General features: G+C 30.1%; 45 protein-coding genes and 1 pseudogene. 23 read left to right on the forward strand and 23 right to left on the reverse strand.

Annotated elements, in window-relative coordinates; translation table 11 throughout:
• A pseudogene (locus RSC72_RS12320) lies at positions 1 to 126 on the reverse strand (pyridoxal phosphate-dependent aminotransferase); the annotation flags it as partial.
• 100 nt (positions 127 to 226) lie between these two features.
• Here RSC72_RS12320 and RSC72_RS12325 point away from each other — a divergent pair.
• From RSC72_RS12325 to RSC72_RS12335, 3 genes are all read left to right on the forward strand, one after another.
• Positions 227 to 586, forward strand: a complete 360-nt coding sequence (locus RSC72_RS12325; RefSeq protein ID WP_332546800.1) for a YtxH domain-containing protein — start codon at positions 227 to 229, stop codon at positions 584 to 586.
• 62 nt (positions 587 to 648) lie between these two features.
• Positions 649 to 1,002, forward strand: coding sequence for a phage holin family protein (locus tag RSC72_RS12330; protein WP_332546802.1), 354 nt, complete (start codon positions 649 to 651; stop codon positions 1,000 to 1,002).
• Positions 992 to 1,318 (forward strand): hypothetical protein, encoded by a 327-nt coding sequence (locus RSC72_RS12335; RefSeq protein ID WP_332546804.1) that lies wholly within the window; start codon positions 992 to 994, stop codon positions 1,316 to 1,318. The genes RSC72_RS12330 and RSC72_RS12335 overlap by 11 nt, the downstream gene beginning before the upstream one ends.
• Before the next feature lie 184 nt (positions 1,319 to 1,502).
• On the opposite strand, the gene RSC72_RS12340 is transcribed toward RSC72_RS12335, so the two are convergent.
• The 7 genes from RSC72_RS12340 to RSC72_RS12370 form a co-directional block, all read right to left on the reverse strand.
• Positions 1,503 to 3,200, reverse strand: coding sequence for an AMP-binding protein (locus RSC72_RS12340; protein ID WP_332546806.1), 1,698 nt, complete (start codon positions 3,198 to 3,200; stop codon positions 1,503 to 1,505).
• Positions 3,201 to 3,316: 116 nt separating this feature from the next.
• Positions 3,317 to 5,260, reverse strand: a complete 1,944-nt coding sequence (locus RSC72_RS12345) for a DEAD/DEAH box helicase (RefSeq protein WP_442878321.1) — start codon at positions 5,258 to 5,260, stop codon at positions 3,317 to 3,319.
• 268 nt (positions 5,261 to 5,528) lie between these two features.
• Positions 5,529 to 6,944, reverse strand: coding sequence for an L-serine ammonia-lyase (locus tag RSC72_RS12350; RefSeq protein WP_332566301.1), 1,416 nt, complete (start codon positions 6,942 to 6,944; stop codon positions 5,529 to 5,531).
• 216 nt (positions 6,945 to 7,160) lie between these two features.
• Positions 7,161 to 7,646 carry a hypothetical protein gene (locus RSC72_RS12355; protein ID WP_332546312.1) on the reverse strand — a complete coding sequence of 162 codons (486 nt, stop codon included), beginning with the start codon at positions 7,644 to 7,646 and terminating at the stop codon, positions 7,161 to 7,163.
• Between the two features lie 12 nt (positions 7,647 to 7,658).
• The gene (locus tag RSC72_RS12360) at positions 7,659 to 8,360 is read right to left on the reverse strand and encodes an NUDIX hydrolase (RefSeq protein WP_332546314.1); all 702 of its coding nucleotides are present in this window, start codon (positions 8,358 to 8,360) and stop codon (positions 7,659 to 7,661) included.
• A 31-nt stretch (positions 8,361 to 8,391) separates the two neighbouring features.
• Positions 8,392 to 8,862 carry an Lrp/AsnC family transcriptional regulator gene (locus tag RSC72_RS12365; protein ID WP_019974505.1) on the reverse strand — a complete coding sequence of 157 codons (471 nt, stop codon included), beginning with the start codon at positions 8,860 to 8,862 and terminating at the stop codon, positions 8,392 to 8,394.
• A 212-nt stretch (positions 8,863 to 9,074) separates the two neighbouring features.
• A complete protein-coding gene (locus tag RSC72_RS12370) occupies positions 9,075 to 13,670 on the reverse strand; it encodes a translocation/assembly module TamB domain-containing protein (protein ID WP_332578523.1) in 4,596 nt (1,531 codons plus the stop codon).
• Positions 13,671 to 13,733: 63 nt separating this feature from the next.
• On the opposite strand from RSC72_RS12370, the gene tsaD reads away from it, so the two are divergent.
• Both tsaD and RSC72_RS12380 read left to right on the forward strand, forming a co-directional pair.
• Positions 13,734 to 14,753: a tRNA (adenosine(37)-N6)-threonylcarbamoyltransferase complex transferase subunit TsaD gene (gene tsaD / locus RSC72_RS12375; protein ID WP_332578524.1), complete on the forward strand. Its 1,020-nt coding sequence runs from the start codon at positions 13,734 to 13,736 to the stop codon at positions 14,751 to 14,753.
• The gene (locus RSC72_RS12380) at positions 14,753 to 15,460 is read left to right on the forward strand and encodes an RsmE family RNA methyltransferase (RefSeq protein WP_332546327.1); all 708 of its coding nucleotides are present in this window, start codon (positions 14,753 to 14,755) and stop codon (positions 15,458 to 15,460) included. The genes tsaD and RSC72_RS12380 overlap by 1 nt, the downstream gene beginning before the upstream one ends.
• Positions 15,461 to 15,596: 136 nt before the next feature.
• On the opposite strand, the gene RSC72_RS12385 is transcribed toward RSC72_RS12380, so the two are convergent.
• The 5 genes from RSC72_RS12385 to map all read right to left on the reverse strand — a co-directional run bounded on the left by RSC72_RS12385 (position 15,597) and on the right by map (position 18,846).
• Positions 15,597 to 16,115 (reverse strand): YceI family protein, encoded by a 519-nt coding sequence (locus RSC72_RS12385; RefSeq protein ID WP_332546330.1) that lies wholly within the window; start codon positions 16,113 to 16,115, stop codon positions 15,597 to 15,599.
• A 31-nt stretch (positions 16,116 to 16,146) separates the two neighbouring features.
• Positions 16,147 to 16,911: a 4,5-DOPA dioxygenase extradiol gene (gene ygiD / locus RSC72_RS12390; protein WP_332546328.1), complete on the reverse strand. Its 765-nt coding sequence runs from the start codon at positions 16,909 to 16,911 to the stop codon at positions 16,147 to 16,149.
• An 82-nt stretch (positions 16,912 to 16,993) separates the two neighbouring features.
• Entirely contained in the window at positions 16,994 to 17,566 is a 573-nt protein-coding gene (locus tag RSC72_RS12395) for a YceI family protein (protein WP_332546329.1), read from the reverse strand.
• Between the two features lie 210 nt (positions 17,567 to 17,776).
• The gene (locus RSC72_RS12400; RefSeq protein WP_332566332.1) at positions 17,777 to 18,076 is read right to left on the reverse strand and encodes a hypothetical protein; all 300 of its coding nucleotides are present in this window, start codon (positions 18,074 to 18,076) and stop codon (positions 17,777 to 17,779) included.
• 8 nt (positions 18,077 to 18,084) lie between these two features.
• On the reverse strand, positions 18,085 to 18,846 hold the full coding sequence (map, locus tag RSC72_RS12405; protein ID WP_332566333.1) for a type I methionyl aminopeptidase: 762 nt from the start codon (positions 18,844 to 18,846) through the stop codon (positions 18,085 to 18,087).
• Between the two features lie 129 nt (positions 18,847 to 18,975).
• On the opposite strand from map, the gene RSC72_RS12410 reads away from it, so the two are divergent.
• A complete protein-coding gene (locus tag RSC72_RS12410) occupies positions 18,976 to 19,608 on the forward strand; it encodes a hypothetical protein (protein WP_332566334.1) in 633 nt (210 codons plus the stop codon).
• A 31-nt stretch (positions 19,609 to 19,639) separates the two neighbouring features.
• Here RSC72_RS12410 and RSC72_RS12415 read toward each other — a convergent pair whose 3' ends face one another.
• Together RSC72_RS12415 and RSC72_RS12420 are read right to left on the reverse strand one after the other, a co-directional pair.
• A complete protein-coding gene (locus RSC72_RS12415; RefSeq protein WP_332566335.1) occupies positions 19,640 to 19,936 on the reverse strand; it encodes a Dabb family protein in 297 nt (98 codons plus the stop codon).
• Between the two features lie 123 nt (positions 19,937 to 20,059).
• A complete protein-coding gene (locus RSC72_RS12420) occupies positions 20,060 to 20,863 on the reverse strand; it encodes a class I SAM-dependent methyltransferase (protein ID WP_332566336.1) in 804 nt (267 codons plus the stop codon).
• Positions 20,864 to 21,060: 197 nt separating this feature from the next.
• Between RSC72_RS12420 and RSC72_RS12425 the strand changes: the two genes are divergently transcribed.
• Both RSC72_RS12425 and RSC72_RS12430 read left to right on the forward strand, forming a co-directional pair.
• On the forward strand, positions 21,061 to 22,107 hold the full coding sequence (locus RSC72_RS12425) for a linear amide C-N hydrolase (protein WP_332566337.1): 1,047 nt from the start codon (positions 21,061 to 21,063) through the stop codon (positions 22,105 to 22,107).
• A gap of 294 nt (positions 22,108 to 22,401) precedes the next feature.
• On the forward strand, positions 22,402 to 23,157 hold the full coding sequence (locus tag RSC72_RS12430; RefSeq protein ID WP_332546797.1) for an acyl-CoA desaturase: 756 nt from the start codon (positions 22,402 to 22,404) through the stop codon (positions 23,155 to 23,157).
• Between the two features lie 34 nt (positions 23,158 to 23,191).
• On the opposite strand, the gene RSC72_RS12435 is transcribed toward RSC72_RS12430, so the two are convergent.
• Positions 23,192 to 23,803 carry a class I SAM-dependent methyltransferase gene (locus RSC72_RS12435; protein ID WP_332546796.1) on the reverse strand — a complete coding sequence of 204 codons (612 nt, stop codon included), beginning with the start codon at positions 23,801 to 23,803 and terminating at the stop codon, positions 23,192 to 23,194.
• Entirely contained in the window at positions 23,800 to 24,711 is a 912-nt protein-coding gene (locus tag RSC72_RS12440) for a hypothetical protein (RefSeq protein WP_332546794.1), read from the reverse strand. The genes RSC72_RS12435 and RSC72_RS12440 overlap by 4 nt, the downstream gene beginning before the upstream one ends.
• A gap of 121 nt (positions 24,712 to 24,832) precedes the next feature.
• Here RSC72_RS12440 and RSC72_RS12445 point away from each other — a divergent pair, with 121 nt between their 5' ends.
• The 4 genes from RSC72_RS12445 to RSC72_RS12460 all read left to right on the forward strand — a co-directional run bounded on the left by RSC72_RS12445 (position 24,833) and on the right by RSC72_RS12460 (position 28,790).
• On the forward strand, positions 24,833 to 25,546 hold the full coding sequence (locus RSC72_RS12445; protein ID WP_332546792.1) for a CoA transferase subunit A: 714 nt from the start codon (positions 24,833 to 24,835) through the stop codon (positions 25,544 to 25,546).
• A gap of 6 nt (positions 25,547 to 25,552) precedes the next feature.
• Complete coding sequence (locus tag RSC72_RS12450) at positions 25,553 to 26,209, forward strand: 3-oxoacid CoA-transferase subunit B (RefSeq protein ID WP_332566216.1); 657 nt, start codon at positions 25,553 to 25,555, stop codon at positions 26,207 to 26,209.
• A gap of 78 nt (positions 26,210 to 26,287) precedes the next feature.
• The gene (locus RSC72_RS12455) at positions 26,288 to 28,573 is read left to right on the forward strand and encodes a GH92 family glycosyl hydrolase (RefSeq protein ID WP_332566215.1); all 2,286 of its coding nucleotides are present in this window, start codon (positions 26,288 to 26,290) and stop codon (positions 28,571 to 28,573) included.
• 85 nt (positions 28,574 to 28,658) lie between these two features.
• Positions 28,659 to 28,790 carry a hypothetical protein gene (locus tag RSC72_RS12460; RefSeq protein ID WP_332546676.1) on the forward strand — a complete coding sequence of 44 codons (132 nt, stop codon included), beginning with the start codon at positions 28,659 to 28,661 and terminating at the stop codon, positions 28,788 to 28,790.
• 66 nt (positions 28,791 to 28,856) lie between these two features.
• Here RSC72_RS12460 and rimO read toward each other — a convergent pair whose 3' ends face one another.
• From rimO to RSC72_RS12480, 4 genes are all read right to left on the reverse strand, one after another.
• Positions 28,857 to 30,161, reverse strand: coding sequence for a 30S ribosomal protein S12 methylthiotransferase RimO (rimO, locus tag RSC72_RS12465; RefSeq protein ID WP_332546677.1), 1,305 nt, complete (start codon positions 30,159 to 30,161; stop codon positions 28,857 to 28,859).
• 122 nt (positions 30,162 to 30,283) lie between these two features.
• Entirely contained in the window at positions 30,284 to 31,321 is a 1,038-nt protein-coding gene (locus RSC72_RS12470; RefSeq protein WP_332546679.1) for a glycosyltransferase, read from the reverse strand.
• A gap of 6 nt (positions 31,322 to 31,327) precedes the next feature.
• Positions 31,328 to 31,771: a DUF2750 domain-containing protein gene (locus RSC72_RS12475; protein ID WP_332546680.1), complete on the reverse strand. Its 444-nt coding sequence runs from the start codon at positions 31,769 to 31,771 to the stop codon at positions 31,328 to 31,330.
• A gap of 2 nt (positions 31,772 to 31,773) precedes the next feature.
• Positions 31,774 to 32,913 carry a THUMP domain-containing class I SAM-dependent RNA methyltransferase gene (locus RSC72_RS12480; RefSeq protein WP_332546681.1) on the reverse strand — a complete coding sequence of 380 codons (1,140 nt, stop codon included), beginning with the start codon at positions 32,911 to 32,913 and terminating at the stop codon, positions 31,774 to 31,776.
• A 101-nt stretch (positions 32,914 to 33,014) separates the two neighbouring features.
• Between RSC72_RS12480 and RSC72_RS12485 the strand changes: the two genes are divergently transcribed.
• The 9 genes from RSC72_RS12485 (at position 33,015) to RSC72_RS12525 (ending at position 39,845) form a co-directional block, all read left to right on the forward strand.
• A complete protein-coding gene (locus RSC72_RS12485) occupies positions 33,015 to 33,503 on the forward strand; it encodes a DUF4265 domain-containing protein (RefSeq protein ID WP_332546683.1) in 489 nt (162 codons plus the stop codon).
• A gap of 116 nt (positions 33,504 to 33,619) precedes the next feature.
• A complete protein-coding gene (locus tag RSC72_RS12490; RefSeq protein ID WP_332546684.1) occupies positions 33,620 to 35,395 on the forward strand; it encodes an aminopeptidase P family protein in 1,776 nt (591 codons plus the stop codon).
• A gap of 207 nt (positions 35,396 to 35,602) precedes the next feature.
• Positions 35,603 to 35,938: a hypothetical protein gene (locus tag RSC72_RS12495; RefSeq protein ID WP_332578525.1), complete on the forward strand. Its 336-nt coding sequence runs from the start codon at positions 35,603 to 35,605 to the stop codon at positions 35,936 to 35,938.
• 109 nt (positions 35,939 to 36,047) lie between these two features.
• The gene (locus RSC72_RS12500) at positions 36,048 to 36,296 is read left to right on the forward strand and encodes a type II toxin-antitoxin system ParD family antitoxin (protein ID WP_332546596.1); all 249 of its coding nucleotides are present in this window, start codon (positions 36,048 to 36,050) and stop codon (positions 36,294 to 36,296) included.
• Positions 36,289 to 36,588, forward strand: coding sequence for a type II toxin-antitoxin system RelE/ParE family toxin (locus tag RSC72_RS12505; protein WP_332546598.1), 300 nt, complete (start codon positions 36,289 to 36,291; stop codon positions 36,586 to 36,588). Before RSC72_RS12500 ends, RSC72_RS12505 begins: the two co-directional genes overlap by 8 nt.
• A 184-nt stretch (positions 36,589 to 36,772) precedes the next feature.
• A complete protein-coding gene (locus RSC72_RS12510) occupies positions 36,773 to 37,153 on the forward strand; it encodes a Fur family transcriptional regulator (protein ID WP_332546599.1) in 381 nt (126 codons plus the stop codon).
• Between the two features lie 6 nt (positions 37,154 to 37,159).
• Positions 37,160 to 37,888, forward strand: a complete 729-nt coding sequence (locus RSC72_RS12515; RefSeq protein ID WP_332546600.1) for a class I SAM-dependent methyltransferase — start codon at positions 37,160 to 37,162, stop codon at positions 37,886 to 37,888.
• Positions 37,885 to 38,592, forward strand: coding sequence for a ZIP family metal transporter (locus tag RSC72_RS12520; RefSeq protein WP_332546601.1), 708 nt, complete (start codon positions 37,885 to 37,887; stop codon positions 38,590 to 38,592). Before RSC72_RS12515 ends, RSC72_RS12520 begins: the two co-directional genes overlap by 4 nt.
• A 134-nt stretch (positions 38,593 to 38,726) precedes the next feature.
• A complete protein-coding gene (locus tag RSC72_RS12525; protein WP_332546602.1) occupies positions 38,727 to 39,845 on the forward strand; it encodes a DUF6438 domain-containing protein in 1,119 nt (372 codons plus the stop codon).
• A 32-nt stretch (positions 39,846 to 39,877) separates the two neighbouring features.
• Here the strand turns inward: RSC72_RS12525 and RSC72_RS12530 are convergent, their stop codons facing one another.
• The gene (locus tag RSC72_RS12530) at positions 39,878 to 40,471 is read right to left on the reverse strand and encodes a hypothetical protein (protein WP_332546603.1); all 594 of its coding nucleotides are present in this window, start codon (positions 40,469 to 40,471) and stop codon (positions 39,878 to 39,880) included.
• A 333-nt stretch (positions 40,472 to 40,804) separates the two neighbouring features.
• Between RSC72_RS12530 and RSC72_RS12535 the strand changes: the two genes are divergently transcribed.
• Positions 40,805 to 41,068, forward strand: a complete 264-nt coding sequence (locus tag RSC72_RS12535; protein ID WP_332546604.1) for a hypothetical protein — start codon at positions 40,805 to 40,807, stop codon at positions 41,066 to 41,068.
• A 23-nt stretch (positions 41,069 to 41,091) separates the two neighbouring features.
• Positions 41,092 to 41,451, forward strand: a complete 360-nt coding sequence (locus RSC72_RS12540; protein ID WP_332546606.1) for a hypothetical protein — start codon at positions 41,092 to 41,094, stop codon at positions 41,449 to 41,451.
• A gap of 145 nt (positions 41,452 to 41,596) precedes the next feature.
• Here the strand turns inward: RSC72_RS12540 and RSC72_RS12545 are convergent.
• A partial coding sequence (locus tag RSC72_RS12545; protein WP_332578526.1) for a pseudouridine synthase occupies positions 41,597 to 42,164 on the reverse strand: 568 nt, incomplete at its 5' end.

Below are 42,164 nucleotides of genomic sequence, written 5' to 3' on the forward strand. Positions count from 1 at the left end.
ATCTGGTTGACCAATATTTAAGTGATAAACTTTAGTTCCTCTTTTTTTTGCTGCATCAGCGTATGGCACCAACTTTCTGATTGGAGAAGCTGGCATATTTTGAGATTTTTCTGATAATATTAACATTTATTCTGTTTTTTTAAATTAGAAATGTATTCTTTGGTATTGTTTTTGTAAATTTATTGATGTAAATATAAATACGTTTAATCTCAAAAAAAACTTTATTATGAGTAAATTAAATAATGCAACTAAATTATTAGCAGGTTTAGCAATCGGAACAGCAATCGGAGCAGTAGTAGGATTATTATATGCACCAGAATCTGGAGCTGATACAAGAAAAAAATTAAAAAAAGAAGCTGATAAATACAAGAAAGATTTAGATAAATATGCAAATGATTTTTCTGAAAAAGCAAAAAAATCTAAAAAAGAATTAGAAGCTAAATTAGAAGAAGTAAAAGCAAAATTAGCTGAACAAAAAGATGGATTTGTTGCAAAAGCAAAAGAAGCTGGTAAAGATTTAAAATCTAAAGCAAACCAAACAAAAGAAGATTTAAAAGACGAATTCCAAGAAAACGTAGGAGTTTAATTTTCTAAAATTATTAGTTAATAAATTATTATCCCTAAATTTGTTTTAAATAATTCTTTTTTATGTTTAATGAACTAAAAGTCTATATCAATAATAGAATAACGCTGGCAAAATATGACTTGGTAGATTCTTTGAGCAACATGCTTGCTGGTGGAATTTATATTTTAATAATTGCGGTTTTTGGTCTATTTCTATTATTATTAGGAAGTTTAGCTTTAGGATTTATATTAGGAAGTTATTTTGACAATACTGGCTTAGGATTTTTGATTGTAACTGGAATTTATTTTCTTGTAATGGTTTTTTGTCTATTGTTTAGAAAGAAACTTAAATTACTTTTAACTAATATTGCAATAGCAAACGCAATGGAAGCAATGTCTAACCAAGATGACGATGAAGACGACGAAGATGAAGAATAAACAAGAATTATCAGCAATAAAAAATTTAGACGATTTGCGAATTGCAAAGCGTAAACTAAAGTTACAAATGAAGGTTTCTGAAAGTAAACATGAAAATTCTTTTGTAAATAAAGCTGTAAGTATTGTGTCAAATTTGAAGTCTGATACAAATTTCACTTCATCTAAAGTGGAAAATGCATTGAATTGGGTTGGAGATAAAGCATCAGAAAAATATCCAATGAAAGGCGTAACAAAAATTGTTATTGCTGGATTGATTATGATTGCTGTTCCTATAATTACAAGTAAAATACAGGAATACATCGAAGAAAAATTATAAAATACATGAAAAACCACTTCATAAGAAGTGGTTTTTTTATATCCTAAAATATTTTTAATCAGAAAAATATCTTGTCACATTGAGCTTGTCGAAATGTAAACAATTCTTCTACATGCCATAATAAATATTTAAGGTTCGTTCTTAGTTTCAAACAACCTCTTTTTTATACGATCTATTTAACGGATTAATACTTCTCATGAAAATATTCGTTCATTATTTTTTCTTTATTTTTCTTATCTACAGCTTCTTGATTTCGCAATTCTACACGACGAATTTTTCCGGAAATTGTTTTTGGTAAAGTTTCTACAAACTGAATAATACGAGGAATTTTGTAACGTGCTAAATGATTTTCTGTAAAACGAAAAATTTCTAAAGCTAAGGTTTCTGAAGCCTCATGTCCAGGTGCTAAAATAACAAATGCTTTTACTGCATTACTTCTCAAATCATGCGGACTTGCAACAACTGCGGCTTCTATAATTGCATCATGTTCCAACAAAACACTTTCCACCTCAAAAGGTCCAACACGAAAATCTGACGCTTTTATTACATCATCATCTCGCCCAACAAACCACACATAACCTTCTTCATCTTTGTAGGCTTTATCACCCGTATAATACAATCCGTGTTTGAAAACCTTTGCCATTTTATCTTTCTGAATCAAATAAGTTTTAAAAATTCCATCGATCGTATTTTCATCATGCACAACACAAATATTACCTTCTTCACAATCAGGAACTATATTTCCATCATCATCGGCAATTACAATATTGTATAAGAACAATGGTTTTCCCATCGAACCATATTTCAATTTCTGATTAGGCAAATTCGCAATCATTGCAGTAGATTCTGACTGTCCATAACCATCTCTGATTAAAATTCTTGTACCTTCTTTCCAAACATCAATAATTTCTGGATTTAATGGTTCTCCAGCCGCAACACATTGGCGAAGTTTAAAATTATATTGTTTTAAATCTTCCAAAATCAATACACGCAAAGCTGTTGGTGGCGCGCAAAAAGTTGTTACACCCAAATCTTGAATCGTTTGTAACTGTTCTTTTGGATTAAATTTATCTGTATGATAACCCAAAATTGTCGCCCCCATATTCCAAGGAGCAAAAAAACTACTCCAAAAAAACTTTGCCCAACCTGGTTGTGAAATATTATAATGCAAATCCCCAGGTTTCATTCCAACCCAAGAAGAAGTCGTAAAACCACCTATAGGATAGGTATAATGGGTATGTACAACGATTTTCGGCATTCCTGTAGTTCCAGAAGTAAAGAAATAAAATAAGTCATCATCAGAATTTGTATCAGCCGCTTCAGCTTCTGTAGATTCTTTCCACAAATCATTAATATTTATCCAACCTTCCCGATTTCCTTCTGAAATAAGTTTTATTTTGATTTTTTGTTCAAATTTTGCTTCTGCTTCATCTATTTTAGCTGCATTTTCTGGATCTGCTAAAGCAATTTCTGGAAAAGTAGATTCAAAACGAAATGCTAAATCACGCGCATCTAAAGTTGTAGCCGCTGGTATTATAACTAAACCTCCTTTTATTGCAGCTAAATAGCCAATCCATGTAATTGGTAATAATGGAACTTGAGAAAACATTTTATCTCCAGTTTCGATTCCATTATTACGTAAATAATTGAGAAATTGATTGTATTTATTTGATAAATCATTAAAAGTGTACTCTTCTTTTTGTTGATTATATTTCCAAATTAATCCTTTTTGATGACCAAGTTTAACTACATTATGAGGTTCAAAAATATCTCTAACCCAATTAAATTTTTCAGGTTTAAAGATTTTAATCTCATTTAATTTTGTATAATCTTCAGATTCTATCGCAAATCGAATTGTATTAAATAATTCTTGTACACTCATTTATTTGTGGTTTTAAATAAATATAGAGAAATTATTCAAATAACTACATTTTTGAAAATAAAAAAAGGGCAATTTTAATAAAATTGCCCTTTTTAGTATTTATTATTGAAAGATTATTAATCTCTACCTCTTCTTGTATTTCCCGTTCTATTACGGTCTCCACCACGATTTTCACGATCTCCTCCGCGGTAACCACCACGATCTCCACCTCTACTATCACGGTCTCCACCACGATTGTCACGATCTCCACCACGGTAACCACCACGATCTCCTCCGCCTCTGTTATCACGGTCTCCACCGCGATTGTCACGATCTCCACCACGGTAACCTCCGCTTCTTTCACGATCTCCTTCACGACGGTTGTTGAAACCTCTTCCACCACGGTCTCCACCTCCACGGTTTCCACCACGGCTACCTCCGCGATCTCCACCACGTCCTGGCTCTGGTTTAGAAATTTGTACATCTAAATCAACACCATCACGTTGAGCGTCTTTGAAAGTTTCTAAAACTAACGATTCGAATTGTGTATCAACTTCGAAGAAAGAGAAATTACGTAAAATTTCAATTTTTCCGATTTCGATGTTACGATTACGAGTTTGTTCGTTAATTAAACCAATTAAGTTAGGTACACGTAAGTTATGTTTTTGACCAATATTGATAAAGAAACGAGAGAAATCACGACCACCACGACGGCTGTTACGCTCTCCTCTTTCACCTCTATCTCCACGATCACCTTCTGGTGTAATATCTTTTGTGTTTTTGTAATATTCTAAGAAAGAATTAAACTCAACAGTTAAGAAACGTTTTAATAATGCATCACGATCAATATCTGCTAATTTTTCGTTAACTGTAGCCATGTATGGCTCAATTAATTCTTCATCAACTTCGATATTTTCGATTTTTTCGATTAAAGAAATTAAACGTTTTTCGCAAATTTCTTCACCTGTTGGCACATTTCTAGGTTCGATTTTAGAAGCAATTAATTTTTCTAAATCTCTAACTTTACGTGCTTCACGTCCTCCTGAAATAATGATAGATATACCTTTGTTTCCTGCACGTCCTGTACGTCCTGAACGGTGTACATAAACTTCTGGATCATCTGGTAAATTATAATTAATAACGTGAGTTAATTCGTTAACATCAATTCCACGTGCAGCAACATCTGTTGCAACTAAGATTTGAATGTTTTGGTTACGGAATTTATCCATCACGTGATCACGTTGTGATTGTGATAAATCTCCATGTAATGCATCTGCATTATAACCATCTTGCATCAATTTATCTGCAACATCTTTCGCTTCGCGACGTGTTCTACAGAAAACGATACCATAAATATTTGGATAATAATCAGCTAAACGCTTTAAAGCTAAATAACGATCTGATGAACGCACTAAATAAACGTGATGTTCGATGTTTTTAGATGCAGTATTTACTTTACTTACAGCGATTTCTACTGGGTTGTGCATATATTCTGAAGCTATACGACGAACCTCAGAAGGCATTGTAGCTGAGAATAATAATGTTTGTTTTTCTTCTGGAGTAGTTTCTAAAATTGAATCGATTTCATCACGGAATCCCATGTTTAACATCTCATCAGCTTCATCTAAAACTGTCCACGTAATGTCATTAATTTTTAATGCTTTACGTTTAATTAAGTCCATTGTACGACCTGGTGTTCCTACAACGATTTGTGGATTATCTTTTAATCCTCTAATTTGTTTTACGATGTCAGCACCACCGTAAACTGCTTGTACGCGCACTCCACGCTTATCTACTGAAAAAGCTTCTAATTCTTTTGCAATTTGTAAACACAACTCACGAGTTGGACATAAAATAATTGCTTGTACAGATTGAGAATCTGTTGATAAATTGTTTATGATTGGAAGCCCAAATGCAGCTGTTTTTCCTGTTCCTGTTTGCGCCAATGCAATAACATCTTGATCAGATGAAAGGATTTGAGGAATAGCTTTTTCTTGGATTGGAGATGGGGTAACGAATCCCATTTTCTCAATTGCAGTTAGGATTTCTTCTTGAAGTCCTAATTCTTTGAATGTAATCATGTTAGATAACGATACCGAGATAATGAAATTCATTTAATGTTTCATACCACGGTTTTATTTTTAAATTATTATAACCAACAGATATGAAAGAATAAAATTAAATGGCTGAGCAGCCTAAAAAATCCCTAAATGAATATTCTTTAACATCCGTACCTTAATTCTAAAAGGCTGTGCAAATGTAAGGATTATTTTTGAAATACACAACACATTCTCATAATCCTTACAAAACACATATTAATTATTTATTATATTGAATATAAATACTTTACTAACAGTCTGCAATATTAACTGCAACTGCCAGACCTCCTTCCGAAGTTTCTTTGTATTTATTATTCATATCTTTTGCAGTTTCCCACATCGTATTTACAACTTTATCTAAAGGTACTTTTACAGTTAATGGATCTGTATCTAATGCCAATTCTGCTGCATTTATAGCTTTTATTGCGCCCATTGCATTACGCTCTATACAAGGAATTTGTACCAAACCACCAATTGGATCGCATGTTAAACCTAAATGATGTTCCATTGCTATTTCCGCTGCTATTGTAACTTGAGCAGGTGAACCACCCATCAACTCACACAAAGCTGCTGCTGCCATTGCAGATGAAACGCCAATTTCTGCTTGACAACCTCCCATTGCTGCTGAAATTGTTGCTCCTTTTTTAAATATAGAACCAATTACGCCAGCAGTTGTTAAAAATTGTTCGATTTCTTTTTGACCTCCTTTGTGATTTTCTATGACAAGATAATACATCAAAACTGCAGGTATTACACCAGCACTCCCATTTGTAGGAGCTGTTACAACTCTACCTAAAGAAGCGTTAACTTCATTTACAGCAAGAGCGAAGCAACTTACCCATTTTAGAATTTGTCGAAAGTATACTTTTGTTTTACGAATTGTAGTAATCCATTCTTGTGGTGTTGTATAAGGAGTAGAACCTATTAAGTTATTATGCATTTCAAATGCACGTCGTTTAACATTCAATCCTCCTGGTAATGTACCTTCTGTATGACAACCAATGTACATACATTCTAGCATTGTATCCCAAATACGTTTTAATTCATGGCTAATTTCTTGTTCTGTTCGTATTGTTTTCTCATTTTCGAACATGATTTCAGAAATAGACTTATTCTCTTTGTCGCAGAATGCTAATAATTCTGTTGATGTATTAAACAAAAACGGAAAAGTACAGCTAACATCTGATGAACAAGATTGATCATCTTCTTTTGTAAAGAAACCTCCTCCTATCGAATAGAAAGTTGAAGAAAATTCTTCTGACTCAAAATAAGCTGTAAAAGTTAGACCATTTGCATGAAATGGTAGAAATTCACGATTAAAAACAATGTCACTTTTTGGAGAAAAATTTACTAAAAATTTATTCCCAAAATTTAATTGATTTGTTTCACTAATTGTATTGATAATTGATGAAATATCATCAATTGGAACATATTCTGGATCTGCTCCACTCAATCCCAACATCACCGCATAGTCTGTTGCATGTCCTTTACCTGTCAAAGATAAAGAGCCATATAAATCTACACGTATACGCGAGATTTTATCAAAAATAGAAGCTGTTTCTAATTCTTTTAGAAAAGCTTCTGCAGCGCGCCAAGGTCCCAAAGTATGCGAACTTGAAGGTCCTACGCCGATTTTTAGCATATCAAATACCGAAATACAATCCATCTTGTACTTTATTTACATTTTTTCCACACCTTACAAATATAACCGTTAAATTCTCATATTCGCTTTGTTTAGTGACTATTTTTGTTAATTTGAGAATTTTTTACTCTTAAAATATTCAAGTTGAATAGGTTTGACGTGTAATCTTTTTCAAATTGTGAATAAAAAAAATGGTTTCGAATATCGAAACCATTTTTGTATTTAAATAAATAATTATAATTACTTGAATTTATACCAATATGGATAAATAATTGCTAAACCATAACCGATAAACACAAACAATGCAAACATTGTAAAAAGTGTTCCATCTGCCATAAATTCTGGTTGCATTGCTGCAGAAATAAACAATGTTGACACAACTAAATAAACGCCTGCTTTTTTGTATGCATTTACCATAAAAATACCAATTAATGCTAGTAATCCAAATACAATTGTTGCTATTGGATACCATTTTGGCATTGCTGGAGCGTCATCATTCATTATTTGTCGAAACAAATAATCGTTGGTAACAAATAATTCGTAACCTCTGTAAAGAATACTCAAAATCAAAAAGATCATTATAAAAATCATTGATTTGAACAAGAATGATTTATTGTTTCCGTGATGTTTTATTTTTTCAGATTTCGTGTTATCTGACATTAAAACGTCTGAATCAAAAATATCTTCTCTTTCTTTATCGCTTTTTGTATTGATTTGATCTGTCATAACTTCTTTCTTTTAGAAAAGGAAATCGTATCCTTTTAAGCTTAATTTTTCGTATTTTTCTTCATCAAAACGGTATAGTTTTGAGACTTTACGATGTTGCTTTGGATCTGTTGTATTTCCTGTTTCGATAATTAAATTAGAGTTAAAAATTTTCTTTCTAAAATTTCGTTTATCCAATTCTCTATTCAATGCTTTTTCGTATAAACTTTGCAATTGAGCAATTGTAAATTCGTCTCCTAATAAATTAAATCCAACTGGGCGACGTTTTACACGACGCTTTACGCGTTCTTTTGCGTATTGAACAATTTCATTATGATCAAAAGCTAAATCTGGTACTCTATCGTAAGCATACCATTCGCCTCCTTGCGACTTTACTTTTTCTTGTATTTGTGGCGTTAATTTTACCAAGGCATAATACGCAACATTAACAACACGCCCTAAAGGGTTTCTAAAAACTTTTGTAAAAGCTTTTAATTGTTCTATATATGTTTGATGTTCATCGTAAGCAATTTTTTCGATTAACAATTCGTGAATTGCTTGATCGTTACTTACGGTTGGCGCAATATATTTACCAGGTAAGACTAATGCTCCTTTAAAAGGATCGTTTAATTTTTTATAAACCAGTATTTTCAGATCCTCTCCATCAAACCCGAAAAGCACGAGACTTGAACACAGAGCGACCTGAAAATATTTTGCTTTTTCTTCGTCTGTCATTTTGTGGAATGATTAAATTCGTAATTTAAGTTCAGTGAAAGATTGAATGCATCAATCTGTTTTTATCATTAAATGATTCTTCTAACGAAATCATAGATTCTGTTCTTAAAACGTCATCAATTTGGTCGATTTTATAGATTACTTCTTTTGCATCAGAAGTATCTCTTGCACGAATTTTACAGAAGATGTTATATTTCCCCGAAACCACGTGTACAACTGTTACATTTGGTATTTTGTACAATTCGTCGATAACTTTTTGAGTTTTATTTGTCTTCGTTAACAATAATCCTACATAAGCAACAAACTGATACCCCATTTTATCGTAATCTGTGATCAGTGTTGTTCCTTTGATGATTCCCGCCTCCTCTAATTTCTTGACACGTACATGAATTGTTCCTGCAGAAACATTCATTTTTTTTGCTATTTCTGTAAATGGCATTCTTGTATTGTCAATCAAATACATCAAAATTTTCTTATCAACATCATCAATTATGTAATTCATTTTCTTAGTTTTTGACTATTATTATTATTTTAATAAAAAATCTAATTAATTTTTAGCAAAAATATAAATAATACAAACAAACATCAAAATATTTTTTAATGATTTATTTAATATTTTACTTTTGTTGTAATAATAGTTCAAAAAAGAAAGAACTAATCACTTTTGTTTGTTTGCGCGAGTTTATTGTCTAACCACAATAAACTCTTTTTTATTTATCTGATTCTCACCAATCCTCTACGGTCTTTTTTTGGCTTTGCAACGTCTGTTTTTTGATAAGAAACCTTTGTAGAATCTTTCAAATTTTGTCGAATAGAATCTATACGTCTTTCTTCTACTTTTGGTAATTTATATGTAGGAATAGAATCTGATGAGATTTGTTTTATTTCTGATATTTTATTTTTTGATTTATTTTGGCGTTCTTCTAATCCTAAAAATCCTCTGAATGTATCAAAGTTCTTATTGTACATAATTCCAACACCAAAGCTTTGATTCAAATTATTATTCATTCCTTGAAGTAAGCCAAATGTTGTTGGTTTCGTAAAAGCTTTTAATAATAGCGATCCGTTATTTACTCTTGACACATCATAGGTTACATCAAAATTCCCATCAAACGATTCTTGTACATTTCTATTATTTGTAACGGCAATTCCGTACGAACCTTTTACACTTAAACGATTATTGATTTGATAAGTAACAGATGTTCTAATTTTATCGTTTGTAAGTGATTGTTCGCTACCACCAACATATTCCATTTGTATGTCGACATCGCTTGCAATTGAAGATAACATGCCTGCAATTGTAGAAAGACCGATATCTGCTGCTGTACTGGTTACACCTGATTGTACGGCAGAGGCATCTCCAAATTTACCTGTTAAGAGAATGTAACTAAATTGCAACATTTGTTCTTCGGTGTTTGCACGAAATTTGGATTGCAATTGCGAATTTATATCCGAGCCTGCATTTGGTATAGATAAACCAAAGTCTATAATTGGTTTTTTTAGTGTTTCGGAAATATTAATTGACAAAATTGCATCATAAATTTGTGAGAAACCAATTCCTAAATAATCGCCGACATTGGATACAGAACGTTGATATTCTGCTGCAATATTGATTGTTGCATCTAATGGATTACCTGCAAATTGTACAGATGATCCTTTTTTGATTTTAAAATCTTTTGGTAAAACTGGTATTTGCCTAAACTCGTATGTTCCGCTTTCTATATTATATACACCTGTTAAACTTAATCCTGTATTGTTTAAGAAAAAACGAAGATTTTCGGCTGTTCCTCTAGCTGATGCTTTATCATTAGTAGCAGCATCAAAAATTAGGTTAACCATAGCATTTGGATAAGCATTTATGTTAACATCAACCGTCATTCCTTTTGGAGCACGCACATTGTCTTTTCCATTTCCTCCTTTCTTTTTAAGATCAGGAACAAAACGAACCAAATTATTTTCGGCTTCAATAGTTGTACTTCCTGTATTAATTGTTAATTCAGAATTTCCTACAACTGTTGCATCTCCAGAAATATCTAATTCTTCTACTGGTCCAAACATAGATACATCACCTTTTGCAAATATTTTTCCATAAAATAATTCATTATCGCGAATACTTGTATTCATAACCAATAAATTATCTGTATCAAATTGTAAGTTGAGTCCCCATTTGCTTAAATTTCTGAAAAGTATTGCGCCATCTACTTTTCCTTTTGTATTATGAGCTGTATCCTTAAAACTAATATCATTTAACATAATAACTCCTTGCCCGCTACCTTTTTTGGTTACAAACAAATCATTTTCACCTTCAAATAAATAATCTGTTCCAAGAAAATTCACCTTCAATCCGAGATCTTTTGCAACCAATGTTCCGTTAAGATTTGGTAAATCTACTGGTCCATCGATGTGAACATCTCCAGATAAAGTTCCACGCATATTAGAAAAAACTGTTTTCAAGAAACCTTCTAAAAAGTCGATATGAAAATCATCTAAGTTTGCATCAACATTCAACTCTGGCCCTGTTGGTTTATTTTCTATATTTCCGTATGCAACAAGCGATTGTATCTGTTCTTTTTGTAAACTTGCATCGAAATTAAATTTCTTATCAGCAACATTATAACCTCCGTTTAAGGTTAAATTACCAAGTTGAAAATCATTTAATCCTAAGCTATCAATTTTAGCTTCTAACGTTGGTTCTAATTTTTCTTTTGTACGAACAATATTTACTTTTCCGTTTGCAACACCTACAAGTTTCAGATTATTTAACACCGTTTTTGGAATTATTTTTTCTAAATGAAGATCGTTAAAATCTGCATTAAAATTATAATCTTCCTTGTCTTTATATAAACCACTAATTTTAAGAAACTGTTCTTCAGATTCTAATGAAAAATCTTCTACCTGTAATGTATTATTGATACGATTAAAAATCATTCGATTAGAATTCGCATCATTCAAATGATTAATTGTCCATTTTGTTGAATCAATTTTGATTGTAGATGGTGAAAATCCAAAAATTAAATCATTATTATTTTGAACCGTATGAAACAGATTTAGATTAAATAATACTGGATTTTTCTTCCCTATATTAAAATCTGTTGCAACAATTAATGTATCATTTTTCGGTATTGAATTGATGTTTAGAGCATTTAAAGTAACTCCACTTACTTTTAAGCTATCTATTTTTGCATTAAGCGTTGGCACTTCTGCAATTGTGTTTAGATTAACTTTTGATTGAAATAACTGTATACCAGCATATTTTATTCCTGGCGTATCTAAATTTGCTTCTAATTGATTTTTATTTCCATCTATAAATCCTTTGATCCTTGTCTCTGGCTCTATTTGAATAGACGAATCTATGTATTTTAATAAATTTTGTTGCACATAAACCTCAAACGCAAAAGACTGATTTGGTGAAACTTTTTTATGACGGAAAGATGGCACTAAATTAACCAACGAATTGTTAACAACATTTGCTATCTCGGTTACATTAAAACGGCCATCTAAAGTCGCTCGCATATAATCTGGCACATCTACAGTTATTATTTTATTCGTTCCATTTATCTGAGAATTTAAATTAAAATGACTTAATTCTAATGTATCTTTTTTAGATCTGAAATAAAGATTTTTCACATCTATATTTCCATTAAAATCGTTAATATTAGTCAGTCTAAAATCACCTACAACATCACCACGAACTACTGCTCCTAAATTCTTTGTTAAACCAAGAAAATCTAGATTTATATTTCTGATATTTGATGTGAAATCAAAATCATAAGGCTTTCCACTAAAATTAATTTTACCTTTCAAACTTGCATTCAAATTTGGATCTTTGATATCAAATAAACCGTTGAACTGAGAGTTTTTAACCAAACCATCTACTGTTATATTTTGATAACGTTTCCCCATCAAATCCATATAACGCAAAGTTCCATCTACATCTAAATTAATTGCTTTCAGATCAGTTCCTTTTCCATCAAAGCGTAATTTACCACTTACAAAACCTAAATCTTTAACTTGTGTAATTTGTCTTAAATTAAGATTTTTCGCATCTAAAGTTCCTTTGTAAATCATCGATTTTGGCGTTTTATAATTGCGTAATTGTGCTCTTATATCCGCATCGCCCAAAGCTGTTACCGCATAACCGTTAATATTAATATCAGTTGGGTTTAGTAAAACATCTCCACGATAATTCATATTTCCGAAACGAGATAACATGGCTGGAATTCTTTTTGAAACAAAAGTTGGTAAAAGATTCGTTACTTTTTGATAAGATGTATTGATTTTTGCATTTTTAGTAGAAAATCGCAGCTTAGATCCATTCATCATATCTTGTAATTGCAAACGTGATGCACCAACATAATTATCTTTACCTTTTAATTCAAAATCAGTAAAAGTCAAATTATTTAGTGTTCCTTTCGCCTTTCCATAAACGTCTACTGAAGAATTTTTATCAAATAAAGGTGTAAAATATCTAATTTCTTTAAAATTAATAGTTGAGCCACGATCAAAGAAAACATCCCAATTTACCTTATTATTAAAATCGGACATGTCTGCTGGTTGATTGTAACTTAGTAAAAGATTACCATTAAGTACAGACGTATTTGTTCTAAGATTTAAATTTCCTACTCTTATTTCTTTTTTTGAATAATGTACATCTCCAGTAAAATTCTGAACGGTATATGTTTCTTTATTTCGTTCGGCTACAAAACAAAAATTTTCTAATTTTCCTGTAATATCAGAATCAACTAATCTAAATTTACTTACGCCAATATTTACTTGTTTTGCATCTAACCAAACATTTCCTGAATTTTGATTAACAATAGAAACTTTACCATCTTCTATCAAAAAATCACCATCAAGTTTAAATATTTTTTTAGGATCTTTTGGTTTATCAGAACTAAAACCATTTACAAATTTCACAAAATTACTTACCGAATCATTTTTATACGTAATCACACGAATTTCGGGTTGTACTAATTTTACTTCACTCAAATCAATGTGATCTTTTTTTATTCCCGGCAGTAAAGTCCATACATTAATAGTCGTTTGCAGGTCTTTAGCTTTTAAGAAATCATAATTATGATCATCTTTTATCGTTACGCCATACAAATGTATACGCCCAAAAAAATCAATATCAACAGATTTGACATTCATTTTTGTGTTCAACGATTTATTTAATTTCTCTAAGGCGAAATGAGCTATTTTGGTCTGAATAGCAGGTATTTGAATTGCAATTGCTAATGTTAAAACAAGCGTTAAAACAAGTATTAACAAAGGCAATATAACTCTTCCTATTCGTCTGACTATTTTCAATGATATAAATTTACGATATTTGCAGTGTAAAAATAAGTTATAAATTTTATTCTACAAGGAATTATGAGCGTTAAAAACTACATTTTAGCCATAGAGTCTTCTTGTGATGATACAGGCGCTGCGATCATTTGCGAAAATGCAATCATTTCTAATGTTGTAGCAAGCCAAAAAATTCACGAGTTATATGGTGGCGTAGTCCCAGAATTAGCATCGAGAGCACATCAACAAAATATTGTTCCCGTAGTAGATCAAGCCCTAAAACAGGCAAATATTACCAAAGAAAATCTAAAAGCAATTGCGTATACACGTGGTCCAGGATTGATGGGATCTCTTTTGGTTGGCGGAAGTTTTGCAAAATCTTTCAGCCAATCTTTGAATATTCCTTTGATTGAGGTAAATCACATGCAAGCACATATCTTGGCAAATTTTATAGAAGACGCCAACGATGAAAAACCAACTTTTCCTTTTTTATGTCTAACCGTTAGTGGAGGACATACACAAATTGTTAAAATAAACGATTATTTTGACATGGAAATTTTAGGAGAAACAATAGATGATGCCGCTGGTGAAGCCTTTGACAAAGCTGGTAAAATTCTAAATTTACCTTATCCTGCTGGACCAATAATTGATCAAAAATCGAAAATAGGAGATCCTAAAAAATTTAAATTTGCGAAGCCTAAAGTTGATGGTTTAAATTTTAGTTTTAGTGGATTCAAAACATCAGTTTTATATTTCATTCAAAAAGAAGTTAAAGTTAATCCAAATTTTATCGAAGAAAACATAGATGATTTGTGTGCTTCAATTCAACATACTATTGTTAATATTTTGATGGAAAAAGTAAAAAAAGCAACTGAAGAAACAGGAATTAATCAAATTGCAATTGCAGGTGGAGTTTCGGCAAATTCGGAAATTCGTCAACGATTAAAAGATGGTGAAACGACATTTGGTTGGAAAACTTTTATTCCTAAATTTGCTTACACAACAGATAATGCTGCTATGATAGCAATGGTAGGATCATTAAAATACGACCGAGAAATATTTACTGAAAACACAGCAAAATCTGTTGCCAAATACCATATCTAATGAAATTATTTTTTGGAGAAATACACGATAATACAGCAATTTTAAGCGAAGAAGAAAGTCATCATTTTTCAAAAGTTTTACGCGGTAATGAAGGCGATAAAATTCATGTAACAGATGGAAAAGGAAATTTAGCAGAAATTGAAATTACTTCAATTTCAAAAAAAGCTGTTGAAGGGAATATTCTTAATTTGAAAACTGATTTCGAAAAGAAAAATTATTATTTACACGTTGCAATTGCTCCAACAAAAACAATGGAACGTTTAGAATTTTTCTTAGAAAAAGCAACTGAAATTGGAATTGATGAAATTACTTTTTTACAAACTTTTCATTCAGAAAGAAAAAACATAAAACTTGAGCGTATTGAGAAAATTGTTCAAGCTGCAACAAAACAATCGCTAAAAGCTTATTTACCAAAAGTGAACGATTTGACGAAGTTTAATGATTTTATTAAAACTAATTTTAACGATTTCACAAAATGCATCGCACATTGCGAAGATGATATAGAAAAAACTCCTTTAAGAATTGTTCTTTCTGAGAATCCTCAAAAAATATTAATTTTAATTGGTCCTGAAGGCGATTTTTCTCGAGATGAAATTTTAACTGCCGAAGAAAATAATTTTACAGGAATTAGTTTAGGACAACAACGTTTTCGTACTGAAACTGCCGCATTACAAGCAGTTTTCGCGACTGACTGGGAATTGAAATAACACAACAAGCATTCTAATTTGGGTACATTATTATAAAAATTTCGTCTTAAAAACTTGATATAAATAATTACTAAACAAAAAAAAAGGTAACTCAAAAATTGAGTTACCTTTTTGTATTATTATAATTTACAGTTAATTATTGAGCTTGAGTAAACTCTAAATTAATCAATAATTTTACTTTATCAGAAACAACTAATCCTCCAGCTTCTGTAACTTGGCTCCATCCCAATCCAAAATCTTTACGATTAATGTCTCCAGAAAATTCAAAACCTGCACGTGTAAGTCCCCATGGATCAGTAATTACTCCTCCAAAATCTGCATTTAAAGTAATCGGTTTTTTCTCTCCACGAATTTCTAAAGTTCCTTCTACTTTTCCATTTTGAATACCTGAAGTACTTTCAAATTTCATTTCTGGAAATTTTTCTGCTGCAAAAAAATCATCAGATTTTAAGTGATTATCACGATCTGTATTTTTTGTATTTATTGTATTTACATGTGCAGCAAATTCGAATTTCGCGTCAGAAAAATTATTATCATTAGATTCTACAGACGCCTCAAAATTATCAAAATTTCCTGTTACTGTAGAAATTACCATGTGTTTTACTTTAAATTGAACCTCTGAATGAGAAGGATCTAAATTCCACTTTGCCATAATGTTTGTTTTTAATTGTTATTTAAATTGATTTTTATTCTATTTTGAATGATAACATTCCTAATGATCCATAAATTAATTGATCGTTAAACAATGTTACATCTTCTTCTTTTCCTTGTAAAGCCAACGCATAAATTGATGGTAAATAATGCTCCATCGACGGAACTGCAAGATTGTAAGCACTTCCTTTTTGTACAAAATCAAATAATTCGTCATGATTACCTGATTTGACAATATTTTTGAATGTATCATTTACTTCGTAAGCCCAATCAAATCCTTTATTTGGTTCTTTCCAATCTAAAGTACGAAGATTGTGCACTACGTTTCCACTACCAACAATCAAAATTCCTTTTGTGCGCAAAGCATTCAACTCTTTTGCTAATTCGTAATGCTCTTTTGGTGTTTTATTAACGTCCAAACTAAGCTCAATCATCGGAATATCCGCATCTGGATATAAAAATTTAATTATACTCCAAGAGCCGTGATCAAATCCCCATTCGTTATCTAAATCGACATGTGTCGTTTTAATCAAATTTTTAACCTCAGTTGCTAATTCTGGACTTCCTGGCGCTTGATACTGAACATCGAATAAAGCTTGAGGAAAACCATAAAAATCATGAATTGTCTTAGGTTTTTGTAAAGCCGTTACTTTGGTTCCTTTGGTTTCCCAATGTGCCGAAATACAAATAATTGCATTTGGTTTTGGAATTGTTTTTCCAATATTTCTCCAACCTTCAACAAAAATATTTTCTTCGATAGCATTCATCGGAGATCCGTGTCCTAAAAATAAAACAGGCATTTTTTCTGTTGTAGAAAAACTTGAAGTTATTGACTTTAAACTATTGAAATTCAAGATTTTTATGATTTATATTTTAATCTAATTATTTCGCTTTTGGTGTAGCAAATTCTAAGTTAGAAACTAATGTAACTACATCACCTACAACTGCTTCTGGGAAATTACCTCCGATATTAAAATCACTTCTTTTTACATCACCTTTTACAGTAAATCCGTAAGTTTTAACTCCTCTATTATCGATACTTCCGTTGTAAATTAATTTTAATGTAACAGGTTTTGTAATTCCATTCAATGTTAAATCTCCAACCATTTTGAATTGATTTCCTTTAACACGTGTAATTCCTTTAGAAGAAAATTCTAATTTTGAATTTTTTGCTGCATTAAAAAAATCTGCTGACTTTAAGTGATTATCACGAGCTTCAACTCCTGTATTGATTGAATTAACATCTGCTGTTACATGAAATTTCGCATCGCTTAAATCTTCTTTTGTAAAGTTTAAATGAACATCAAAATTTTGAAATTGTCCTTCTACATCAGAAATTGTCATGTGAGAAACAGAAAATCCTAATTTTGAATGTCCTTTGTCATTTGTATAATTTTGAGCGAATGCAGACATAGAAGCTGCTGATAACATTAAAGTAAATAGTAATTTTTTCATAATGATTTATTATTTGTTTGTTTTAATTATTTATTTTGATAAGGCAAATTTAGTTCAACTGTCATCTATCTAACATTGATATAAGATAAGAAATGAAATATTTTTTGTTACAATTAAAAATGATTTAAAATCTATCAATTAATATTCCAAAAAAGATTAATAAACAATTATTTAACAACAAAAAAGCACTTCTATAGAAGTGCTTTTATATTATTTGATTGGACTAAAATACCAATACGTTGATGTTTTCTTGTTCTCTAATTCCAAATACTCTGGCGTAGCCTGTGGTAGTAAATGTAATTCTTCAGACTTTTTAAGATCTGTTAATATTTGACGCAAAGGATAACCTTTTTTGCGATCGTGTGGAAAATATCCTTTTTCAATAAGAAAAGGCATCATGTCTTTTGTTTTTACACGCACAAGGTTATTTTCTACTAAATAAGCCTGAATATCTTCGCTCATTTTTTTGACCACTTCGCGATCAACTTGTATATAATCGTTTTTCTTCATATATTATTTTACCAATTTCCATTCATTAAAGTCAAAATCATAGGACCTTCCGAAGTCACCAAAACAGTGTGTTCGTGTTGTGCAAAAACGCCTGGCTCATTCCCTATCATCGTCCAACCATCGGCTTGTTCTATTGCTTCGTACGAATTTTCTGAAATAAATGTTTCTAAAGCGATAACCGAATTTTTACGAAAACGACGTTTATCATCAGGATCGCGAAAATTCATCAAATCTAACGGTTCTTCGTGCAAAGAACGACCAACTCCATGACCTGTCAAATTTTCTATAACACTAAAATGATGTTTTTTTGCTTCTTTTTCTATAATTCCACCAATATCAGCAATTTTAACGCCAGATTTTACAGCAGCAATTGCTTTTTGAAGTGCAGAAATCGACGCATCAACAATTTTTTGATACCCATTAACATCTTCTCCAACAACAATAGAACCACCATTATCTGCCCAAAAACCGCCTAATTCTCCCGAAACATCAATATTGATTACATCTCCATTTTTCAGGATTCTATCTGCTCTTGGAATTCCGTGACAAATTTCTTCATTAACGCTCAAACACGTGTATCCTGGGAATTTATATGTTTCAAAAGGTGCAGATTTACAACCAAATTTTGCCATAATTTTCGCTCCGAATTGATCTAATTCTAACGTTGACATTCCTGGTTTTACAAAATCTTTCATTTCTTTAAGAGTTACGGCTACAGCTTCGCTGACATTTTTCATTCCGATTAACTCCTCTTCTGTCTCTATAATCATTGTTTCATCTTTTCGATTTCGTTTTCAGAAATCTTGTGCAAAATTACGCGTATTTTTAGCGATAATTTGAATATTTTGATAGAAATTCGTGATTATTCTATTCAAAATTATATTATTCAACTATTATTAATGGAATTAAGACTTTTTCAACCAAAATATACTTTCACAAGAACACGAAAAATAAATTATACTTGTTTATTATTAATCATCATCATATGTATAGATGTTTATTTATTAGATAATAAAAATTCTTTTATATCATATTTATCTATAATTATCTGTTTAGGTCTAAGTTTAGTTGGATCGTTTTATAGAATAAATAATCTTAAAAAAATTAAAGCTTATCAAGGAAAATTTATTGGTCAAATTTATCTTAATAATGAATCAATTACTATTAAAACATCTACAACAGAATCTTTCAAGATTATAGAGATTGAGAAAATTTCTTTTAAAATCATCTCTATTAAAGGTATGGACGATGGACGAACTACTTCAAAATTTTATTATGAAAATGGTTTATATAATGGTACTGAGAATAGCTTAACTATTACTTTAAAAAATGAAATCATTAAGAAATATAATTTTGAATACACGAGTGAAAATTCATTTAAGAATCAAAAAGATTTAATCGAGCATTATTATCAAATTGGATTGATTGAATATTTAGAAGGTGTAGATCTTTTGGATTTAGAGACAAAAGAAGAATGGAAAAATTTCAAGAAATTGAGAAATGATTATAACAAAAAAATCCGTCAAAATTGACGGATTTTATATTTATAGATTCTCTATTTAATTAGTCAGCATCATAGATTAATACTCGCTTTGCTAATTTATTTGGACCATTCAGAAACGCAATATGCTGTGGATGTTTTTGATAAGTTTCAAAACTTTCCATTGTATCAAAAGCAACAAATAATGAAAACGAATAAGTTGCATCTATAACATCTCTTTCTATATTAGCAGGAGTTCCTACATGAAAAAAAGGTACAGAAGTCATTTGTTTTAAATCTTCTAAGGCTGTTTTAAATTCATTATATTCAGTTTCAGAAATATCATCTTTCAACCAAAATAACACGTGATGTGCAATCATTTATATATATATTTCAAGTTATTGATTTAATATGATTTATTTTATACCCGTTGTGTATTTTGAATTAAATAAATACAAAACGTTCAGAAAACATCTCCAAACGCTTAACAAATATACAAGAATTTAGTTTTTCTTTTCTGCAACAATAGAATAGATTATTGGAATTTTATCTCCAATATGTTTTATTCTAAACTTTTTTGGTTCAAATTCTTCCATATTACTGAAAACATTATAAGGTGAATGATTATATTCTTGGAATTGTTTAAGTTCTAAAGAATTACTCAACAAACTACTAATTACTTCACTCATACTATGATTCCAAGTCACATACGATTGTGAAACATTGGCTTCTTTATCTGCATAAGTTCCATTTTCTGTTTCAATAATAGGTTCGACATTAAAATAATTATAATTTATTTTTTCGAAATTTTCATCAAACATCCAAACTACAGGATGAAATTCTACGAAAATAAATTTTCCTTTAGGTTTTAAAAATTTAGAAATCAATTTTCCCCATTTATCTAAATCTGGTAACCAAGTAATCGTCCCATAACTTGTAAAAACAATATCGAATTGTTTATCTAAATGATTTTCTAAATCATATAAATCGCAACAAATAAATTGAGCATCAGAATTGGTTTCTTTTGCAATTTCTTGAGCATTCATAATAGCTTTATCAGATAAATCGACACCAATAACTTCTGCACCAAGTCTGTTAAGAGAAATAGTGTCTTGCCCGAAGTGACATTGTAAATGCAAAATAGATTTTCCTTTTACATCTCCCAATAACTCCAATTCAAAAGGATTAAGGGAAGTTTCTCCTTTCATAAAATCTTTGAGATTATAAAAATCTGATTTTAAATGCGTGTCAGTTCTATTGTTCCAAGAATGTTTATTGATTTCTAAATAATTGATTTCTGATGTCATATTAATTAATAGACTATGTTTTATAAAATTACAACTAAGGTCTCACAACTTTTCGTCCTGTAACAATTTAGCTATGAATTGTATATATAAGTAAACTACCTAATAAGCCTAAAATATTCTGATTCTTAAATTTCATGAATAATTAACACCTAATACATTCATAATGATTAACTTTATTTAAATTAAAATAATGTATTATGAAATTTAAAATTACTCTTACATTATTCTCTACCGCCCTACTTTTATTCTCTACAAAACTTGACGCTTGTACAAGAGTCGTTTACAAAGGTCCTGATAACACAATTATTACAGCACGATCTATGGATTGGAAAGATGAAATAGATGCTAATATTTGGATATTTCCTAGAGGTTTAGAACGATTTGGAAATGTTGGTAATAATTCTGTTAAATGGACTTCTAAATACGGAAGTGTAATTACAAGTGCATGGGATATTGCTACTACAGATGGTATTAACGAAAAAGGACTTGTAGCAAATGTACTTTGGTTAGTAGAAAGTCAATATTCTAAATTTGATCCTAAAGGAAGCAAACCTGGTATTACAATTGCAGCGTGGGCTCAGTATGTACTAGACAATTATGCAACTGTAAAAGAAGCGGTAGAAGACTTAAAAAAAGAAAAATTTGTAATCGTTTCAGATTATATTCCAGGAACTAAAAAATTTACAACTTTACATCTTTCTATTTCAGATGCAAGTGGCGACAATGCTATTTTTGAATATGTAAATGGTCAATTAAAAATTCATCACGATCCATCTTATACTGTAATGACTAACTCACCGATATTTGAACAACAATTGTCTATTAATGAATATTGGAAAGGTATTCCAGGTACAATTATGTTACCTGGAACCAATAGAGCTGCGGACAGATTTGTAAGAGCTTCTTATTATATTAATGCAATTCCACAGACAAATGACACCCATTTATCAATAGCAAGTGTATTTAGTGTAATTCGTAATGCATCAGTTCCTTTGGGTATTTCTTCTGAGTCGGAGCCTAATATTTCATCTACAAGATGGCGATCTGTATCAGATCATAAAAATCTAGTTTATTATTTCGAAACAACAAAAACTCCAAATACATTTTGGGTTGATCTAAAAAAAATAGATTTTAGTAATAAAGCAAATACAAAAAAATTAAGTGTAAGTAAAAATGAAACTTATTCAGGTGAAACATCATTCCTGTTTTCTACAACTAAACCATTCACTTTTGTTGGTATATAAATAAAATCTTAGATAAAAACTCGCTTAATAAAGCGAGTTTTTTATTTATCATATCATCTTAATTTTATTCAAATAAAGAATATGTTAAACTAAATCCTATTTTATACTATCATTTTTAATTGTTTTATCGAAAGAAGTTGATTCTTAACTTATATTTAAAATAATATTTCTTAAAAAAGTATTTAATATTTCTTATTCATTATAAATAAATATTAAAATTAACATTTCTATGATTTTGATTAGTCAAAATACCAATCCTAAAGATTATATTTGTAAAAATATTTAAAAATCATAATGACAGCAGTTATCATTATCTTCATCATCCATTGGTATGGATCACTATTTTTTCAGACATTTTTTCACCATCGATATGCTTCACATGCGATGTTTACAATGTCTAGAACATGGGAAAAAATATTTCATGTTTTATCATGGATATTTCAAGGGTCGTCATATTTAAGTCCATACACTTACGGTGTTATGCACAGACATCATCATGCGTATGCAGATACAGAAAATGATCCACACTCTCCACAGTTTGACAGTAATTTCTTCTCAATGATGTTGAGAACACGTAATGTTTATAACGATATAGATCACGATAAAGTAGATGTTTTATCAAAATTTAAAAAAGGTGTTCCATCTTGGCGTTCTTGGGATAATTTTGCTGGTAACAATGCAATTCGTTTAGCATGGGTTTTATTTTATATTTTTCTTTACTGGTTAGTTGACGCACCACTTTGGACATATTTTGTATTAATTCCTTTACAAGCTATGATGAGTCCACTACATGGTGTAATCATCAATTGGTTTTCGCACAAATTAGGTTACCGTAATTATGATGTTGGCGATACGTCGACAAACTTAATGCCGATAGACTGGTTAATGTGGGGAGAATGTTTGCATAATAATCACCATAAATTTGGTGGTCGCCCGAATTTCGCAGTAAAAAAATGGGAATTTGATCCAATGTATCCATGTATTTGGGTAATGAATAAATTGAATATTATTCAGTTCAAAAAAGGAAAATTAGATACCGATTATATGTAAAATGAAAGCGATTCAGAATTCTGAATCGCTTTTTTTATTTCTTCTTATAAATAGAACTTTCTATATATTTTCTGAAAAATTGTTGTTGATTTATTACATCATAATCTTTCTCAAAAAGCTGATTCATTTTCGGTAATCGAGAAATATCTAAACCAATAATAATTCTAAAAAATTGCAACATCAACTTTGTTAAGGTTTTTTGCCAAGCTTTCTGATTTTGAGTAAAATCTACATAAAACCAAATTCCATCAGTATTCATAAAATTATTTAGTTTCATAAATAATTCTTCTGCTTTTGATTGATGAAAATGATCAAACAAAAAAGTCGTCATTATCACATCATATTTTTCTGAAGTTTCAAAATCAAAAATATCAGAAATAATAAAATTAATTTTAATGTTTTTGGTTGATTGTTTTCTTGCTAAATCAATCATTTTAGATGAAAAATCGATATAAGTAATTTCAAGATTAAAATTCAATTTTTCTAATTCTAAAATAAATTTGCCCGCTCCTCCTCCAACCCAAAGAATTTTATCTCCAGCTTTCAAAAAATTTAAAATCGGAAAATGCGCACGATGTTGTTGATTCAAAAAAATCAATTGACTAAGTGAGTGATAATATGGCGCAATAAAATTATAATTCATCATTCAAATAAAATTACACTTAAAATACCACAAATTGCTTTCAGAAAAATCATTCCATCAATTGCAATTAAATAATATAAAATTGATTTTGGACGATTAAGTTTGAATGCAAAAATCGCTAAACAAATAATTGGAATTAGCATAAAAAGTGTCCTATGAAGAGGTAATCCGTACCAAATTCCAAATATTAAAAAACTCAAAAATCCAAGAAAAATAAGTGGTAAAATAATTCGGTTCAATGTAAAATGATAACCATATTTTACAACAAATGTTTTCAAATTTCGGTTACTATCATCTTCATAATCTTTCAAATCAAACAAAATCGCATTCACAACGCAATACATAAATGTCTGTGAAAATAGAAAATAAAATTTTGCATCGATGATATAATGCGTTTCATTCTTTAGCATCAAAAATAAAACAGGTAAAAAAACGGTTGCAATTGCCCATGTCCAACCAATAAGAAATGGTTTTAACAACATAGTCTTACGCAAAGAAATTCCGAATTTGAAATCATAATAACCGAAAGATAGTAACGCAGTAAAAAATAAAACTATCAACCATTTCCAAGTAAGAATCTCATAATTTGGTAAACAATTTATTGCTAAAATAATACCCGAAAATAAAGCAATTACAGCTAAAAGGATGGTGAAAATTCGAACAGATTTACGATGAGTTATATAAAACTGAGTTCTCGTATTATTAGATGATTTTAATATTTTTGAAATTCTGTACGCATACAAATAAAATAAAACTGTAATAGCACTTATAAAAGCATAATAGGCAAGTGAATTAAAAGGTAAACCAAGTTTGATATTTGTCTCAATATTAAGTGTAAAAGAAAGTACGATTAAAAAAAAATTGGAGAAAAAAATGCTTTCAATCCATCGATTTTTCACTTTTTTATCCATCTCAAATAATTACAATATCGTTCTATGTTTATAAAAGTAACAATTTTTATAAAAACAGACATATAAATAGTTATTTTTTTATCTTTAACATTAATATAGAATACGCAAAAACACAACAAAAATGATAAACAAAAAAGTAAACAGTATAGAAGAAGCTCTACAAGGTGTGGAGAGCGGAATGACGCTTGCTGTTGGTGGATTTGGACTTTCTGGTATTCCCGAAAATCTAATTCAAGGATTGGTTGATAAAAAAATTAATAATCTTACTTGCATCAGTAACAATGCTGGTGTAGATGATTTTGGTTTAGGATTGTTGTTACAAGGACGACAAATCAAAAAAATGATTTCCTCTTATGTTGGCGAAAATGCAGAATTCGAGCGCCAAATGCTTTCAGGAGAATTAGAAGTAGAATTAATTCCACAAGGAACTTTAGCGACAAGGTTGATGGCTGCTGGATATGGTATGCCTGCAATTTTTACACCTGCTGGAGTTGGAACTGAAGTTGCTGAAGGAAAAGAAATCAGAAAATTTACTTTTCACGGAGTAGAAAAAGAATATTTGTTAGAATATGCTTTTGAACCAGATTTTGCAATTGTAAAAGCTTGGAAAGGTGATACAGCAGGTAATTTAGTTTTTCGTGGAGCAACTGCAAATTTTAATCATTCTGCTGCAATGTGCGGAAAAATTACAATTGCTGAAGTGGAAGAATTATTAGAAATTGGAGAATTAGATCCAAATCAAATTCATACGCCAGGCGTTTTTGTAAATCGTATTATTCAAGGTGATAAATATGAAAAACGTATCGAAAACAGAACTGTTCAACCAAAATCTTAAAAAACAATGTTAGATAAAAATGGTATTGCAAAACGAATTGCAAAAGAAGTACAAGACGGGTTTTATGTAAATTTAGGAATTGGGATTCCTACCCTTGTTGCTAATTATATTCCAGAAAATATAAATGTTGTTCTTCAATCAGAAAACGGTTTGTTGGGAATGGGACCATTTCCTGTTGATGGCGAAGAAGATCCAGATTATATAAATGCGGGTAAACAAACCATCACAACTTTACCTGGTTCTGCTTTTTTTGACTCAGCAATGAGTTTTGGAATGATTAGAGCTCGAAAAATTAATTTGACAATTTTAGGAGCAATGGAAGTTTCTGAAAATGGAGATATTGCAAACTGGAAAATTCCTGGTAAAATGGTAAAAGGAATGGGTGGTGCAATGGATTTGGTTGCTTCGGCTGATAATATTATTGTAGCTATGCAACATGTAAATAAAGCTGGAGAATCTAAATTATTGAAAGAATGTTCGCTTCCACTTACTGGAATAAAATGTGTCAAAAAAATTGTAACAGAACTGGCTGTTTTAGAAGTTTTACCCGAAGGTGGTTTCAAATTATTAGAACGTGCTCCAGGTATTTCTGTTGAAGATATTAAGAATGCAACCGAAGGAAAATTAATTATAGAAGGAGAAGTTCCGGAAATGATTTTATAATATTTTAAAGGAAAGTGAAAAGCTTTCCTTTTTTTATGCTCGATTTGTTTAACTTTAATTAAATAATACTTAAAATCGATGCAAACAAAATTATTAATCGCTCTACTCTCTCTCAATTCTCTCGCTTTTGCGCAACAACAGAATTTAGTAAAATATGTCAATCCAATGATTGGAACAGAAAAAATGGGACATACTTTTCCTGGCGCAACAGTTCCATTTGGTGCTGTACAACTAAGTCCAGAAACCGATTCTATTCCTTATTCTGTCAATCATAAATACAATCCAAAAGTATATGATTATTGCGCGGGTTATCGTTTTGAAGATAAAACAATAACAGGATTTAGTCATACACATTTTAATGGAACTGGACATTCGGATTTAGGTGATTTCTTGATTATGCCAACTGTAGGTAAACTTCAATTAAATCCCGGAACAGCTCAAAATCCCGAAAGTGGTTATCGTTCTCGATTTTCTCATCAAAACGAAACTGCGGAAGCGGGATATTACAAAGTTAAATTAGAGGATTACAATATTTGGGCAGAAATGACTGCTTCTACACGTGTTGGTTTTCATCAATATACTTTTCCTAAATCTGGAGATTCGCATATTATTTTGGATTTGAATGCCGGAATTTACAATTACGACGACAAAAATACATGGACGTATGTGCGTGTTGTAAATGATACGTTAATTACAGGTTATCGACAAACACGAGGTTGGGCAAGAAATAGAACTGTTTATTTTGCTATGAGTTTTTCAAAACCTTTCAAAAATTATGGTCAAAAGAATGAAGATGGTCAAGTTGATTACAAAGGTTTTTGGAGAAAATGGAATCAAGATCAAAATTTTCCTTTAATTGAAGGAAAGAAGATCAAGATGTACTTTGATTTTGATACAGAGAAAGATGAAAAAGTAAAAATAAAATTCGCTATTTCTCCCGTTAGTCAAACCAATGCTTTAGAAAATTTGACAACAGAAATTCCACATTGGAATTTTGAACAAGTTCGTAATGAAGCAAAAGAAAATTGGAACAAAGAATTGAACCGAATTCAGATTAAAGCTTCCGAAAATGACAAGACGAATTTTTATACAGCCATGTATCACACCTTTATCAATCCTACAACTTATATGGATGTCAATGGTCAATACAAAGGATTAGATCAAGAAATTCATCAAACAAAAGACTTTACCAATTACACCACTTTTTCGCTTTGGGATACCTATCGTGCTTTGCATCCTTTGTTCAACATCATTCAACCAAAACGCAATAATGATATGGTAAAATCGATGATGAAACATTACGAACAAAATCCAGTCAAAATGTTACCAATTTGGTCACATTACGCAAACGAAAATTGGTGTATGAGTGGTTATCATTCTGTTACGGTTATTTCTGATGCAATTGTAAAAGGAGTTTATAATGGTGATGCAAATTCTGCGCTGGACGCTTGTATCGTTACGGCAAATAAACGCGATTATGAAGGAATCGGTGATTATATCGATAAAGGATATATTCCGTCAGAGAAAAATGGCACTTCAGTTTCGAATACCTTAGAATATGCGTTTGATGATTGGTCGATTGCGCAAGCTGCCAAAAAATTGAATAGAATGGATGTTTACGAAACATTTATGAAACGTTCTGAAAATTGGAAAAATAATTATGATACTTCAATCGGTTTTATGCGTCCACGATTAGCTGATGGAAATTTCAAAAAAGAATTTGATCCGTTGAATACGCATGGACAAGGTTTTATTGAGGGAAATTCGTGGAATTTCAGCTTTTTTGTTCCTCAAAATCCTGATGGATTAATTACAATTATGGGAGGAAAAAAGAAATTCAATCAAAAGTTAGATGAATTATTTACAATGCATTTATCAGACGAATATTTTGCAGATACCGAAGATATTACACGCGAAGGAATAATTGGTGGTTACGTACATGGAAATGAGCCAGCACACCATGTTGCATATTTGTATAATTGGTCTGGACAACCTTGGAAAACGCAAGAAAAAATTCGTATGATTTTGGATATGCAATACAAGCCAACTGCTGATGGATTGGGCGGAAATGATGATACAGGACAAATGAGTGCGTGGTATATTTTTAGTGCGTTAGGATTTTATCCTGTTCAACAAGGAGCAAGCGAATACGCAATTGGAAGTCCTTTGGTGGATCATGCTATTCTTAATTTGGAAAATGGAAAACAATTTGAAATTGAAGTTAAAAACCAATCTAAAAAGAATATTTACATTCAGAAAATAGAGTTAAACGGAAAGCAATATTCATCATTTAACCTTAATCATTTTGATATTGTAAATGGCGGAAAAATAGTATTTTATATGGGAGATAAACCTAAAAAGTAAACGTTAAAAAACTAATAATTAATACTTTAATTTTGACAAGTGATTTTTAATCATTAATTTAAGGTAAATTTTAAAACCTAAAACAATGGCTAAAAAAGCAAAAAAAGAAGAAAATCAATTACAGAAATTAGTGGATAAATTAAAAGATCCAAATCATAGAAGATTAGTACAAGCAAATCGAATGAAGAAAAAATTACGTAATAACGCAAAAAACTAATTTGATTATTTACTGAATAAAAAAACCACTCAATTGAGTGGTTTTCTGTTTATTATATCTATTTAATTAATCAATTACTTTACCAATTAAATCAAATTCATACGCTTCTATAATTTCTACATTTATAAAATCTCCAATAGGTAAATAAGTGTCAATTGCAGAAATTAAAACTTCGTTATCTACATCTGGTGAATCATGCTCTGTACGACCAATAAAGTTTTCTCCTTCTTTACGATCAATCATAACTTTGAATTGTTTTCCAATTTTTTCTTGATTCAAATCGTAAGAAATTTGAGATTGAAGTTCCATAATTTCTTCTACACGTTGTTGCTTTACTTCTTCTGGAACATCATCTTCCAAATTATAAGCATGTGTATTTTCTTCGTGAGAATAAGTAAAACATCCTAAACGATCAAATTTTTGCTCCTGTACCCAAGCTTTCATTTCTTGAAAATCTTCTTCCGTTTCTCCTGGATATCCACAAATTAGCGTTGTACGAATTGTCATATCAGGAACTTTTGTACGAAAAGCATCTAATAATGCATTGGTTTTTTCGTGAGTTGTTCCACGACGCATCGATTTCAATAATTTAGTCGAAATATGTTGTAATGGAATATCTAAATAATTACAAACCTTAGGTTCTTCACGAATTACATCTAACACATCTTCTGGGAAACCAGCTGGGAAAGCGTAATGTAAACGAATCCACTCGATTCCTTCAATCTTCACCAACTCTTTCAATAAAGATGCTAATTCACGCTTTTTATAAATATCCAACCCATAATACGTTAAATCTTGAGCAATCAAAATCAACTCTTTTGTTCCTTTTTTAGCCAATTTAGTTGCTTCTGTAACCAAATCTTCTATTGGGCGAGAAACATTACCTCCACGCATCAACGGAATTGCACAAAATGAACAAGGACGATCACAACCTTCTGCAATTTTAAGATAAGCATAATGACGTGGCGTTGTCGTAAGACGTTCACCAACCAATTCGTGCTTATAATCTGCTCCAAGAGCTTTCAACAACAAAGGTAATTCTCTAGTTCCGAAATACTGATCGACATTAGGAATTTGCTCTAATAAATCTGGTTTGTAACGTTCTGATAAACATCCCGTCACGAAAACTTTCTCCACCAAACCATCTTCTTTACGTTGCACGTAATCTAAAATAGTATCAATACTTTCTTCTTTGGCATTATCAATAAAACCACAAGTATTAATCACAACAATATCTCCAGATTGCTCATGTACAACGTCTTTGCCATTAGCTTTTAGTTGTCCCATTAACACCTCAGAATCGTATACATTTTTAGAACATCCTAACGTAATTACATTAATTTTCTTTTTTCCAGTCGATTTCGTACGCATTACTTTAATTTAAGTCTGCAAAATTACGAAATTTTTCGATGCATTTGCTAGCTGATAAGCATTATTTTATCAAATGAAAAAAGGTCAAGAATTAAATCTCGACCTTTTATATTTTATTATTCTTAATCTATATGATAATGACTTGGAAATGCTTCTTTAGGATTTTGTTTTAGAATATTTAATTTGAATTGACTTTCTAAAAATCCATATCCATAATTAAAAAACTGAATCAAGGTTGTGATAATGGATAAAAGTCCAACTTTAGCAGATTTGAATCTTATTGTAGAAAATATAAATATTAAAAACATATAAATCAACCACATAACAAATGGCATTTGAAGTATAAATTTATATAAATTGAATAAATAACTTAAGGCTAAAAATAAAAACGCAACTAACGTTCCGACAAAAAATAAACTTGGAAACCAAAAAGTTGGTTTGATATATTTTGGATGACGCTGATTAAGAATTGGGCGAGCAACACCAAATTGATAAACTTGTTTCGCAAATTTTTTGAGTGAAGTTCTACGCTTATGAATCACTTTAGAATCTGAAAAAAGTCTTGTTTCAAAACCATTTTCCCACAAACGCATCGATAAATCTGGATCTTCACCAACTCGTAAATCTGCAAAACCACCTGTTTTTTCATACGCTTTACGAGAAATTCCCATATTAAAACTACGTGGCTGAAATTTACCTATTTGCTTTTTTCCTCCACGAATTCCTCCCGTTGTAAGAAACGAAGTCATCGAGAAAGTAATCGCTTTTTGCATATCTGTAAACGAATCGTCCGCATCATCAGGACCACCAAAAGCATCAACAAAATTGGTTGATAATTCTTGCTTTACACTTGCAATATAAGTTGATGGAATAATGGTATCAGAATCTAAGAAAATAAAATAATTTCCATTCGCTTTTTCCATACCATAATTGCGCGATTTTCCTGGACCAGAATTCGTTTTGTAATAATAATGAAGATTTAATTGATTCTCAAATTTAGCACAAACCGTATCCAATTTACTTTGAGAACCATCATCTACAATTATGATTTCGAATAAGTTATCCGTTTGTTTTGTTAAACTCGTTAATAATTCGGTTAATTCATCTTGACGTTCATAAACCGCAATAATTATTGAAATCTGTAAATCCTTCGTTTCCAAAATATTTTATTGATTGAATGATTCTTTTAGTTCTAACGTAACCGTTTTAATTTCGTTTAAATCCTTGAAATGATTTAACTTAAATGATTTATCAGATTTTTTTAATTCATGTACAATCGCCAAAATAGTGTCCAAAGGACTATCCTCCTCACCTTTTGAAGATTCATCAAAATTAATTCCAACCAAAGAAACTTCTTCAATCATTCCGAAAAGCCATTCTTCCAAAAAAGTGTTTAAATCAATTGTCTCAATTTTATGATTTTTCCATTGATTTTGTTTCGCTTTTTCAGCTAAATCTGTATTCGACCAAAAACAAATTATTTCTAAATTAGATCCGTCTTCATACTCAAATTCTTCTGAATATGAAATTGCAAAACCTTCTTCAGAAGATAAAATATATACTTTTTCTTCGTTACAAATTTCTTTTATAAATTGATTAAATTGACTCACGATTAATCGTTTTGATTTTTAGTTTTTTTACTTCCTTCGTACATTTCGTATTGCAAGAAATCACACTCTAATTTTCCGTTGAAAACCTTTATTTTACGAGAAGGACGCAAACCTACATACTTCTTCGCTTGTAAATCTGAGGTAATAAACCAAGCCAATGTGTTAGGATAACTTGCTTTCAATGTATCACCAATTTGTTTGTAAAAATCTTGGTTATTATTTTCGATACGCTCATCATAAGGCGGATTGAAAACCAAAAGTACTGGAAATAATTCTTTTTTTGATGTAAAGAAATCTTGGTGTCTAACCTCAATAATATCTTCTAAATCTGCTGATTTGATATTCATTTGAGCGATTTTAGCCATCAAAGGAGAAATTTCGTACCCTACAATTTTGTAATCAAACTCTCTGATACGATTAATTCGTGTATTTCTGATTTGTGTAAATAACGTTTCGTCATAATCTGGCCAATTCTGAAAAGCAAAACGTTTACGGTGCAATTGCGCCGGAATTTGATTTGCAATCATCGCAGCTTCTATCAACATTGTTCCAGAACCACACATTGGGTCAAGGTAATTTCCTTTTCCGTCCCAACCTGCTTGCAACAAAAGACCTGCTGCTAAAACTTCGTTTATCGGTGCAGGACCAGTTTCTTCACGGTAACCACGTTTGTGCAAAGAATCTCCTGAAGAATCTAAAGACAATGTTACTTTATCGTGAGAGATATGTAAGTTGAAACGTACATCTGGCGCATCTTTATCGATACTTGGACGACGACCATCTTTTTCTTTGAAACGATCTACAATTGCATCTTTCACTTTAAGCGCTGCATAATGCGAATGCGTAAAATAATCTGAAAAAACAGTAGGATCAATCATAAAAGTTTGATCGACGTTAAAATAATTTTCCCAATGAAATTTTTTCATTTTTTCATATAGCTGTCCCTCTGTTTTAGCAGAAAAAGATAAAATAGGTTTCTGAATTCTAAGTGCCGTGCGTAAGCTGTAATTGGCTTTATACATGAAACCTAAGTCTCCATTGAATTCGACCATTCTGTTCTGAATATTTACATCTGCTGCTCCTAACGCTTTTAATTCTTGCGCCAATACTTCTTCGAAACCAAAAAAGGTTTTCGCTATCATTTTGAAATTTTCCAAGGAAATAATTTTTTACAAAAGTACGGTAAATAAAGGAAATTGAGAAGTTAGAATAAACTATATTTGATTTTTAACTTAAAGCAAATATGAATCAAGAAACTAAATATGAAAAAATATTGGTTAGATATTATAGTAATGTTTTAGAAGAAGTTGTTGTCGAAACTCTATGGGCAGAAACTATAAATAAAGAAAAAGGGTTATATAAAGTAGATAATATTCCTTTTTATGGAGCAAATTTCTCAAGTGATGATATCGTTTTTGCTGAATATGATCGTAATGAAGAACGTTTGACATTTAGAAAAGTAATTGAGTTTTCAGGAAATTCAACAATACAAGTTATCATAATTAACAATAAAGTTAATATCAATGAAATTAGAGCTATTTTCAATAATTTGGAGTGTATTAGTGAAGCTTTAAACGATAAATATTTTGTTATAGAAATACCTACCAAAATAAATTATAAACCAATTTTCATTAAATTAATTGACTTAGAAGAAAAAAAAATTATTTCTTTTGCAGAGCCTGTACTTTCAGAGAAACATAATAATGATAAAACAGCTTTAAATAAAAACTAAATTATACTTTAATTGAAGTTTTCTTAACTAAAATAAGAATATGTATTCATTAAATTCTTCAACCATTCTTCGTATATTTAGCACGTAAAATTATTGAACAAAAGTAGAAAAAAACAATGGAAAAAATTACAGATCGTCTTTCGTCGTTGAGAGATACTATGAAAAAAAATGGTGTAAACGCAACTATTATTTCTGGAACAGATCCTCATGGAAGTGAGTATTTACCAGATCATTGGAAAGAGCGTTTATGGATTTCTAATTTTAATGGAACAGCAGGAACCGTTGTTGTAACTTTAGAAAAAGCTGCTCTTTGGACAGATTCTCGCTATTTTATACAAGCTGAAGAACAATTAGAAGGTACAACTTTTGAGTTGATGAAAATGAAAATGGAAGGAACTCCTTCTGTTAATGAATGGTTGATTTCTGAATTAAAAGAAGGTGAAGTTGTAGGACTTAATCCTCAGATGTTTTCACATTTTGCTCATATTCAGAATTATAATGAATTAACTTTCAATAAACTTTCGGTTAAATCAATAGATTTAATAGAAGACGCATGGCAAAATCGTCCAATTTTACCAACAAATCCGTTCTTTCTTTTCGATACTAAATTTGCTGGAAAATCGGCTTCAGAAAAATTAGTAGAAGTTCGTCAAGAAATGAAAAAAAGTAATACAAATGTTTACATTTTATCAGCTTTAGATGAAATTGCATGGTTATTTAACATTCGTGGAAATGATGTGAATTACAATCCATTAACTATTTCTTACGCGCTTGTAGATACAGAAAAAGCAATTCTTTTTATTGACGAAACAAAAGTTACTGACGAAACAAAAACGGCTTTAGCGAAAGAAGGAATTTCAATAAAATCATATTTAGATATTTATACTTATTTGAATAATCTAAACCAAAATGAACATGTTTTATTTGATGGTAACAAAACAAATCAAGCATTATATGAAGCTATTTCTTCAACTTCTACAATCAACTTAATTGCATCGCCAGTAACAAGTCTTAAAGCGATTAAAAATGAAGTTGAATTAGATAATTTTAGAAAAGCAATGGTAAAAGATGGTGTTGCTTTGACAAAATTTTTCATGTGGTTAGAAGAAAATATTAACAACAATATCAACGAAGTTACGGTTGACGAAAAATTAAAATTTTATAGAGCCGAACAAGAAAATTTTAAAGGCGCAAGTTTCGGAACAATCTGTGGATATGCAGATCATGGCGCAATGAATCACTATTCTGCAACACCAGAATCGGCTTATACACTGGGCACAGATAAAATGTTATTGATAGATTCTGGCGGACAATATTTAGAAGGAACAACAGATATTACTCGAACGTTGATTTTGGGAGAACCAACAGCTCAACAAAAAACTGATTATACATTAGTTTTGAAAGGAATGATTGATTTATCAGAAATTATTTTCCCAGCCAACACGCGCGGTTCTCAATTGGATGCATTTGCACGAAAAGCACTTTGGGATTACGGTTTTAATTACGGTCATGGAACTGGACACGGAGTTGGACATTTTTTATGTGTACACGAAGGTCCACAAAGCATTAGAGTGGAAGAAAACTTGACAACATTAAAACCAGGAATGGTACTTTCTAACGAACCAGGTTTGTACCGCGATGGTGAGTACGGAATCAGAATAGAAAATTTAATTGTTGTACAACCTGCATTATCAACAGAGTTTGGAGATTTCTATAAATTTGAAACAATCACAATTTCTCCTATCGACAAAACTTTAATTGATGTAACATTATTAACTGACGAAGAAATAACTTGGTTAAATAATTATCACCAATTTGTTTTTGAGCAATTAAATTCTTTCTTAAACGAAAAAGAAACTGCTTGGTTAAAAGAAAAATGTAAGTCCCTGTAAAATATATGGGGTTTGGATTTAATTTATTTTTCGTTTTTGTACTAATACCTTTAATTTGTATTTTGTTAATAACTTGGTTTATTACAAAAAATAAAATATATGCAAAAGCAATTAGCTTTATAATAATTGGAATTGTAATTATTATGTTGTTATCAAGTATAGTAAGAATTTTTACTAAAAAAATGATTATTAAAAGAAATGATTATTATGGAGATTACATTATTGATCGAAGTTTTTTTTAGTGGTAAACAATCAGATTGGCAGTATAATACTTTTAGATTTACAATAAAAAAAAATGATTCAATTTATTTTAACATAACAGATAAAGATAAAATTATTAAGACATATAAAGGTAAAATTGACACAAACGAAATATATGAATCTAAACGATTAATAATTAAAATGGAAGAACCAAATCATCATATTTTAATTGAAAATCCAACTACTTATAGACAAGTTTGGAATTTCTATTTAGTTTTTAATTCTAAAAAATTTAATAATGTGTTTTTCAAAAAAGGTAATTGGAAACCATTAAAAGATTAAATATTCAAAATCCTATTCAACTCGAATAGGATTTTTTTTATTTAAAAGAAAAATAATTTAGTTTGATAATGTTACCAAAATTTGGTAACTTTATTAAAAATTTAAAATCATGGGACGAAATACATCTGTTTCTTTAGGAAATCACTTTGAAAACTTTGTTGATAACAGTATTTCTGAGGGTAGATTCAAAAACGCAAGTGAGGTTATCCGTGCTGGATTAAGATTATTAGAAGAAGAGGAAAATAAGCTTCTTGCACTAAAAAAAGCAATTAATGATGGCATTCAAAGTGGTATTTCAGAAAATTTTGAACCCAAAAAACATCTTGAGTTATTAAAAGCTAAAAAAAGAAATGGCTAAATATCTTCTTACAAATAAGGCTGTTGAAGATTTATCAAAAATTTGGAATTATACGTATGAAGTTTGGTCAGAAAATCAGGCTGATAAATATTATTTTGAATTACTTAATGATTGTCAAACTTTAGCAGAAAATCAACGTTTAGGAAAAAATTATAACGAAATCGACACCCAAATTTTCGGTTATAATTCTGGACAACATATTATTTTCTACAGAATAATAAATGTAGAAGAAATAGAAATCACAAGGATATTACACACAAGTATGGATTTAAAAATCAGAATTAGTGAATAAATAACTTATCCAGATGAGAAGCTGAAATGAATTTAACTTGACAAAGGGATATCTTAAACACAAAGTCATTCTGAACTCGTTTCAGAATCGCATCATAATTAAAATATAAAATCCTATTCTACTCGAATAGGATTTTTTGTTTTAAATTAAAAATCGTATTATTGCAACAGACTTGCATTAAGTAATGAAAAGAAGAAATACGCCAACAAAACAAGCCGTTTTAGATTTGTTTGATTCTCGTGAAACAGCGCTTAATCAAGAACAAATTGAACTGCAATTACAAGAGAAAATGGATCGTGCAACGATTTATCGTATTCTTAATAATTTCTGCGAAGATGGCGTAATGCACAAAGTTGTGGGCGATGATGGAATAAATTATTTTGCAATGTGCAAAACATCTTGCCAAGAAAAGCAACATCAACACGATCATTTTCATTTTCGCTGTACGACGTGCAATCAACTCGTTTGTCTTAATGAAGAAATAAAAATTAATTTACCCGAAGGATTTTCGATGAAGGACTGTAATTGCGTTATTACAGGCGTTTGTCATAATTGCCAAAAATAAAAAACAATGGATTTACAATGGTTTGTAAAATGGTTTAATTCACCATATTATCACATATTATATCAAAACAGAAGCTTAACAGAAGCTGAAGATTTTATCAAAAAATTGACAGAAAATTTGCACTTAGCTAATCATGCAAAAGTGTTAGATTTGGCTTGTGGAAAAGGTCGACATGCTATTACATTAAACAAATTAGGATTTGATGTTTTGGGAATCGATTTGGCTACAGAAAGTATAAAATATGCAAAACAATTTGAAAACGATCACTTAAAATTTGAAGTTCATGATATGCGCGAAGTTTATCATCCAAATGAATTTGATGCCGTTTTTAATCTATTTACAAGTTTTGGATATTTTGAAGATTACAACGATAATTTCAAGGTTTTCGAAGCTGTAAAACAACAAATTAAAGAAAAAGGAATTTTTGTTTTGGATTATTTGAATGCCGAAAAAGTTGTTTCGACAATGGTTCCATACGAAGAAAAATTAATTGATAACATTTTATTCAAAATTACAAAATCAGTAGAAAATGGTTTTGTCAAAAAGGAAATTGATTTTACAGATAATGGCGAAACATTTCATTTTGAAGAATATGTACGTTTGATTTATTTCAACGATTTCAAAAAAATCTACGAAACAGCAGGTTTTGAACTTAAAAATGCATTTGGAAACTATAATCTTGCCGATTTTGACGAAAAAACTTCGGATAGATTAATATTAGTTCTTAAAAAATGATAGAAAGTTTAATTCTAATTTCAAGTGTTTTAATTGGTGTTATTTGCTCAAAATTATTTCTAAAGAATAAACACAATTCTAAGCTTTTACTTACGTTTAGTGGTGCCTATTTTTTGGCGATGACGGTATTGGAAATTTTACCACAAGTTTACGGTCATCCTAATACCAATCATAGTTCGCACGCCATAGGTTTGTATGTTTTGTTGGGTGTTGTGGTACAATATATTCTCGAAACGATAAGCAAAGGCGTAGAACACGGACATATACATTTGCATAAAAAAGAACAATTTCCGATGGGAATTTTTCTTGGTTTATTTTTGCATTCAATTATAGAAGGAATTCCTGTTGCAAATGCGGAATCGCACAATTTTATGTGGGCAATTTTTGTTCATAATATTCCAGTTTCTATGATTTTATTTAGTGCTTTGAGCCAACATACGGAGTCTAACGGAAAACGATTCCTATTTATGTCTTTGTTCGCTTTGGCTGCTCCGTTTGGTTATTTTTTAGGAAAACATACGATAATTTCTAATTATTCTTTGGAAATGAGTGCTATTGTTTCAGGAATATTTTTACATATCTCAACCGTTATTTTGTTTGAAAGTAACGAAGGACATAAATTCAACTTACAAAAATTTGGTTCTATATTAGTAGGATTTGTACTCGCTTATCTTACTGTATCAATGCATGTGCATTCACATTAAAAATTAAGAAAGAAATAATTCTAAATAAATAATTTTCAGATTGAGCTTGTCGAAGGAATTTAAATTTTAGCTTCCTTTTTTATAATAAAAAAGCTCAGTAGAAATCAGTATATTTAACACAATAATGGTATACAATGAATCGAATAATACTTTACATTCTACTTATTATATGTACAATAAGTTGCAATAATCCTTTTGATAAAAACACTTCTGAAGCTTTACAAGGTGATTGGGTAAGAGAAAATTATCCTATTGAAAAAGATTCTATTCTCGAAGAACCTCTACCTGATCTTTATCGAATAAATACTTTATTCACTTTTAAAGCTGATACACTTTTGAATTCTAATCATTTTGGTAGCTACAATGAAAAAACGAAAAAGTATAAATATTTAAGTTATAAAGCTGAATTTCAAGTAAAAGATTCCATGATTTCTTGGTTTAATACGATTACTAAAAAAAATATTGATTTTGGTAAAGTAAAAAAAATTACAACAGATACAATTTACTTAGAAAATTTCATGCTAATTCGTGAAAAAAAAATACATCAATATAATGATTTTGATGTAATTATTGTTACAAGTAGTGGTTGTTATGGCTCTTGTCCAATATATAATTATCGGTTAGAATCTAATGGTTATATAATTTATGCAGGTGAAAAATTTACAAAAATTAACGGTGTTTACAAAGGAACTATCAACAAAGAATATTTCAACTATTTTAAACAAGTTTTAAATCAAATTGATCTAAAAAACACTGATAATGAATACACCGATAATGCAACAGATGGAAATTCAGAAGAAATTGTTTTCATTAAAAATAATAAAGTCTTTAAACGAATTTCATTTTACATAAATGATGGACCACCAAAAGTCAAACAATTATTAGATATTTTACGTGCTATGAATTATTATATTGAGAATAACAAACCATATTATTATGAAAATTATTTTCCTATTTTAAATCCATTTATAAGCAAGAAAGAAGTTGATCTAGAAGATTTCAGCGATTATCAGTTGTTTTATTTATGGACAGAATTAATGAAACATCCTTCAAAAAAGTTTCAGTTTAAACTGAAAACTTTTAAAATAAATAAATTTAGATATAAATTTATTTATGAAGAAATTTCTCCTCAATCATTAGAAACAATAGAAACAGATGGTCAGCGTTTTCAAATAAAATTTAAAAACAAACCCATACAATACTATGATTTGGGATATAATTTTTTAGTAAATAATAATTTGACATATAAATAGAAAAGAAAGCTAAATTTTAGCTTCCTTTTCTATTATAACATTTTGCGATGATCTAAAACAAGAATTCCATCAGTTGAGATAAATTTCCATTTCTGATCTTTTTTGCATTCTTCACTTTCTGTGATTGATTTTATATTAAAATCTACTTCTTTGTTTTTCATTATTATATCCGTTTGATAATCGCATTCTTCAACTTTTACAATTGTTGACACATTATCTTTTGATAACAAATCCGTTTCTGAAATAGATTTTATTGCATCATTTATAATATTAAGATCCAATTCATTGTAAACCAAATCATAATTATTTGTAACTAAAGTAGAAGATAATCGAAACGAATTTGATTCGATATCATTACGCACAACAGAGTTTTTAGGTTTCAAATCTAATTCTTCAATTCTTTTTGGACAACCTAAATTATTCGAAATATTTTCTGATTTTTTGCTTTGCAAATCTTTCTGAAAAGCTTGAATTTCATTAAATAATTGTTTTTTTTCAGGAGAAGCTTCCGTAAATTCTGACGTTTGAGCTAATTCTGAAACTGATAATTTTTGAGGTTCTGAACTTTTTTCAGAGCAATTAATCAATAAAATAAAAGTAAATAAAATGTAAAAGTAGTTTTTCATAAGCAAGTTTTTGGTTTGACAAAAGTATGAAATATTATACTCAATTTCAATATTTTAACATTAATACAACCTACTTTATTCTATGACTTATTTTTTATAATAGATATACTAATCTCCTTTACAATTATAATTAGGCACAAAATCTAGCTTTAACATACAACATATAGCTTACCATAATACTACAAATTTTATTTACGTATCAAATTCAAAAATTATAAAGCTATTAAGAATCATTATTACCTATAAAATAAAAAAATATTTTTTATTAAGCATTATTGTATATTAAATTTTAAAATTATAATTTTAATAATCAAACAATTAACACTAAAAATCATGAAACAATTATTTTTTATCGCTGTAATTTTGGTTACAGGATTTTCTTCTTTTTCATTTTCTACAATTAAGAATAATGTTCCTATAAAAGAGAGCACTAAAACTATTAATTACATTCAAGCTTATGTTGTAAAATCAACAGATGGTATAACTCTATATTTTCAACAATTAGACTGCGCTCAGAATTATATAAATGAATTTGGCGGAACATTAGAAGGTACAGCTCGCGTTAAAGAAACTCAAGCTTTTTCTTGCGCATTTTAAAAAAAACAATAAAATTTATATTTATGAAAAATTTAATCACGTTAGCAATGATTACTATAGGTAGTTTTGCATTTGGACAAACATGTAATATTGAGCAAAATGGTATTTTTGAATTAAATCAATTTGGTTCTGATGATGTATTTTTTTATACAGCACCTAATAGTATTCAAAATCCCAGTGCAGATAATTACACATACTCTTGGGAATTCAATTTTGAAAATGGAAACTTCTTAGGTTCTAACGAAAGAGAGCCAATCGTTGCTATACCTTGTAGTAACAAGGTTACATATACAAAAGTTACAGTTAGTAATGGAACATGTATTAAAGTAATTGAAAAAACATGGAGACCTAAAGTTTGTGGTACCGGAAATCTAATTAATTAATAAAATGAAAACCACTCTAATTTTTAGAGTGGTTTTCATTTTATATCAACTTTATAATTTTACCATATTTCAATTTAGAAACTAAACTCTGATAATACAAATTCTTTTTCCAAAACTAGAGACAAAACCATTACAATAATAGCATTTAAATATAATCATTAATATCTAATCCTAGTATATCAGCCACTTTTTCAAACTCTTCATTAATAGTAGCATTCAAAGTTATTCGTTCGTTTGTAATCGGATGATTAAAGACAAGCTGATGAGCGTGCAACATCATTCCCTTCAGTTCAAAATTCTCTAACCACAATTTATTTTGTTTGTTGCAACCATGCGGACGACTACCCAAAATTGGATGTAAAATATGTTTGAAATGTTTGCGTAATTGATGCATACGCCCTGTTTCGGGAATTGCTTCTACCAAAGAATAACGAGAAGTTGGGTGATTGTTAAATTCTAACTCTATTTCTGCCTTTTGTAAGCGACGAAAATAGGTTATTGCATTTTGCTTTACGCCATCGTCATTCGTCAAATCATAATCTATCGTTAATTCATCTGGCGACCAACCGCGTAAAATTGCCAAATATTTCTTTTCAACTTCACGAGTTGCAAAACGATCATTCATAATTTTTAACGCTTCTTTGTCTAATGCAAAAAGTAAAACTCCCGATGTTTTACGGTCCAAACGATGAATTGGATAAACATGTTGTCCA

The sequence above is a fragment of the Algoriella sp. genome, from assembly GCF_036647415.1.
In the GTDB taxonomy this organism is placed as follows: domain Bacteria; phylum Bacteroidota; class Bacteroidia; order Flavobacteriales; family Weeksellaceae; genus Empedobacter.

What these genes read in the sequence shown, in the direction of transcription:
- RSC72_RS12495 (WP_332578525.1), top strand. Translation starts at nt 35,603, where the DNA reads ATGGAGATTACATTATTGATCGAAGTTTTTTTTAGTGGTAAACAATCA.
- RSC72_RS12455 (WP_332566215.1), top strand. Translation starts at nt 26,288, where the DNA reads ATGCAAACAAAATTATTAATCGCTCTACTCTCTCTCAATTCTCTCGCT.
- RSC72_RS12480 (WP_332546681.1), bottom strand. Translation starts at nt 32,913, where the DNA reads ATGATAGCGAAAACCTTTTTTGGTTTCGAAGAAGTATTGGCGCAAGAA.
- RSC72_RS12410 (WP_332566334.1), top strand. Translation starts at nt 18,976, where the DNA reads ATGGAATTAAGACTTTTTCAACCAAAATATACTTTCACAAGAACACGA.
- RSC72_RS12400 (WP_332566332.1), bottom strand. Translation starts at nt 18,076, where the DNA reads ATGAAGAAAAACGATTATATACAAGTTGATCGCGAAGTGGTCAAAAAA.
- RSC72_RS12415 (WP_332566335.1), bottom strand. Translation starts at nt 19,936, where the DNA reads ATGATTGCACATCACGTGTTATTTTGGTTGAAAGATGATATTTCTGAA.
- RSC72_RS12360 (WP_332546314.1), bottom strand. Translation starts at nt 8,360, where the DNA reads ATGACAGACGAAGAAAAAGCAAAATATTTTCAGGTCGCTCTGTGTTCA.
- RSC72_RS12345 (WP_442878321.1), bottom strand. Translation starts at nt 5,260, where the DNA reads ATGATTACATTCAAAGAATTAGGACTTCAAGAAGAAATCCTAACTGCA.
- RSC72_RS12525 (WP_332546602.1), top strand. Translation starts at nt 38,727, where the DNA reads ATGAATCGAATAATACTTTACATTCTACTTATTATATGTACAATAAGT.
- tsaD (WP_332578524.1), top strand. Translation starts at nt 13,734, where the DNA reads ATGAGCGTTAAAAACTACATTTTAGCCATAGAGTCTTCTTGTGATGAT.
- RSC72_RS12395 (WP_332546329.1), bottom strand. Translation starts at nt 17,566, where the DNA reads ATGAAAAAATTACTATTTACTTTAATGTTATCAGCAGCTTCTATGTCT.
- RSC72_RS12535 (WP_332546604.1), top strand. Translation starts at nt 40,805, where the DNA reads ATGAAACAATTATTTTTTATCGCTGTAATTTTGGTTACAGGATTTTCT.
- RSC72_RS12350 (WP_332566301.1), bottom strand. Translation starts at nt 6,944, where the DNA reads ATGGATTGTATTTCGGTATTTGATATGCTAAAAATCGGCGTAGGACCT.
- RSC72_RS12365 (WP_019974505.1), bottom strand. Translation starts at nt 8,862, where the DNA reads ATGAATTACATAATTGATGATGTTGATAAGAAAATTTTGATGTATTTG.
- map (WP_332566333.1), bottom strand. Translation starts at nt 18,846, where the DNA reads ATGATTATAGAGACAGAAGAGGAGTTAATCGGAATGAAAAATGTCAGC.
- RSC72_RS12510 (WP_332546599.1), top strand. Translation starts at nt 36,773, where the DNA reads ATGAAAAGAAGAAATACGCCAACAAAACAAGCCGTTTTAGATTTGTTT.
- RSC72_RS12435 (WP_332546796.1), bottom strand. Translation starts at nt 23,803, where the DNA reads ATGATGAATTATAATTTTATTGCGCCATATTATCACTCACTTAGTCAA.
- RSC72_RS12330 (WP_332546802.1), top strand. Translation starts at nt 649, where the DNA reads ATGTTTAATGAACTAAAAGTCTATATCAATAATAGAATAACGCTGGCA.
- RSC72_RS12490 (WP_332546684.1), top strand. Translation starts at nt 33,620, where the DNA reads ATGGAAAAAATTACAGATCGTCTTTCGTCGTTGAGAGATACTATGAAA.
- RSC72_RS12335 (WP_332546804.1), top strand. Translation starts at nt 992, where the DNA reads ATGAAGAATAAACAAGAATTATCAGCAATAAAAAATTTAGACGATTTG.
- RSC72_RS12420 (WP_332566336.1), bottom strand. Translation starts at nt 20,863, where the DNA reads ATGACATCAGAAATCAATTATTTAGAAATCAATAAACATTCTTGGAAC.
- RSC72_RS12520 (WP_332546601.1), top strand. Translation starts at nt 37,885, where the DNA reads ATGATAGAAAGTTTAATTCTAATTTCAAGTGTTTTAATTGGTGTTATT.
- RSC72_RS12515 (WP_332546600.1), top strand. Translation starts at nt 37,160, where the DNA reads ATGGATTTACAATGGTTTGTAAAATGGTTTAATTCACCATATTATCAC.
- RSC72_RS12430 (WP_332546797.1), top strand. Translation starts at nt 22,402, where the DNA reads ATGACAGCAGTTATCATTATCTTCATCATCCATTGGTATGGATCACTA.
- RSC72_RS12325 (WP_332546800.1), top strand. Translation starts at nt 227, where the DNA reads ATGAGTAAATTAAATAATGCAACTAAATTATTAGCAGGTTTAGCAATC.
- RSC72_RS12425 (WP_332566337.1), top strand. Translation starts at nt 21,061, where the DNA reads ATGAAATTTAAAATTACTCTTACATTATTCTCTACCGCCCTACTTTTA.
- RSC72_RS12355 (WP_332546312.1), bottom strand. Translation starts at nt 7,646, where the DNA reads ATGACAGATCAAATCAATACAAAAAGCGATAAAGAAAGAGAAGATATT.
- rimO (WP_332546677.1), bottom strand. Translation starts at nt 30,161, where the DNA reads ATGCGTACGAAATCGACTGGAAAAAAGAAAATTAATGTAATTACGTTA.
- ygiD (WP_332546328.1), bottom strand. Translation starts at nt 16,911, where the DNA reads ATGCCTGTTTTATTTTTAGGACACGGATCTCCGATGAATGCTATCGAA.
- RSC72_RS12450 (WP_332566216.1), top strand. Translation starts at nt 25,553, where the DNA reads ATGTTAGATAAAAATGGTATTGCAAAACGAATTGCAAAAGAAGTACAA.
- RSC72_RS12485 (WP_332546683.1), top strand. Translation starts at nt 33,015, where the DNA reads ATGAATCAAGAAACTAAATATGAAAAAATATTGGTTAGATATTATAGT.
- RSC72_RS12460 (WP_332546676.1), top strand. Translation starts at nt 28,659, where the DNA reads ATGGCTAAAAAAGCAAAAAAAGAAGAAAATCAATTACAGAAATTAGTG.
- RSC72_RS12530 (WP_332546603.1), bottom strand. Translation starts at nt 40,471, where the DNA reads ATGAAAAACTACTTTTACATTTTATTTACTTTTATTTTATTGATTAAT.
- RSC72_RS12500 (WP_332546596.1), top strand. Translation starts at nt 36,048, where the DNA reads ATGGGACGAAATACATCTGTTTCTTTAGGAAATCACTTTGAAAACTTT.
- RSC72_RS12540 (WP_332546606.1), top strand. Translation starts at nt 41,092, where the DNA reads ATGAAAAATTTAATCACGTTAGCAATGATTACTATAGGTAGTTTTGCA.
- RSC72_RS12445 (WP_332546792.1), top strand. Translation starts at nt 24,833, where the DNA reads ATGATAAACAAAAAAGTAAACAGTATAGAAGAAGCTCTACAAGGTGTG.
- RSC72_RS12380 (WP_332546327.1), top strand. Translation starts at nt 14,753, where the DNA reads ATGAAATTATTTTTTGGAGAAATACACGATAATACAGCAATTTTAAGC.
- RSC72_RS12340 (WP_332546806.1), bottom strand. Translation starts at nt 3,200, where the DNA reads ATGAGTGTACAAGAATTATTTAATACAATTCGATTTGCGATAGAATCT.
- RSC72_RS12505 (WP_332546598.1), top strand. Translation starts at nt 36,289, where the DNA reads ATGGCTAAATATCTTCTTACAAATAAGGCTGTTGAAGATTTATCAAAA.
- RSC72_RS12440 (WP_332546794.1), bottom strand. Translation starts at nt 24,711, where the DNA reads ATGGATAAAAAAGTGAAAAATCGATGGATTGAAAGCATTTTTTTCTCC.